Below are 41,660 nucleotides of genomic sequence, written 5' to 3'. Positions count from 1 at the left end.
TTCTAACCTACAGAATGGATGGATTAAACAATAATTTTTTACAGGAATTACCCAGTTGATTTCAAACCTAGTTTGTTAAAATCAATAAAATTGAGTTTTAAATAAAAATCACTTTGTTTGAAATCTAATTTCAATGAACTTTTAAAAAGAAAAAAGTAGTTTAAAACTACTTTTTCTTTTTGTGACGGTTAGCTCTCGCTCTTTTCTTGCGTTTGTGCGTAGCTACCTTATGTCTTTTTCTTTTTTTACCGCTTGGCATAGGTTGATGTTTTTGTGATTAATAAATAAGTTTTTTTTAAACTGCTACTTCAGTTTTAGTTTTTACTCCTTCTACAAATATTTTAGCAGGTTTAAATGCTGGAATATTGTGTGCAGGAATTTTAATTGTAGTATTTTTTGAAATGTTTCTACCAGTTTTTTCAGCTCTAGTTTTGATAATAAAACTACCGAAACCTCTTAAGTAAACGTTATCTCCACCTTCTAATGAAGCCTTTACCTCTTCCATTAATGCTTCAACTGTCGATTGAACATCTCCTTTTTCAAGACCTAATTTTTCTGAAATTTTTGCTACGATATCTGCTTTCGTCATTTTCTTTCGTATTTAATAATTATGTGTATTTTTTTGAGAGTGCAAATATAGGAATTAAAAAAACAATATTTCAAGGATAATTGATTAAAATTTAATCACATAAAGATTTACTTTTGTTAATCTAAAATTAATTATGAATTTTTCTAACTCATTATTGCAATGGTATTTACAAAACAAGCGCGATTTGCCTTGGCGAAATACCACAAATGCCTATCCTATATGGCTTTCAGAAATTATGTTGCAGCAAACTCGTGTTGCCCAAGGATTGCCTTACTTTATAGCTTTTACTGAAGCTTTTCCAACGGTTTTTGATTTGGCGAAAGCCAATGAAGAGCAGGTTTTAAAACTTTGGCAAGGATTGGGCTATTATTCTCGTGCTAGAAACATGCATAAAACGGCACAAATTATAGTATCTAACTACAACGGAAATTTTCCAGACAACTATAGTGGGTTACTAAAACTGAAAGGAATTGGCGAATATACTGCCGCCGCAATTGCATCGTTCGCTTTTAACGAAGTTGTCCCTGTAGTTGATGGCAATGTATATAGAGTTTTGGCGCGCTATTTTGATATAGAAACCGATATTGCTTCAAGTTCGGCAAGAAAAGAATTTACTGCTTTGGCCAAAGAGTTAATTTCTGTCGATAATCCGGCGTTGTTTAATCAGGCAATTATGGAATTTGGTGCTTTGCAATGTGTTCCTAAAAATCCGAATTGTGGAATTTGTATTTTTTCTAGTAGTTGTGCGGCTTTACAAAAGAAAAAAGTAGATAAACTTCCTGTAAAATTAAAGAAAACGAAAGTCACCAATAGGTATTTTAATTATTTGGTTTTTCTAGATAAAGAAAATAATACGATAATAAACAAAAGAACCGAGAAAGGAATTTGGCAAAATTTATATGAATTTCCTGTAATTGAGACCAACGAAGAAGTAGGATTTGAAACAATTACAGAAGCTGTTAAAACTAGTTTTTCAGATTTAAAAATTGAGTCCGTTTCACCTTATAATAACCAACAGATAATTCACAAACTATCACATCAAAAATTGCATATTAATTTTTATAAAATTATGGTTTCAGATAAAATTGTTGACGGAATTGAGCTAGATTTATTGAAAAATTATCCTTTTCCGATAGTAATTTATAATTTTATTGAAAAGTATTCTATTTAATTTGTAATTTTGATATTCTCAAATTGTTGAACTATGAATGGAACATTGAATAAAGTTATGTTAATTGGTCATCTTGGTGACGATATAAAAATGCACTATTTTGAAGGTGGCAACTGCATTGGACGTTTTCCACTGGCTACCAACGAGGTTTACATTAACAAAACAACCAACGAAAAAATCACTTCAACAGAGTGGCATAACCTTGTAGTAAGAAATAAAGCTGCCGAAATATGCGAAAAATATTTAACTAAAGGCGACAAAATATATATTGAAGGTAGAATAAAATCGCGCCAATGGCAAGCCGAAGATGGATCTACTAAATATACAACAGAAATTCAAGTTACTGAATTTACTTTTCTTACTGTTAAAAAAGATACTGAAGGAAATAAACAAATTTCTTCGGAACCAAAAAACACTAACTTTGACACGCCAAATACACCTATCGAAAACGATTTGCCGTATTAATTTTGTTTAACTAATTTTATTGAATTTGGACCCAGAGCCCAGTTTTAAATTATTATCGATTATTGACACCAATTTGCTTTTTGGTATAATTGGAATTATAGTGTTGCTTTTTTGTTGTTCTATGGTAGCAGCATCTGAAGTAGCGCTTTTTTCTTTGACTTCAAAAGACCTATCCGATTTAGCACAAAAAAATGCATCAAAAGCATCGGCAATTAACGATTTGCTATCTAAACCAAAGAAACTTTTAGCAACAATTTTAGTAGCAAACAACTTTTTGCACATATCAATTGTTATTCTATTTTCGTTTTCATTGGACGAAGTTTTTTCGACTATTGAATCGCCCATCTTAAAATTTTCTGTAGAGGTAATTTTGGTTACTTTCTTAATTTTACTTTTTGGAGAAGTTTTGCCAAAAGTTTATGCCAGTAGAAACAATATAAAATTTGCTTCTTTTATAGTATTCCCTTTATCGATATTAAACAAATTGCTTTCGCCGATAAGCATTCCGATGCGTGCATTGACAATTTATATACAAGAAAAACTAGGCAAACAAAAAACAAATTTCTCTGTAGACCAACTATCGCAAGCATTAGAATTGACCTCAACAGATGACACTTCTAAGGAAGAACAAAAACTACTAGAAGGCATCGTTTCTTTTGGAAATACCGATACGAGACAAGTTATGAGTCCAAGAATTGATTTGTTTGCTTTGGATATTGAAGAAACATTTGCCGAAATTTTTCCGAAGATTGTTGAAAAAGGATATTCACGAATTCCGGTTTACAAAGACAATATAGACCACATAGAAGGCGTTCTGTTTATTAAAGATTTGATTCCGCACATAAACAAGAAAGAATTTGACTGGAAAACCTTGCTTCGCGAACCATTCTTTGTGCCAGAAAACAAGAAGTTAGACGATTTGCTTAAAGATTTTCAAAGCATGAAAAGTCACTTGGCAATTGTGGTTGATGAGTATGGTGGCACTTCGGGAATTGTATCGCTTGAAGATGTAATTGAAGAAATTGTTGGTGATATTAGTGATGAATTTGACGATGAAAATATAAATTATTCGCAAATAGACGATAAAAATTTTCTGTTTGAAGGCAAAATAAATTTGAAGGATTTTTACAGAATTATTGATGTTGACGAAAGTCTATTTGAAATTAGAAAAGGTGAAGCCGAAACCTTAGCCGGATTTATTCTAGAAATTCTAGGTAATTTTCCGAAAAAAGGACAAAAAATACAATTTGAAAACTGCTTATTTACCACAGAAGTAGTTGACAAAAAAAGAGTTAAACAAATAAAAGTAACGATTGATGCTTAAAAATTTAAACTACATACTGGGATTAACATTGGTTTTTAGCGGATTGCTATTAACGAGTTGTAAAGACGATGTTTTACCTAAACCAACAAGTCAATTGCGATTGGATTATCCTGTGGCGGAATATGCTGCGTTCGAAAATCACTGTCCTTTTACCTTCAACATAAATTCTGAAGCGATTATAAAAGAAAATAAAGATTGTGGTTTTACAATTACCTATCCTAAGATGAAGGCAACAATTTATTTGACTTATAAAACCGTAAATGGTGATATTGATAAATTGCTTCGTGATGCTCAAAAATTAACATACGAACACGTTATAAAAGCAGACGATATTCTAGAACAACCTTATTTAAACAAAGATAAAAAAGTGTTCGGAATGTTTTATCAAGTAGATGGAAATGCGGCTACAAACTCGCAATTTTACGCAACAGATAGCGTTAAACATTTTATTACAGGTTCGGTATATTTCTATGCAAAGCCCAATTTCGATTCGATTATGCCAGCCGCAGATTACATTAAAAACGATATGCAGACGTTGATGGAAACATTAAAATGGAAATAAAAAATGGAAATAAAAAAAGGAACTCAATGAGTTCCTTTTTTGTTGTTTGAATTATATAATTAAGCTTTATTGCCAAGTTTCACATCAGATACTTTATAGGTTTTCCCATCACCAGTTGTTTCTACTGCTTTTACTAAATCGTCTGATTTTAATTTATCTAAATCAAAATTTACGGTAGCTGTTTTTGCTTCAAAATCTACTTTAGCATTTTGAACTCCGTCCATATCGGCAAGTTTCTCTTCAATAGTTTTTGCACAACCCATTGCACAAGTCATTCCTTCAATTTTGAAAGAAGCTGTTTCTGGTTTTGTCGCAACAGCAATTTCTTTTTTGGTTGTAGTTTCTGTAGTTGCATCGGCAGGTTTGCTACCACTTTCCTTACATCCTATAAAAAACATTGAAGCTAATGCTAAACCAATTATTGACTTTGAAAATTTCATACTATTGAATTTTAATTGTGTATGTGTTTTAAATACTTTACAAAATTACACTATTTTTTATTTGACAATTCATAAAATTATGTCAAATTTGTTGAGCTAAAAAAAATATTATGCCAACCAAACAACTTAAATGGACTTATTTACTTGTACTTGCTTTAATTTGGGGTAGTTCCTTTATTTTAATTAAAAAAGGATTGGTTGGATTATCGCCATATCAATTGGGAGCCTTGCGAATTATTTTTACTTCTTTATTTTTACTAATCATCGGATTTAAAAGTCTAACCGAAATAAAACAATTTCAATGGAAGTATATTGCTATAACAGCTTTGTTTGGCACTTTTATTCCGGCATTTTTGTTTGCTATTGCCGAGACTAAAGTAAGTAGCTCTGTATGTTCTATATTAAATTCGCTTACGCCTTTAAACACTTTATTGATAGGGATTTTGGCTTTTGGAATGGGTTTTAAACGAAGTCAATTTATAGGAGTACTCATTGGTTTAATTGGAACTGGAATACTAATTTTTAACGGAAAACAAGAATCGAGCGAGAACTATACCTATGCTGTTTTGGTAATTATTGCATCTGTTTGTTATGCACTAAATGTCAATTTAATTAAGAAATATTTATCCGATGTGAAACCTTTGAGCATAACAACTGGAAATTTTACTGTCATGTTAATTCCGGCTTTAGTGATTTTATTTTCTACTAATTTTATTGAAATTGCTCCTTTGCAAGAAACCCAACATTCGATGCTTTTTATTCTAATTCTTGGAATTGCTGGAACAGGAGTTGCCAATATTATTTTCTTTAAACTTATCCAAATGTCATCACCAGTTTTTGCTTCTTCAGTAACTTATTTAATTCCTATTGTGGCTTTCTTTTGGGGATTATTAGATAATGAAATGTTGACACTGTTTCAGTTTTTTGGAGCGTTTATTATTTTGGTTGGTGTTTATTTGGCTAATAAAAAATAAGTCATATTGCATAAATTCTACAATAAAAAAATCTATAAATGATAAAATACAAATAGTGTATTACTTTAAATGGTTTTTTGTAATTTTGTTTTTTATAATCAACATCATGACAAACATTGCATTAAAGATAAACGAACGCACCAAAGCAGGTAAAACATTACTCTCTTTGATTAATATATTCACTTCAGAAAACAAAGGAGTTGAGATATGCGATATTCCTAACTTTGAAACTGTTAAAGCAATGTATGATGCTGAAAACAAAATAGGAACCACTAAGGCCAAAAACTCTAAAGATTTATTCAATAAATTAGACATCTAATGTATAATTTAATTTTTACAACAAGGTTTAACAAAGACATTAAACTCTGTAAAAAAAGAAACTATAATTTTTCGGAACTCAAATCAGTAATTGAAATATTGGAAAGCAAAGGCAATTTGCCACTAAAATACAAGTCTCATATATTGAGTGGAAATTACTCAAAACATTGGGAATGTCACATAAAACCTGACTGGCTATTAATTTGGTTACTTGATGAAGCTTCTAAAGAAATCACACTTGTAAGAACTGGAACTCATAGCGACTTATTTTAACTTATTGAACATTATAAACAAAAAAGACCGTTTCAAAATTATTTGAAACGGTCTTTTTTAATTTAATTGAGATTATTGAAAATCTGCATCAGTAACACCTTCGTTTATTTTTACATCAGTCATTTTAAAATCTAATTCGATTCCTTGATTGATGATTATTTCGTAGGCTATTTTTACACCTTTCACATCTCTATAATCTAGAAAGCTAGTTGTTACAGTCATCTTTTTATCACCTTTTTCAACAAGTTTAGATTCTAAAACTTTCAAACCAGATTTAACATCATAGTAAAGTGTTGTTTTACCATTTACTACAGCATAAGCATCATTACCATTGATAGGTTCAATTCCGTCAAGAACTAAATCTGTTTTCTTCAACAAACCAATTTCGTCAAAAGTTGTAGCTGTTGTTTTTTTCTCGGCATATTCCTCTGGAGTTAAATCTTTTCTTTGTCCTTGATTTACAGCATAACCACCTTTATCGTTGATAATTTGTTTAGACAATTCTCCCATTCCTTCCATTTCTATTGAGAAAAGAGATTTTCCTTTTACATCTTTTTTAGATGTATATTTTAAAGGAGCTGGCGCTTGAGGAATAGATCCTGTTCCTGTTGCAAAAATTGTTTTCACGCCTAAGACTGCTTTTTCTCCACCAATTGCTTTAATGTAATTGTCTAAAACTGTTTTAACTGTAATTCCAGCTGGAGCAGCTTTTTTCATTTTAGGTTTCTCGGTAGGATTTCCGAATTTATCAAAATAAAACATCGGAATTTTTAATTTTTCCAAACCAGGAATAACATCTGTCCCTTTACCGGTAATTATAATTCTTAAATTATCTTCAAGTACATATTTATTCATTACTCTCATAACATCGTCAACAGAAACCGCTTGAATGTTTTTGATATAATTTTCGTAAAAATCTGCTGGCAATCCTTCTGTTTCAATATTTAAGGCATATCGAGCGATAGTTTGAGGTTTTTCTACCTGCATTACAAATCGTCCAACATAACCAGCTTTTACGTTATTAAGTGTTTCTTCGCTTACCTTTTCTGTTCTAATTCTTTTAATTTCTTTAAGAAATTCTACAACTGCACTATCAGTAACCATATTTCTTACTTGAGAATTGGCTTTGAATTTACTTACAGAATATTTACTTGAACCCACACTAGATCGTGCACCATAAGTCCATCCATGAGCTTCACGCAAATTCATATTTAAATAACTATTAAAGTCACCACCAAGAACTTGATTGGCAACAATAACTGGGAAAAAGTCTGAATCTGATAATTTTAAACTTACTGTGTTAACCAATGATATTTCAGATTGAACTGCATTAGGCATATCCACAAAGTTAATTTGTGTGTACTGAACATTGCTAGGTGCAGAATAAGTTAATTGTGGCGCTTTGGCTTTAACCCAAGATCCAAAAAGTTTTTCAACAGCTTTTTTTGCTTCTTTTACTTTTACATCACCAATTACAACTAAGTACGCGCGTTCTGGAACGAAGTAAGTGGCATAATTTGCTTTTACATCTGCTAGAGAAACAGCATTAATAGTTGCTTCTGTTAAATATTCTCCAGACGGATGATTTTTACCATACACAAGAACATTTTCAACTCTTCCGGCCACGGCAGGAACACTTTTTTCTTGTGTTTTTAATCCTTCAATAAGTTTTTCTTTTTCTTTATCAAATTCTTCTTGAGTAAAATTAGGACTTAATGCACCTTCTGCCATTAACTCTAAAATTCTTTTAGAATACTTGGATAATCCACTTGCAAAAGCGCCGTCTGCACTAAAATTTATGTCAGCACCAAGAAAATCTACTTCTTCATTGAAAGCATCTTTTGTTATTTTTTGAGATCCGTTACCAATTAAACTACTTGTTAAATTGTCTACTCCTTTTTTGTCACCTTCTGCATAGGGCGCATTATCTATAGAAAGGTTGAAGGAAACTCGAGGTAACTTATGGTCTTCAACAACCAATACCTTTAACCCATTTGGTAATACAAATGAAACTGGTTTTTTAATGTTTATAGTTGGAGCTGGTCCTGGTTTTGGCTGTGGTCTGTCTTGTGCTTGCATAGTTATTGTTAAAAACAAGCTTGATAATATAATTATTGATTTTCTCATTTTCGTTTTAGTTTATTTATTTTGCTTCGCTTGTTCACCGTTGTTAGAATCAGCCTTGTCCTTAGCAGGAACATAATCTAAAATCAATCGTTGGTTTGGATTTAAATATTTTTTAGCAATATCTCTAATTTCTTCACGAGTTATAGAACGATAAATTTCAATTTCAGTATTGATTAAATTTACATCGCCATACAATAGGTAGTAGGATGCCAAGTTTTCTGCAATTCCTTCAACGCTTGAATTTCCGTTAACAGAGTTGTTTTCATATTTATTTTTCAATTTTTGCAAATCATTTTCTGATATTAATTCTGTTTGCAATTTTACAATTTCTAGATCCGCTTCTTTAATTAAATCTGCCGATGTAAAATCACCTTGAGGAATTCCAATAATCATGTAAGAACTATAATCTTCCTGGCTGTAATTGAACGAACTTAACTGAAGCGCCATTTTCTTTTCGTCAACAATTTTTTTATACAATCTTGAGCTTTTACCATCGCTTAAATAAGTAGAAATCATATCCAACACTCTAGCGTCACGAGTTTTCATTGAAGGAGTTCTATAGGCAGCAACAACCATTGGTTTTTGAATATTTGGATCTTCATATCTTGCGCTCAATTGTTGAGTAATTGGTTCTTCAACAAAAGTTTGTTTTACAACTTCTACACCTCTTGGAATAGGAGCAAAATATTTTTCAATCCAAGCTTTAGTTTGTGCAATATCTAATTGACCCGCAACAACCAAAACAGAATTGTTAGGAGAATAGAATTTTTTATTAAATGCTTGAAACTCTTGTAAAGTTGCAGCATCAAGATGCTCCATAGAACCAATAGTAGCCCAACGGTATGGATGCTTTACAAATAAATTCTTTTTAACTTGAGCAATCCAACTTCCATAAGGCGAATTATCTACTCTAAGTCTTTTTTCTTCTTTTACCACTTCATTTTGTGTATCAACACCAATTTGATTAATAACTGGATGCATCAATCTTTCTGATTCCATCCACAAACCCAATTCTAGATTATTAGATGGGAAAACTTCAAAATAATAAGTTCTATCGTCAGATGTGTTAGCGTTGTTAGTTCCGCCATTACCAGTTACAATTTTAAACCATTCGCCGCGTTTAATGTTTTCGGTACCTTCAAATAACAAATGTTCAAAAAAGTGAGCAAACCCTGTTCTTTCTGGATTCTCATCTTTTGAACCTACATGATACATAACCGAAGTTATAACTACAGGCGCAGTTGGATCATTGTGTAAAATAACGTGCATTCCATTGGCTAAATCATATTCCTCAAAAGCAACCTTTTGGGCATGAGCTGTTCCTCCTAGCATAAGCATTGAACTTAAAGCGATTAAAGATTTTTTCATATTAAAACTATAAATTTTAGTTGATAGTAGAATTAGTATAAGAAGTACAAATTCTGTTACACAAAAGTAGATTTTTTTATTAATTAAAATTAAAGTAATTAACGCAATATTATAAAATGTATAACCTCCTGATTTTTAACTAAAAACTTTTTTGAAATTGCGTTGCAAGAGAAATATTTATTTGTATATTTGCAACCTTAAAAAAATTAACTAAACAATTTGTTATGTACGCAATCGTAGAGATAGCAGGGCAACAATTTAAAGTAAGCAAAGACTTAAAGGTTTATGTTCACCGTTTGGCTAATGAAGAAGGTTCAAAAGTTTCTTTTGACAAAGTTCTTTTATTAGACGATAATGGTAACATTACTTTAGGCGCCCCAGCTATAGAAGGTGCTTCAGTAGAAGCAAAAGTGTTACAACACTTAAAAGGTGATAAAGTAATTATCTTCAAAAAGAAAAGAAGAAAAGGTTACAAAAAGAGAAACGGTCACCGTCAGTATTTAACACAAATTCTTATTGAAGGAATTAGTGCTACTGGTGGAAAAAAAGCTACTCCAGCTCCTAAAAAAGAAGCAGCTCCAAAAGCTGAAAAACTTGTAGAAGCAGTTGAAGAAAAAGCTCCAAAAGCTCCAAAAGCATCTAAAAAAGGTGATGATCTAGTAATTATTGAAGGAATTGGTCCAAAAGCTGCTGAAGCATTAGTTGCTGCAGGAATTGACACATTTGCAAAACTTGCTGCTGCATCTGCTGATTCTGTAAAAGAAATTTTAGACGCATCAACTAATAAAGTACAACATTTAGATCCAACTACTTGGGCTCAACAAGCTCAACTAGCTGCTGATGGCAAAATGGATGAATTAAAAAAATTACAAGATGAATTAAACGGTGGTAAAGCTGTTTAATTAATTATTAACCTATAAAACCTATAACATCATGGCTCACAAGAAAGGTGTCGGTAGTTCGAAGAATGGTAGAGAATCACATTCTAAACGTTTAGGCGTTAAGATATATGGTGGTCAAGCTGCAATTGCTGGAAACATTATCATAAGACAAAGAGGTTCTAAACACAATCCAGGCGAAAACGTTTACATGGGTAAAGATCATACTTTACATGCAAGAGTCGATGGCGTTGTGAAATTTCAAAAGAAAGCTAACGATAAATCGTTTGTTTCTATTGTTCCTTTTGAAGCATAAGCTAAAATTTATTTTAGATTTAAAAAAAACCGTTCATAACTGAACGGTTTTTTTGGTTATAATTTCTTATCCTGAAATAGCGATACACAAAAAGTGTACTTATAAAAAACAATAATACATCATATCCATTGGTCAAATATACTTACTAAGACTGACTCGATTACTAAAACACATTACTAAACTATAGTTGAGAAATATCGTCTTGAAATTTTTTTTAAAATTCCAAAATAAACTGATAAACTAACTTGGATTAAAAAAATTAAAAATCGGTTTGATAATCACAAAATTATAGCACTGATAAAAACAATTAACCAAGATATAGGCATAAATTGTAACTTGAATAAGTTTCTTGGAAGTTTTAAATTGTAAAAAGTCCTTTTCCAAATAAGCATGAAAAACGAAAACATTACTAAAAATGAAATTGAAATATTCTTTAATCATTTAAAAAACATTTAGATATTGATTGAGAATTGGACAACCAAAAATAGAATAAACTTAATCAAATGAACTGTGTTTGCTTTACGAACAAAAAAAAGGCAATCCAATTGAACTGCCTATTTTACCCTAATACATTATTCATATTGGTATCCACCAAAGCTTTTTCCTCGTTTGATTAACGGTAAAATATTAAAACATATTTAATAAAATCCACCAACTGTTTTTCGGGACATTAACTATTTATATTTTATTCTTCCAAGGCGTTCCAACCGCGTGCTTTTAAAGGAATTTTGGTGTTTGCTCTAGTTATTAAATGTGTTCCTTCACTTTCTTGAACGATATGTCCGATAACAGTGAAATTTGGATTGGCTTTTATTTTATCAAAATCTTCCATGGCAATCGTAAACAATAATTCGTAATCTTCACCTCCATTTATAGCAACTGTTGTTGAATCAATATTAAATTCTTCACATACATTTATAAACTGTGGATCAACCGGAATTTTCTCTTCATATAAATTACAGCCCACTTTACTTTGCTTACAAATATGAATAATTTCAGATGATAAACCATCCGAAATATCAATCATTGAAGTTGGTTTTAATTCCAATTTTTCGAATAAATCTTTAATATCATGTCGTGCTTCTGGACGCAATTGTCTTTCTATTAAATAAGTATAAGCATCCAAATCGGGTTGATTGTTTGGATTTACCTGAAACACTTGTTTCTCACGTTCCAAAACCTGCAATCCCATATATGCCGAACCTAAATCGCCAGAAACAACTAATAAATCACCTTCTTTTGCACCACTTCTGTACACAATTTCATCTTCATTTGCTTCACCAATTGCCGTGATTGAAATAATCAAACCTTTTTGTGATGAAGTTGTATCGCCACCAATAACATCAACATTGTAAAATTTAGAGGCCAATGTAATTCCGTCAAATAATTCTTCCAAAGCTTCCAACGGAAAACGATTAGAAACTGCAACCGAAACCGTAATTTGAGTTGCTTTAGCATTCATCGCACAAATATCCGAAACATTTACAACAACCGCTTTGTAACCCAGATGACGCAACGGCATATAAGCCAAATCAAAATGTACGCCTTCAATCAATAAATCGGTAGAAACTACTACTTTTTTATCTTTAAAATCTAAAACAGCAGCATCGTCACCAATACTTTTTATAGTTGAGGCATTTTTTACATCAAAATTTTTCGTCAAATGTTCAATCAATCCAAATTCGCCAAGTTGCGAAAGTGAAGTTCGTTGCGGATTTTTATCTTCTATCATGTTACAAAGGTACGAAGGTTTTTCGTTTGACACAAAGACACAATCAAGTAAAGGGATTTCTCAAATTTTTACTTTTTTATAGTTTTATTAATTTAATTGGAATTTCTTTTCATTACTTTTAAAAATAAATTGTAACAAACTTTAAAAAAAGACACCAATAGACATAACTAAACCAATAAATTATGAAGCTAAAAATAAATAACCTAAGTAAAACTTATGGCAATGGCGTAAAAGCATTAGACAATTTAAACCTTGAAATTGGCTCTGGTATGTTTGGACTGCTTGGACCAAATGGCGCTGGTAAATCTAGTTTAATGCGAACTATTGCAACATTACAAAAACCAGATTCGGGATCAATAGAATTTGATGGAATTAATGTTCTTGAAAATCAAATGGATTTGAGAAAAGTTTTGGGTTATTTACCTCAGGAATTTGGAGTTTACCCTAACATGTCGGCAGAAAATCTATTGGATTATTTTGCTAGATTAAAAGGCATTTCATCTAAAAAAGACAGAAATGCAATTGTAAAACAAGTTCTTGAAGTGACCAATCTATATGACGTTAGAATGAAAAACGTAAATGGTTATTCTGGCGGAATGAAACAACGATTTGGAATTGCACAATTGCTTTTAAATAATCCAAAATTAATTATTGTTGACGAACCAACTGCAGGTTTAGATCCAGCAGAGAGACATCGTTTCCTAAATGTGCTGCGTGAAATAGGAACCAATCATACGGTCATTTTTTCAACTCATATTGTTGATGATGTGAAAGAATTATGCAACGAAATGGCAATTTTAAATGGTGGAAAAATTCTTAATCAAAGCACACCAAAAGCGGCAACCGACACACTTATTGGTCAAATATGGACTAAAATTATTGATAGAGATTTGCTAGAACAAAACGAAAAAGAATTCAACATAATTTCTTCTAATTATAACCAAGATAATACCTTAAATGTTAGGGTTTACAGTAAAGAACAACCCAATGAAAGTTTTGTCTTAGCGCAGCCGCAGTTAGAAGATGTTTATTTTGTTGCACTTAAAAACGATCAATAATATGTTTTCAACTATATTTTTATTTGAATTAAAAAGATGGTTCAAAAACCCAGCTTTTTATATATACATCGCAATTTTCTTTGGGCTTTCCATGCTAATGATGGGAAGTAGTTTAGGGATTTTTGATAGTTTTAAAACCACAACATCTTCCAATGCTGTAGCAAATTCTCCAATTGCACTTAATGGAATGCTCAACGGATTATCGGTATTTATCTATTTCTTATTGCCATCCATTGTTGGCGCATCAGTTTACAGAGATTTTAAATACAACATGCACTCTATTTTATTTTCCTATCCGTTTTCCAAATGGGATTATTTAATGAGTAAGTTTTTAAGTTCTTTAACTGTTGTAATAATCATCACATTATTTGTTGGATTAGGTGCTTTTCTAGCTTCATTTTTGCCTTTTGTGAATCCAGATTTATTAGGTCCACAAAGGATTATGGCTTACATTCAAAGTTATTTAATCTTCATAATTCCCAACTTATTTTTCTATGGTGTAATTGTCTTTTCTGTAGTAACTATCACTAGAAATATTTCTGTAGGTTTTATTACTGTTATTCTACTTTTATTCATTCAAAGTATGATTAGTAGTTTCACTAAAGAAGCAGATAATCGTTATGTTGTAGCTCTTTTTGAACCTTTCGGATCGGATGCCTTGAGTTATTATACAAAGTATTGGACAGTTTATGAAAAAAACGAAAACCTATTGCCTTTTACCGGAGTTGTTTTATACAATCGTCTCATTTGGTTGAGTATTTCAACTTTAATTTTAGTAGTTATGTACCGGTATTTTTCTTTTACACAAACGGCATTGTCCTTTGGTAAAAGTAAAAATGAAGAACGAATTACCAAAAACAACTTTGGCGGAATTACTAAAATTAATCTTCCAGAGGTTGGATTTGATTTCTCTACAAAACAAAATTTAAAAACAGCATGGAGTTTATCTACTATCGATTTTAAATTTATTGTAAAAAACTGGGTTTTTATAAGTATTGTTATCGTAGGAATGTTATTTATTTTGATATCAGCATTATCAGCAGGAGCTTTTTTCGGGACAGAAACGTATCCAGTAACATGGCAAATGCTAGAAATTCCAGGAAGTACTTTTGGGTTGTTCATCAATATTTTGACCTTTTTGTTTTCGGGAATTTTAATTCATCGCGGTGCAACATCACGCATGAATCATTTAATCGATGTTACACCAACGCCAAACTGGGTTTTATTACTGTCTAAATTTTTGGCGGTTGTAAAAATGCAAATAGTGCTGTTGTCTGTAATTATGATTTCGGGTATTTTATTCCAAATTTATAAAGGGTATTTCGATTTTGAAATAGGACATTATCTCTATGAATTGTATGCAATACGATTAGTTCATTTTGTAATTTGGGCATTATTAGCATTTCTAATTCAAACACTTTTCAAGAATTATTTGCTTGGTTTTTTTGTTTTATTATTGCTTTCTATTGGGTTGAATTTTCTTCCTTTAATGGGAGTAGAACAGCAAATCTATGAATTCAATAGCGATCCAGGTTTTGAATATTCAGATATGAATGGCTACGGTCACGGATTAAAATTTTACTATTTGTACAAATTTTATTGGCTTGCTCTTGGATCGGTTTTCTTTTCATTATCACTTTTATTTTGGACACGCGGATTAGGTCAATCTGCAAAATCTCGATTTAAAGATGCTTCTGCAAGAATAAAAAAAACAGTTGCAATTCCAATGACACTTTCGTTGATTGCTTTTTTAGGAATTGGTGGCGCCATTTATTATCAAGACAATATTGTTAATGAAAATAAATCTGGAAATGAAGCCGAACTTGAAGCGGTTAACTGGGAGAAAAAATATAAAAAATATGAAAACAAAACACAACCCAGAATTACAGATGTAAAAATTGACATGAATTTGTTTCCAAAAGAGAGAAATTTTGTTGCTAACGGAAGTTATATTCTTAAAAATAAAAGCAATGAAATAATTGATTCTATTTTCATCAATCACGGCGAGAAAACAGATGTAACTTTTAAGGTTAAAACCAAGTTGGTATCTAGAGATATAGTTTATAATTTTGATATTTATCGATTGGAACAACCGCTAAAACCTGGAGATTCTATTAAAATGGATTTTGTTGTAAAAAACAAACCTAATGATTTTTTCAATGACAATTCGCCAGTTATTTATAACGGAACATTCATCAATAACGGAATTTTTCCTTCCATTGGATATTCCTCTAATAGTGAGTTGGAAGACGATGATGTTAGAGAAAAATATGGTTTGAAACCCAAAGATAGAATGGCAAACCCAACAGACAGTATTGCAAGAAGAAACACTTACATAAGCAGTGATGCCGATTGGATCACATTTGAAACAACGGTAAGCACATCTGATGATCAAATTGCAATTGCACCAGGCTATTTAATAAAGCAATGGAAAAAAGACGGTAGAAACTATTTTCATTACAAAATGGATAGAAAAATGCTAAATTTCTATGCCTTTAATTCGGGTGAATATGAAGTCAAAAAAGACAAGTGGAAAAATGTAATTATAGAAATATATTACCATAAAGGACACGAATATAACGTAGGCAGAATGATTTCTGGAGTAAAAAAATCATTAGATTATTATACAGCCAATTTCAGTCCATACCAACACAAGCAAGTTCGAGTTATTGAATTTCCTAGAACTGGTGGCGGTTTTGCACAATCATTTGCCAATACAATTCCGTTTTCAGAAGCCATCGGATTTATTGCTGCTGTAGATGATGAAGATCAAAACGCAGTAGATTATCCGTTTGCTGTAACATCACACGAAGTGGCACATCAATGGTGGGCACATCAAGTAATTGGCGCCAATGTTCAAGGTGCAACTTTACTTTCTGAAAGCCTTTCTGAATATAGTTCGTTAAAAGTTTTAGAGCATGCATATGGGAAATCTCAAATGCGTAAATTTCTTAAAAATGCCTTGGATAAATATTTGCAAGGAAGAACTTTTGAAGGTAAAAAAGAACAGCCTTTAATGCTTAATGAAAACCAACAATACATTCATTACAACAAAGGTTCATTGGTGTTATATGCTTTGAGCGATTTTATAGGAGAGAAAAAAATGAATAACGCCTTGAAAGAATACATTAAAAAAGTTGCCTATCAAGAAGCGCCATACACTAATTCTATTGAGTTGGTTGAAGAATTGAAAAAGGCAACGCCAGATTCTTTAAAATATGTAATTAATGATATGTTTGAAACAATTACCTTATACGATAACAGAATTAGTGACGTAACATCTAAGAAGTTACCAAATGGTAAATACCAAGTCGATATTCAATTTCAAGTGTCTAAGTATAAAGCCGACGCAACTGGAAAAAGAATTTTTAAAGACAAACAAGGAAACACATTGTCTTTTACTAAAAAAGGAGAAAAAAACAAATTAGAGTCTTATCCTTTAGCAGATTATGTAGAAATTGGAATCTTTAATGAGCAAACTATAAAAGGCAAAAAATCGGACAAAGAACTTTACTTAAAGAAACTAAAAATTAGTAAAATTGATAATAAAGTAACTTTAATTGTTAATGAAAAACCGACAGAAGTAGGCGTCGATCCATACAATAAATTAATTGACACCAACTCTGACGATAACAGACGAAAATTATAATAACCAAAAGGTGAAGCGAAAGTTTCACCTTTTTTAATACCTTTATAGAAGCATATTTTTTAAAAAACAGTAAATGAAAAACCAACGAATTGTAACCCTTACCATAAATCCATCATTGGACAAATCAACTCATTTTACCGGATTGATTGCCGAACAAAAAATTCGTTGTGAAAAACCACGTTATGATGCTGGAGGTGGCGGAATAAATGTATCAAAGGCTATTTCTAAACTAGGCGAAAAATCCACTTGTATTTTTACTTCTGGCGGTTCAACTGGAGAAATGTTGGAAGATTTAATTACCAAAGAAAAATTAGAAAGCAAAGTAATTAAAACCAAAAATTGGACAAGAGAAAATTTCATAGCATTCGAAAACAATTCTAAAGCACAATACAGATTCGGATTTCCAGGAAATGAATTTTCAGAAGATGAAAAAGATAAAATTCTACAAACCATAAAAGATTTACAAACTGATTATTTAGTCATCAGCGGAAGTCTGAACGAAGGTTTACCAACAAATTTTTATCAAAAAATAGCTAAAATAGCCAAGGAATCAAACATAAAAGTTATCGTTGATACTTCTGGCGAAGCTTTGCAAAAAGTTTTAGAAACTGGTGTTTATTTAATCAAACCCAACATTGGCGAATTAGCAAAATTAATTGGTGTTGAACGATTGGAATTACCCGAAGTAGAAAAAGCTGCAAAAAAACTAATCGAAAATAAAAGTGCCGAAATTGTAGTAGTTTCACTTGGAGCAGACGGCGCAATTTTAGTAACAAAAGACGAAACACATTTAGTAAAAGCACCAAAAGTAGAAAAGAAAAGTACGGTTGGCGCAGGTGACAGCATGGTTGGCGGAATGGTTTGGGCATTATCACAAAACAAAACTTTAAAAGAAGTAATTCAAATTGGTGTTTGTTGCGGAACAGCGGCGACAATGAATGAAGGAACGCAACTTTTTAAAGTTGAGGATGTGATACGATTATTAGAGGAAATGAATTAAGCTTTAAATTTTCTAAAAGATTGAATCATTTCGTAGATACCGAATGCAATTACAATTTTTCCAAAAATGAAAATTAACCAGCTTAAAGGATTTGTCAAGTAAACTCTATCAGTTTCTAGTGGATTATAAAAATCAGTAACTAAGAAAAATCTAAATAAACCAGAAATAAATCTTGACCAATTATTCCAATTTGAAACTTCAATAGTATAATTGTGGTTTTCAATTAAATAAAAGAGAGAATAAATAGATAAACCGGACCAAAAAGTAAAATTTAAAGCTCTTTTCCAATCTGTTCCATATTCAGAAACCAAATCACTTATCCATAAAACAAAAGCATCTCTTTTCAATTGAATAGGCTCTCTAACTCTGTGATTTAAATGGTCTTTATCGTCGTCATATTCTCTTAATTTGTTTTTTATATCATTTCTATAAGCATTAAATTCATATACTCTAAACTTATTGTAATCGATCTTATTTTCAGCTTTTTGGAGTTCTTGTTTTATTGTTCTTATAGTTTTTCTACTACAGTCATCTATCTTTTTAATTTGTATATTGTCAAAAAAGGCTTTGCTCTCAAAAGTTGTTCTATCTATCGAAATAATATCAAAATATGTGTCTTGAAAAGAAGCAGTTTCTATAAAACTTCCATTCTCGAAAATTAATTTATAAAATGAAGATTTATTAAAATTAACATGTTTATAAAAATTGCACATGTCGAAGCTAATAATACTTAATTTATTGTACGGAACATCTTTAAACTTCGCTGATCCTAAAAATTTACAATCAATATATTTCATGTCTCGAAAATCGTTTTGACTAAAATCTATTTGTTCAAATTCACATAAAAGGAAACTGTTTTCTAATAAACTATTTGTAAATTTATTTTTGATAATTGCTGTAAAATCCTTGAATTTAACAAATGCAAAACGTAAAATAGAGAAAGTGTTATTTTTAATAATGACTAGTTTATTAAAATTAGTATTTAAAAAACTTAAATGACCTTTTATAAGAAAATAATTATTTTCAAAAGTAAAAGACTCATTAAATACATTCTGTCTAAATGTAATTCCAAAATCTATATTTGAACAATCTAAAAATCTTAAAGTGTCTATTTTACAATCATTAATTAAAAAATCATTAATTCCTTTTATGTCTAATACTTCAAAAATCGAAAAATTGCATTTAGAAATATGAACTCCATTAAAAACACAGGTTTTTATAGTTATTTTTTTATAATTTTCATTTTCACCTTCAATAGCATCATCATCAATTATTAACACTTGTTTTGAAAAAACACAATTAATAAATTCAATAGAAGCTAATCCTCTTAAATTAATTTCAGATAAATTAATTATTCTAAATTCAATTTTTCCTATATCGTATAATAGACTGTAAAACTCATCTTCTTGTATAGTATTCATATTTCTTAAATTAAAAGTAAATGTAACAAAAAACCCAACAACTTTAGTTATTGGGTTTTTGTCTTTCTTCTTGTATCTTTTTTCTATTCTCTAATTAATCATTCAACTTCAAAACAGCCATAAACGCTTCTTGAGGAATTTCAACATTTCCTACCAATCGCATTCTCTTTTTACCTTTTTTCTGTTTTTCAAGTAATTTTCTTTTTCTAGAAATATCACCACCATAACACTTTGCGGTAACATCTTTACGTAAGGCTTTTATCGTTTCACGAGCAATGATTTTAGCTCCAATTGCTGCTTGAATCGGAATGTCAAATTGCTGTCTTGGTATCAATTCGCGCAATTTCTCACACATTTTTTTACCAATATTATACGCATTACTTTCATGAATCAATGCCGAAAGTGCATCAACAGATTGTGCATTTAATAACACATCAAGTTTCACCAATTTCGATTGTCTCATTCCAATTGGTGTATAATCAAACGATGCATAACCTTTAGAAACCGTTTTCAATCTATCATAAAAATCAAATACAATTTCAGCCAATGGCATGTCAAAATTCAACTCAACACGTTCCGTTGTCAAATACGTTTGATTGGTAATAACACCACGTTTTTCGATACACAAACTCATTACATTTCCAACATAATCCGATTTTGTAATAATCGTTGCTTTTATATACGGTTCTTCAACACGATCTAATTTTGAAGGATCAGGTAAATCCGATGGATTATTAATTACAAATGCATCATCAGGATCTTTTTTGGTGTAAGCCAAATACGAAACGTTGGGAACAGTAGTGATAATCGTCATGTCATATTCACGCTCCAATCGTTCCTGAATAATTTCCAAGTGCAACATTCCCAAAAATCCACATCTAAAACCAAATCCCAAAGCCGCAGAACTTTCAGGAACAAAAACAAGTGAAGCATCGTTCAATTGCAATTTCTCCATAGAAGCACGCAAATCTTCATAATCATCCGTGTCAACAGGATAAACTCCGGCGAAAACCATTGGTTTCACATCCTCAAATCCAACAATCATATTGGTAGTTGGCGTTTTTGCATCCGTCAAGGTATCACCAACTTTTACTTCCTTGGCTTCTTTAATTCCAGATATTAAATACCCAACATCGCCAGTAGAAATAACACTTTTCGGAACCTGATTCAACTTTAAAGTTCCAACTTCGTCAGCATAATATTCATTTCCTGTAGCCATGAATTTAATCTTCTGACCTTTTTTAATCTCACCATTTTTTACACGAAAGATAACTTCAATTCCACGAAACGGATTGTAATGTGAATCGAAAATCAATGCCTGTAATGGTTCGTCTTTATTTCCTTTTGGAGCAGGAATTTTTTCTATAATTGCAGCAAGGATATTTTCTACACCGAAACCAGTTTTACCTGAAGCATGAATAATATCTTCCAACTTGCAACCTAATAAATCAATAATATCATCACTAACTTCTTCAGGATTAGCACTTGGTAAATCTACTTTATTCAATACCGGAATGATTTCCAAGTCATTTTCAAGAGCCAAATATAAATTTGAAATCGTCTGCGCCTGAATACTTTGTGCCGCATCAACAATCAGTAACGCACCTTCGCAAGCCGCAATTGAACGAGAAACTTCGTAACTAAAATCTACGTGTCCAGGCGTATCAATAAGATTCAAAACATATTCTTCACCTTTATAAGTATATTCCATTTGAATGGCGTGACTTTTTATGGTAATGCCACGTTCACGCTCCAAATCCATGTTGTCTAGCAATTGCGCTTTTTCTTCACGAGCGGTAACGGTTTGTGTTGCACCAAGAAGTCTGTCGGCAAGCGTACTTTTTCCGTGGTCAATGTGTGCAATAATGCAAAAATTTCTAATATTTTTCATTCTGTCTTTATGTCAATTTTTTTATGGGCGTTACCTCGTCCCAAAAAACGAGGTCGGGCTTTTCGCTACAATCTTTTACTTTTTAAAGAAAAAAGTAAAAGGATTTCCACTTCAATCCCTAACGCAAAACCCTAATATAAGGGAATTAATCTGCAAATATAAGGTAAAAGTTTGACAGTTGAATTGGAATTACTTTTCAGATATTTGAAAAAAATAGAATTAATTACAATTTTATCTTTTATTGAATTTTGCATTGTAAAATGTAGTGTCTTTTTCAGAAAAAATCACTCTTCGATTGTCCTTATCTTTAAATTCAAAAGTATCATTTACTACAAATTTTACTTCGGTAAATTTATAAGCAGTTTCTCCAGTTATTGTTATTTGAAATAAACTGTCTTTTTTAATTTCTTTCATTTGGGTGTCATAATCCCAAGATAATGGTTTGTCGTTTCCACGAACTCCCACTTTTTTGATGCTTTTAATTTTAGAAACGTCCAAAGTAAAAACAACAGTTTTTTTATACGATTTTTGAACGCAACTTGTTACCAATAAAGTAAGCAATAATGACGTTGTTACAAGAATATTTTTCATCTTAAGCTTTGTTTTTAATTAGTAAATAATCAACTCCAAATCGTCCTGAACCTAGAATTAAATAGAATACCGCTACCCAAAGAAATCCCATTGCAGCAAGACAATTCCACAATCCATTTTGTATTTGTTGCATAAAAATTGCTACCAACATTGTGCAAATTATAAGAAAAGAAGCGATGCGAGTTTGAAATCCGAACAATAATAACAATCCACCAATGGCTTCTGCAAATGCGCCCATCCAAGCAAAAAATGCTGGAGCAATGGCAAAAATTCCGCCATAACTCGCCACATCCTTTGGAAACCAAAATGCGACTTCAAACAATCCTAAATTATTATCTGCTGGTGACCAAGGCATTCCGAATTTTGCCGCTCCAAAGTTAAAAGCAAGCAAGTAACCACAAACGATTCGTGGAATAATAATAAATAAATCTTGCGACCAATGTGGCAACAAAATGGGTTTGGTGATCTTAGTTAGTAGTTTCATGTTTTTTAAAATTGAAATTGATTTTTGAAATTGAAATTGATTGATGATTGAAACTCTTTTAATTTTTATATCCCATAGATAATCCAATGTCGCCAGTAACATACAAATCGACCGACGCAGTTTGATTAGAATTATTTTCAATAATTAAAGCGGTATTTCTTTCTGCCTTTACGGTTACAGTTTCATTTGGGCTAACAGTAATCGGTGAATGTGTTCCTCCAGCAATTGGAGCCATAATTATTTTTAAATCATGATTTGAAACGTTTTTAAGTTTAACTTTAAAGTTTCCGTGTTCATTGTTTCCGAGAACAAAACTTTCGTTTGGTTTAATGGTTGTGTTTGAAGTTAGCGAACCAAAAATACCACAAGAAGTAGCAAGTAATAAAATAGCGAATAATGCAATAAGTGATTTACTAAAGATTTTATTATTGTTTTTTTTGTTTTCGTGCATCTTCGATGTCATAATTAGAATTTTTAATGATTAATAACAGGACAAAATTGCGCCATTAATCATTGTCAATCGCTTCAAATTATGATTTGAGACCAACTAAATAATATTTAGTAAGCATGGTGAATGTTGGGCTTACAAGGTTTCGATGAATTCTTTCGGAGTTTTTCCAGTATTTTTTTTGAAAGCACGATTGAAAGTCGCTTTCGAATTAAATCCGCTATCGTAAGCAATTCCTAATAAAGTAGATTTTTTGTGTTCGCCATTGGCAAAACTATTTTTTACGGCTTCAATTCTATAATTGTTGATGCAATCGTTAAAATTCATTTGAAAACCTTGATTGATGGTTTTGGAAATTATAGAGGCATTGGTTTCTAATTTTTTCGCCAAATCGGCAAGTGTTAGTTCTGGATTTTGGTAGAGTTTTTCTTCTTGAATTATGGTTTCAATTTTTGATTTCCAAAGTGCAATTTCAGGTGAATTTTTTTCTTCAAATGTTTCATACTGAATGTCAATTATAGTTTCTGTCTCATCAGAATTATTTGAATTCAATAAAAGAATTGGATTTTTATCAAAAAATGACATTTTAAAGGGAATTGTAGAGTTTATCGGATTGGAATATCCTGTAATCGCAATGTAATACATAACAATTGAAAAGAATAGATAAAACCACCAGCTGCCTTGATAGGATTTCATTTCGGGGAAAAAATATCCCATAATGTCAAAAATAATAGGCAAAAGCAGCATCAGTAAAAATGCAATTAAATAGGTTTTTATCCATTTGAATAAAATAGAATCGGCATAACTTACCACTTGCAACATCAGTTTTTTATAAACATTATAATATCGGATACTTAAAATAAAATAGACAATCATAGAAAGCAAACCTAGCTTTTGATACCAATCGTCAAAATCTTTATCCATTCCGTCTTTATAGAAATAGTAATCACCTAAAATGAACTTGTCATAAATCCAAATAGCAACTATGTACATTAGATAAGTAAACCCAGGAAGTAAATGAAGTGCTTCTTTTTTAGAAAATTTGAAAGATGGATTTAGTAAACTTTGTGTGTAAAAAAAGATAATTGGACCAACAAATAATAAATGCTGAAAAGGTGTATAAAACAATATATCTCGATAAGGTTGATTGTCATACCAACCAGCAAAACCAAGCATCCAAGGCGCAATATAAAGACTACAAAGAAAAATAAAAAGACTTAACCAATAATTAGATTTGTTGTCTATTTTAACAGCCTTTGCAAGTAGCAAAACGCTATAAATTATTCCTTGTGTAAAAAAAATAAGTAGCACCGAACTATAAAATCCAAATTGAAATAGCATTGCGAAGTTTTCGTAAAAATAATTATTAATTTTAAATGATTGTAACACATTAAGATTAAATTTCATAACTAAATTTTCTTAACTATCTTTGCAAAAAAAATAAAGCAATGCCCAAAATAGGCAACATCATATTACCCGATTTTCCGCTATTACTGGCTCCAATGGAAGACGTTAGCGATCCGCCATTTCGTAGGTTGTGTAAATTGCACGGTGCCGATTTAATGTATTCTGAATTTATTTCTTCGGAAGGATTGATTCGTGATGCTGTAAAAAGCAAAATGAAATTGGATATTTTCGATTATGAACGACCAGTTGGAATTCAAATATTTGGTGGCGATGAAGAAGCAATGGAGATGTCTTCACGAATTGTTGATGCTGTTCAGCCCGATTTGGTAGATATCAACTTTGGTTGTCCTGTAAAAAAAGTAGTTTGTAAAGGTGCAGGCGCAGGCGTTTTGAAAGATGTAGATTTGATGGTTCGCTTAACAAAAGCAGTTATTAAAGGCACATCGCTTCCGGTAACGGTAAAAACGCGTTTGGGTTGGGATGAAAATTCTATAAATATTGATGAAGTTGCCGAACGTTTGCAAGATATTGGAGTTCAGGCTTTAACAGTTCATGCAAGAACACGTGCGCAAATGTACAAAGGCCATTCCGATTGGAGTCATATTGAACGCGTGAAAAACAATCCTAGAATTACGATGCCAATTTTTGGAAACGGCGACATCGATTCTCCAGAAAAAGCATTAGAATATAAAAATAAATTTGGCCTTGACGGAATGATGATTGGTCGTGCTGCCATTGGTTATCCATGGATTTTTAACGAAATCAAACATTATTTTGCGACAGGAGAACATCTTGCAAAACCAACTACTGCCGATAGAGTTGAAGCAGCAAGAAACCATTTAACATGGTCAATGGATTGGAAAGGTGAACGCCTTGGAATTGTAGAAATGCGTCGTCATTATACCAATTATTTCAAAGGAATTGCTAATTTTAAAGAATACCGATTGAAGTTAGTAACCATCGAAAATCCAGAAGAATTGTTCAAAGCGTTAGATGAAATTCAGGAAATTTATTCTGATTTTCAGGTTTTTTAATCCAAAAGTTTTTTACTAACGCGACTGCTCGCAATTAAACTTGCAATAAATCCAAGCGATACAATTGTTGCAAATACTATAAGGACATTTTCAATAGTGAATATCGCAGGATAAGCCAACGATGGTGTAATCATTATCAATTGAAATTTTTGTTGAAGTACAACAATTATAATTCCTAACACAAGTCCAATAATTCCACCAAAAACACTTAACAAACTTCCTTGAAGCAAGAATATCTTTCTCAAATCTTTAACTTCTGCTCCTAAGTTGAATAATGTTTTTAAATTTGCTTTTTTATCTAAAACCATCATTATTAATGCGCCAATTAAGTTAAAAAGTGCAATGATAATTACCAAAGTAAAGATTAAATAGATAGCAATATTCTCGGTATTCAACATTTTATGTAATGTTGCGTTGAGTTCGGCTCTGTTTTTAACTTGAACTTTGTTGTCGAATATCTCTTCAACTTTAGAAATAATATCCGATTCGTTAGAATTTGGTTTGGTTTTTATTTCAATTCCCGAGATTTGATTGGGTTTATAGTCTAACAAATCTTGTGTTAAACCCAAATCGGCAAAAACGTATTTAGAATCTAATTCTTCGCTAATTGCATAAATCCCAACCGGAATTAAAATAGATTTATTAAAGGAATCCTCTGGATTTAACGATAAATCACCTTTTCCAGGTTTAGGCACCATTACTTCAAACGGATTGTTAAAATCAAACAATCCTAAAGCTAGTTTTTCAGATATTCCATAACCAACAACTACTTGATAGGTTTTAGGTTTTAACCATTGTCCGTTAAAAAGTTTTTGCGAAGCTTTGCTAATATTGGTAAAATTCTTATCTACTCCTTTTAAATAAGTCACCAATTGTTTTCCGTCAAAAGTAAAAAGAACTCGTTCTTCTATAATTTTACTATAACTTGCAATTCCGTCTATTTTTTTAATTTGAGTTTCTTGTTCAGGAGAAATAAAAAATGCTTTTCCAGCTATAGGATTTGCTTTTAAATCGGGGTCAAAATCATTAGAAAACGACAAACTAAATTCTCGCAAACCACTAAAAACAGATAGTACGACAAACAAAGCCATTGCGCCAACAATAATTCCGCCCGAAGCAATTCGAGAAATAATATTAATAGCGTTATTTTTGCTTTTGCTAAAAATATAGCGTTTGGCTATGTAAAGCGGAAAATTCAAATCGTACCTTTATTTAGTATTGGTTTAAAAAGAAAGCTTTTGGTGAAATTTAGTATTTAAAAAGAGAATAGGTTTTTGCTATTCTTCCTTAAATGTGATCTACGACTTTCTACGTTTTTCTAATAACTCACGATTTTCAATTGGATTTTCCTTTGCAGAAAGCGCATTATCAATTTTTTCAATATAATCAAGAGAATCATCAATGTAAAAAGAAAGATTGGGCACTTTTCTTAATTGCAATTTCACTCGCTGTGATAAATCATGCTTAATTAAAGGCATATTCGATTTTACAGCAGCCAAAATTTCGGCAGCTCTATCTTGCGGAAAAACACTCAAATATACTCTTGCAACTCCCAAATCGGTAGTAACAATAACCTTAGAAACTGAAATTATCAAATTTGTCAATCCGTTTTTTCTCACTTCACCTTGAAGAATGTCTACCAAATCATTTTGTAAAACACCTCCTATTTTTTTCTGTCTATTTGTTTCCATGATGCAAAAATACAATTTTTTTAAAGCCACAAAGACTCAAAGTCACAAAGATTAAATTTTTTAAGGTTTATAATCTGGCAATTAGTGGCGTAATTTATTTTTATGGCTACATTTTCCCTTTTGATTTTAAATACTTATTTTTACCAAACCTTAGAGACTTTGCGTCTTTGTGGCAAAAAATATGAGAAAAATAGAACATATAGGTATAGCAGTAAAAAATCTTGAAGCATCTAGTTTATTGTTCGAAAAATTATTTGGCGCTCCAGCCTATAAACAAGAAGAAGTTGCTAGCGAAGGAGTAAAAACATCTTTTTTCATGAACGGTCCAAACAAAATAGAACTTCTTGAAGCCACCAATCCAGAAAGTCCAATAGCCAAGTTTCTAGAAAAAAAAGGCGAAGGCATTCACCACATCGCATTTGATGTAAAAGATATTGTTTCTGAAATAAAAAGACTACAAGAAGAAGGATTTGTAGTTTTGAACGAAATTCCAAAAAAAGGAGCCGATAATAAATTAGTAGCTTTTCTTCATCCTAAAACTACCAATGGAGTATTGATAGAATTGTGTCAAGAAATAGAATAGAGTATTTGATTTTTAGAATGTTATAAAAAAATATGTAATTTTCCTTTTTCAAAAACTAAAAAAGACTTGCAATAAATTAAAAATAGTAGTAATATTGCAACCTCAATAAAGGTCCTATAGCTCATTCGGTTAGAGCAACTGACTCATAATCAGTAGGTGCTTGGTTCGATTCCAAGTGGGACCACAAAATAAAAGACCTCAATTAGAGGTCTTTTCAATTTTATATAAACCAAAATTCATTTTATTACGTTTATATCAATGTTGAGTAGAGTATGTAAACAAATTATCATTTATTTACTACATTCGATAAATTATAAGTCAAAAAATTTTGATAAAGAGTTTTTTTTTTTACTTTTACGCCCTATGAAAATCGTCCCAAATAAAATAGTAGTAATTTTTGCAGGTTTATTGTGTAGCAATTTTATATTTGCAGCACCTAGTCCTCCTGAGCCAATTCCTCCACCACCACCAGGATTACCTATTGATGGCAGCTTATTGGCGTTGATAGTTGTATCTATAATCTATGGATTTTATAAAATATATAATTTAAAAAAAGCTTCAAGTTAATTTGAAGCTTTTTTAGTTTTGGAACTTTTTTTTATTTTAAGGCATGTAATTTGGCTACATATTTGCCTATTACATCAAATTCTAAGTTTATTTTTGTTCCAATTTTGAAATTTTTAAAATTAGTATGATCATAAGTGTACGGTATAATTGCTACACTAAATTCGTTTACTTTAGAATCTACAACAGTTAAGCTTACACCATTTACAGTAATTGATCCTTTTTCAATAGTTATATTGTTTAAAGAAGCATCATAACTAAATATAAAACGCCAACTTCCATTTGTTTCTTCAACCATTTTACATATTCCAGTTTGATCTACATGACCTTGAACAATGTGTCCGTCAAGTCTATCGCCTAGTTTCATGGCGCGTTCTAGGTTAATGAAGTCGTTTTCTTTCCAATCGCCAACATTTGTTTTATCAATTGTTTCCTTTATTGCAGTTACAGTGTAGTTGTCATTTTCTATTGCAACAACAGTAAGACAAACGCCATTGTGAGCAACACTTTGGTCAATTTTCAATTCGTTTGTAATAGATGAATTTACTGTGATGTGTAAGTTTTCATCTTCTTTTCTTATCTCTTTTATTAATCCTTGGGTTTCTATAATTCCTGTAAACATTTGTCGTTTTATTTTACTAAATTTGCACTTCAAAATTAGCAATAAATAGAATAATTCGCCATGAAAAAAGCAGAAAATATTATCGTCGGAATTTCAATAGGAGATTTAAACGGTATTGGAAGCGAAGTAATCCTTAAAACATTTGAAGATGTTCGAATGTTAGAATTGTGTACGCCTGTTATTTTTGCCAATGTTAAGATTTTATCGTTTATAAAAAAGAATCTTAACTCTGAGGTTGCTTTACATGGCATTGATAGACTTGAACAATTGGTTAAAGGGAAAATTAATGTATTAAATGTGTGGCGCGAAGGCGTTGATATTAATTTTGGACAAAATGATGAAAATGTAGGTAAATACGCTTTAAAATCTTTTGTTGCTGCTACATCGGCGCTTAAAGAAGGATTGATAGATGTGTTGGTTACTGCTCCAATTAACAAATATAACATACAATCGGAAGATTTTAAATTTCCTGGTCATACAGATTATCTAGATAAAGAACTAGAGGGAAATGCGTTAATGTTAATGATTCAAGATAACTTAAGGGTAGGATTGATTACAGATCATATTCCTGTTAATGAGGTAGCAAAGCACTTAACAGAAAAGTTAATTTCTAAAAAAATTGAAACGATTAATACTACTTTAAAACAGGATTTTGGCATAACTAAACCCAAAATTGCTGTGTTAGCATTAAATCCACACGCCGGCGATAATGGAGTAATTGGTAAAGAAGACGATGAAATTATAAGACCAACTATCAAAAAAATATTTGATAGTGGCATCTTAGTTTTTGGGCCATATCCAGCAGATGGTTTTTTTGGTAGTGCTCAATATGAGAAATTCGATGCCGTAATTGCAACCTATCATGATCAAGGATTAATTCCTTTTAAAACGTTATCTTTTGGAACAGGAGTTAACTATACTGCTGGTTTAAATAAGATTAGAACCTCGCCAGATCATGGAACAGCATACGAAATTGCAGGAAAAGGACTAGCAGACTACACTTCTTTTAAAGAAGCAGTTTATCTCGCAATAGACATCTATCACTCAAGAAATGAGTATTTAGAGCTGTCAAAAAACCCTTTAAAAGTTAAAGAAAAACAATTAGAAACAAAAAAAGGTGCATAACGCTTTTGGATTTATAATAAATTTATATCTTTGCACTCCCAAACCCGAATCTTCGGATTGGACAAATTGATGAAATGATGAAAGTTACAAATGAATTTTTAATTCCATTTATTGGATTAAAGTTAGGAAAACATCAATTTGAATTTCAAATTAAAAAAGCGTTCTTTGATGGTTTTGATTATCACGAATATGAAGATTGTGATATCAAAGTAAATGTAGTTTTAGAGAAAAAAAGCACCATGTTAGAGCTTGCTTTCAAACACAACGGAACAATTAATGTGCCTTGTGATTTAACCAACGAAATGTTTGACCTTCCAATAAAAGGTAAAATTAAACTAGTTGTTAATTTTGGAGAAGAGTTTAACAATGACAACGAAGAATTGTTGATATTGCCTCATGGAGAACATCAAATAGATATTTCACAATATATCTATGAAATGATTGTGCTTTCCGTTCCGTTAAAAAGAATTCATCCAGGAGTAAAAGATGGAACATTACAAACGGAAACACTAGATAAACTGACTAAGCTATCAATAAAAGAACAAAAAAAAGAGAGTAAAAAAGAAGAAAATATTGACCCACGTTGGGACAAATTAAAGCAACTATTAACGGATAAATAATATAGTAAAATGGCACATCCTAAGAGAAAAATCTCCAAAACAAGAAGAGATAAGAGAAGAACACATTACAAAGCAACTGTAGCTACAATTGCAACTTGTCCAATAACTGGAGAAGCACATTTATACCACAGAGCTTACTGGCATGAAGGTAAAATGTATTATAGAGGACAAGTAGTTATTGATAAATCAGTAGCAGCAGCCTAATATATTTTTAAATTTACATTTAAACTCTCACTCTGTGAGAGTTTTTTGTTTTTTGTAAATTTTAATCATAACTAAATAATTTTTTGTAAATTCCACCTCTTTTAAAATCACATTTTTTTAAGAGATTATAAAATAGTAATATGAGTACAATTACAGCCGCAATTACCGCTGTCGGTGGTTATGTTCCAGACTTTGTTTTGTCAAATCAAGTGTTAGAAACTTTAGTTGACACCAATGACGAATGGATAACTACAAGAACTGGAATAAAAGAAAGACGATTACTTAAAGAATCTGGAAAAGGAACTTCTTATTTAGCAATAAAAGCTGCTCAAGATTTACTACAAAGAGGAAACATTAATCCAGCCGAAATTGATTTAGTAATCATGGCTACAGCAACTCCAGATATGCCAGTGGCAACAACAGGAGTTTATGTAGCAACACAAATTGGAGCAATCAATGCATTTGCATACGATTTATCTGCAGCTTGTTCTAGTTTTCTATACGGAATGTCAGCAGCAGCAGCATACATACAAACTGGTAGGTATAAAAAAGTTTTATTAATTGGCGCCGATAAAATGTCGTCAATAATAGATTATACCGATAGAGCAACCTGTATCATCTTTGGTGATGGCGCTGGTGCAGCTTTGTTTGAACCAAATTATGAAGGTTTGGGTCTTCAGGATGAATTTTTACGCTCTGATGGAATTGGTAGAGAATATTTAAAAATTGATGCCGGCGGTTCTATCTTGCCAGCTTCTAAAGAAACAGTAGAAAACAGCCAACATTTTGTTTTTCAAGATGGTAAAACAGTATATAAATATGCCGTTTCTGGAATGGCAGACGTTAGCGAAAAAATAATGCAACGAAACAATTTAACTAAAGACAGTGTAGATTGGTTAATTGCACATCAAGCAAACAAAAGAATTATTGATGCTACTGCCTCAAGAATGGATCTTGATGAAGAAAAAGTATTAGTAAATATTCAAAAATACGGAAACACCACTTCGGGAACATTACCTTTGTTACTTAGTGATTTTGAACATAAATTTAAAAAAGGTGATAACCTTATTTTTGCTGCCTTTGGTGGCGGATTTACTTGGGGTTCAATCTACCTTAAATGGGCATACAACAAACAATAAACTATAACTAAAACAAATAATTATGGATTTAAAAGAAATTCAAAACCTAATCAAATTTGTATCTAATTCTGGAGTTGCAGAAGTAAAGTTGGAAACTGGAGATATTAAAATCACCATTAGAACAACTCTTGAAGGAAACTCTCCAGATATAACTTATGTGCAACAAGCTCCAATGCAACAAACTTTGGCTCAAGCAGCACCAGTTCAACAAGCAGCACCAACTACAGTTGCACCAGTTGCGCCAGTAGTAGATGAAAACGCTAAATATGTAACAATCAAATCACCAATGATTGGAACTTTTTATAGAAAACCTTCTCCAGACAAACCTTCATTTGTTGAAGTTGGAACTACTATTGCAAAAGGAGACGTACTTTGTGTGGTTGAGGCAATGAAATTATTTAACGAAATTGAAGCAGAAATAACAGGGAAAATTGTTAAAATTCTTGTTGACGATATGTCGCCAGTAGAATTTGACCAACCTTTATTCTTAGTGGATCCATCTTAAAAAAGTTAGAAGTTAGAGGTTAGAAGTTAGAAGTTTTCTATCTTCCAAATTGTCTAATTGACACATTGTCTAATTATCTAATTAAAAAAATATGTTTAAAAAAATATTAATTGCCAATAGAGGCGAAATTGCACTACGTGTAATTAGAACCTGTAGAGAAATGGGAATAAAAACCGTTGCCGTTTACTCTACTGCCGATGCCGAAAGTTTGCACGTTAAATTTGCAGACGAAGCCGTTTGTATCGGTCCACCACCAAGTAATTTATCTTACTTAAAAATGTCAAATATTATTGCCGCTGCCGAAATTACAAACGCAGATGCAATTCATCCAGGATATGGTTTCTTGTCTGAAAATGCAAAATTTTCAAAAATTTGTCAAGAACACGGAATAAAATTTATCGGTGCATCACCAGAAATGATTGATAGAATGGGCGATAAAGCTTCGGCTAAAGCTACCATGATAGAAGCTGGAGTTCCATGTGTTCCTGGTTCAGTTGGAATTTTAGAGTCTTACGAACAAGCCGAACAATTAGCCTCAGAATTTGGTTATCCAGTAATGCTAAAAGCAACTGCTGGTGGAGGCGGAAAAGGAATGCGTGCTGTATGGAAACAAGAAGATTTACTAAAAGCTTGGGAAAGCGCACGTCAAGAATCGGCTGCCGCTTTTGGAAACGACGGAATGTATCTTGAAAAACTAATCGAAGAACCACGTCACATTGAAATTCAAGTTGTTGGTGATTCTTATGGAAAAGCCTGTCACTTATCTGAAAGAGATTGTTCTGTTCAAAGACGTCACCAAAAATTAACAGAAGAAACTCCATCACCATTTATGACCGACGAATTACGTCAAAAAATGGGTGAAGCAGCTGTGAAAGCAGCCGAATATATTCAATATGAAGGCGCAGGAACTGTAGAATTCTTGGTTGATAAACATAGAAATTTCTACTTCATGGAAATGAATACTCGTATCCAAGTAGAACATCCAATTACAGAACAAGTTGTAGATTACGATTTAATTCGTGAGCAAATTCTTGTTGCTGCTGGCGTGCCAATTTCTGGAAAAAATTACTTTCCAAACCTTCACGCAATAGAATGCCGTATCAACGCCGAAGATCCATACAATGATTTCCGTCCTTCACCAGGAAAAATCACTGTACTTCACGCGCCAGGCGGACATGGTGTGCGTTTAGATACACACGTTTACGCAGGTTATACAATTCCGCCAAATTACGATTCAATGATTGCCAAGTTAATTACAACAGCGCAAACAAGAGAAGAAGCAATTAGCAAAATGAAACGCGCACTAGACGAGTTTTATATAGAAGGAATAAAAACTACAATACCATTTCACAGACAATTAATGGACGAACCAGAATATGTAGCCGGAAATTATACCACTGCATTTATGGATACTTTCAAAATGAAAGAAATAGTAGAATAAACATAAAGTTTAGATTATAGAAACCATTCGTTAATTCGGATGGTTTTTTTTGTTGGAAAAAGTATTATTATTTATCTGAATAATGTCCAATTGCAGAAACAACCAAAACGGTTACAATATCTTCTTTTACTTCGTATATAAGTCGATCTTTTTTATTTATTCGTCTCGACCAAAGTCCTTTTAAGTCATATTTTAACTCCTCAGGTTTACCCTCTCCTGAGTAAGGATGATCTTTCAATTCATTAAGAATCGTAAAAATCTTTTTAATTGAGGCTTTATTTCCATTTTTTTTATGTTGAGAAAAATCTTTTTCGGCAGTTAGATTAATGATTACTGTATACTTTCCCATAATTCATTAACGCTATTCATTACCTTTCCTTTTTCCATTCTTGCTTTATTTATTTTAGCAACAAATTCAGGATTATAAGGACTTGTATCTTTTTCTTTTACAAGTTCAACCTCATTTTTTTCATCATAAAAAACTTTAGCAAGAGCTAAAAATGCTTTACCTTTTTTGGTTCTTTCGTCAATTTTTAAAGTAATGGTAGTCATGGAATTAGATTTTATAAAAAACAAATATACAAAAAATTGATTTTATTGTGATGTTAATTTTTTTTGTAAGGAATAAAAAACTATGGATAAAAAAGGGTTTATTCTAAACTATATTTTTTAATAAAAATATTGGCAATGCGTTAATTTTTCGATTTACATCTAAAGGAGTTACAGAATTCATACTATTGAAATTTTTGTAATTCAAAGCTACATAAAAATGGTATAGTTGTATTTCTGTAAATAAAATAATGGTTTTTTGATTGATTTGTTCTTAGGAGTTGTCTAATTTAGGCAGACAGGTTTCAAGCTATCTGATGCAAATTTTCCTTTTGTCATTTCGATGAAGGAGAAATTACACATATTAAGATTTGCAAAAAACCAACCAAATTTTTAAAATAATCTTTAAATAAACTACATTTGCTATTGAACAAAAAACAAAATATATAGATAATAAATAAAGACATATAAAATTAGCGTTTAGCGAAAAATCCTGTATTCTGAAAATTCGACAATTCAAAATACCTACAGGGAAGTTTAAGCTAACGTTCATGCCTAGCGTGGACGTTACTTTGCTTTGTAGGTATGGGCGTCGAATCCCACAGAATACAAGTAAGGTAATTAGTCTGCGCTTCTTTTTTAGATTTTTCTAAAAAAAAACAAATGAACCTAATTGAAATTGGAATTAAAAAGGGATTAATCAAATTTGATGATGATAAAAACTTCGTAACCTATATTCATCAAAATAAAAAGCGAAACTATAATAATCCGGAAGAAAAAGTTCAAATTGAAACTTTTTTGACACTCGTTTTGGTATATGGCTACTCTGAAAGAAGAATAAAACAATTTGTTTCTGTTCAAATGGGTTCTGAAACTAAAGAAGCAGATATTATAGTTTACAACGATGACGATTGTCATGGTACGCATATACTTGTAGAATGTAAAAAAGAAGACTTAACAGATCAACAATTTAATATTGCTGTTGACCAAGCATACAGCTATGCAGTTGCCGAAGGTGCAAAATACGTATGGACAACTTCACGTATCAAAAATCAATATTACGAAGTGCCGGCAGAAAAACCTAAAAGCAGAATTGAAATTCCAGACATTCCGCAATTTGGAATTGACAAACTTGCTCCTTTTAAATATGTAAAAGGTGGTATTTCGCAAATAGAAAAAGAATACAATCAAGTTGCCGAACCATCCGAAAACGTTACTCAAAAGTTTTTTGAATTACAAGTAGTTTCAGAAAGTGAACTGACAAAAATATTTATTCAATCACATCAAGCTCTTTGGGGTGGCGGACAACGTAACCCAAGTGTAGCATTTGACGAATTAGACAAACTAATTTTCTGTAAAATTTGGGATGAAAAACACCTAAGGAAAATTGGCGAACCTTACGATTTCCAAATCTTTCGTGACGAAGACCCAGAAGATTTATTAAAACGTGTCAAAGCAATTTATGCCATTGGCGAAAAAGAAGCACCAGAAGTTTTTAAAGATGGTATTACACTTTCGGCACAAGAAACACTTACAATCGTTAAGTATTTTCAACGTATCAATTTAAACAAAACCGATTTAGACAGCAAAGGAAAAGCATTTGAAACCTTTATGGGTAGTTATTTCCGTGGAGATTTTGGGCAATATTTCACGCCTCGACCCATAGTAAAATTTATTGTTGATAGTTTACCAATCACGCACAAAGCGAGAGTTTTAGATACTTCTTGCGGTAGTGGTGGCTTTCTTCTTTACGCATTAGACAAAGTGCGTGAACAAGCCAACGACTTCTACGATAAAGAAAAAGAAGAAAAAGACCATTACAAACATTGGCATGATTTTGCAGAAAAAAACCTTTTTGGTATAGAAATTAACGACCAAATTGCACGTACAGCAAAAATGAATATGATTATTCACGATGACGGACACACCAACGTTATTGCTTCCGACGGTTTAGTAACCGACCAAGAAATGCAACACAATTCTAAAAACAAAGAATTCAAATACAATTCGTTTGATTATATCATTACCAATCCGCCTTTTGGTAGTAGTATCAAGCAAACCGAAAAAGCATATATGAAAAACTATTCGCTTTCTAAAAAAGAAATCGATTGGTTAAACCCAAAAGAAACCAAAGAAACAATTCGAGATAGTCAATCAACAGAAGTGTTATTTATCGAGCAATGCTACAAGTTTTTAGTCGAAGGCGGTTATTTAGCTGTAGTTATACCTGACGGTATTTTAACTAATAGCAGTATGCAATATGTTCGTGACAACATCGAAGAAATGTACCGAATTGTTGCAGTTGTTTCTATGCCACAAACTGCATTTAGCGCAACAGGTGCAGGAGTAAAAAGTTCTGTTTTATTTTTACGCAAACACAAATCCAAACAAACCGAAAAAATAAACAACCAAAAAAACAAATTAAAACTTGACTTAAAAATAGACAACAAATACATCAAAACCATTGACGCTTGGGATAAAGAAAAAACACTTGCTATAAAAGAATTAGAACGTGTAGCAAAGCTACACAACCCAACCGCAACTAAAAAAGACATAATAGAATTAGTAAAAGACGATAAAACCAAACTACAACAAGAATTTACAGAAAAAGTAAACTTGTTTAAAGAAGAAATGACCGAAAAATATTTTGCTTCAAAACAAAACATTCTTGACGACTATCCTATTTTTATGGCAATTGCTGAAGATATTGGTTATGATGCTACAGGCAGAGAAACAAGAGCAAACGAATTAGTTGAAATTGGTATTGAATTACAAAAGTTTATAACGCACATAAATAGAACAGAAAAATAATGAGCAGTTATACTTTTACAAATAATAAATTCGACAAAAACAAAGTTTTCATTTTACAAAAAAGTGAAATAGAAAAACGTTTTGACCCAGAATTTTATGGTCACATATTCAACCAATATGAAAAACAACTAGTAAAGAAACCTCTCAAAAAGTTTAATAAAATTTTAAAATCTATAAATAATGGTTTTGATTTTAGAGAATATAAAGATTTTGGAACACCTTATTTAAAAGTAGCCAATATAAGAAAAGGTGAGTTTCGTTTTGATAAAATGCAATATATCGATTTCAATTCATCAGAAATAACTAAAAACATCCAATTAAAAAAAGGTAATTTATTGCTTACTCGTAAAGGAACATTTGGTTATGCAATTTCCTTAGATAAAGATTATGATTATGTTATAAGTTCAGAAGTTTTTTATATAGAAATAAATCAAGAAATAATTAATTCTAAATATTTAGAGATTTTTTTTAATTCAAAAATTGGTCAAGCTCAATTTGATAAAAACAAAATTGGAGCTATAATGGGTAGCCTTTCTCAAGATGCGATTAAAGAATTAATAATCCCAACTCCAAGTTTAGAAATTCAGAATAAAATAATTGAAATTTATTCAATTTACAATTTACAAAAACAACAAAATGAATTAGAAGCAGAAAATCTACTTGCAAGTATTGACACTTATTTATTAAATCAATTAGGTATTACTTTGCCAACCCAAGAAGAAAACACTTTAAAAAATAGAATGTTTACTTCATCATTAAAAGAGTTGTCAAGCAATCGTTTTGACCCTCATTTCAATAAAGTATATTTCAATGAAGTTTTTAAGTCATTTGCAGATGCTAAATATCCATTCAAAAAAATAAAAGAAGTTTTAGAGAATATCAAAACAGGAACTACACCGCATCAAAAACTAAATCCGTACTCTGAAAATCATGGCATAGTTTTTTTAAGAAATACAAATCTTAAAAAATATCAAATAGATTTAACTAATACTAAATATGTTTTAGAGCACTATGAAAATCTATTAACTTTTTGTGAAAAAGATGAGGTGATTATGTGCATTGCTGGAACTGTTGGGTTATCTGCGAAAAATGATGTTGAAATTCCTATTTCAATTAATCAAAATGTTTCTTCATTAAAATTTTTTGAAAGTATTGTTAATCCAGATTTTGCAACATATTGGTTTAATTCAGGTATTTTTTTAGAACTGACAAAAAGAGCTTGTTCAGTTGCTACAATTTATTATTTAAATAATGAGAACCTAAAATTATTACCAATCCCAATACCTCCAATCGAAAAACAATTAGAAATAGCTAATTACATTACGGCAATTCGACAAGAAGCACAAACATTAAAAGACAAAACTAAACTAGTATTGCAACAGGCAAACGAAGAAATAGAAAAACTTTTATTAGAATAATTAGAACAAAAAAACCGTTCATCACTGAACAGTTTTTTTAAATCCAAATTAATTTTTTGCTTATGCTTCAAACGATTTTGAGTTTAGCATATTTAAATCAATTGAATTATGGGAAAAATATTAAACAATAGTAATCAAAAATGACCATAAAAAATACCACGAATTTGAGCACAAATTAGATTTCAATCTATTTACGCAAGGCATTGTTACAGAAAGTTGCATTAATACTAATGGAGCAAAATTAATAACAGAAGTAGAGAAATAATCAATCTCCATGGCAAAATGCACCAAAAACAAAACCAAAGGTAGTGATTGAAAAAGATTTAAAATCATATATTTGTATGATTAAAATCTATTAAAATGAACACTCAAAAGTGAAAAGTAGTTTTTAAAAGCAGAAAAAGAAACTTAAAGTCTTCTTGTTTCCAAAAAAAGCAGCTCAAAAAGCTATAAAAGAACAGCGTTTTGGGATTGACTTTTCGTTACATTAAAGATAATAAAACTTTCAAAGAACAAGGAAAAAAGCAGTTTTTTGGGGGTAAAACCCAATAACAAAAGAAAACCACTGAATATAAAAAAGTGGTTATTTTTATGTCAGGTTAAAATAGCATTCTTATTTTTACAATACCAAATTGCATGAATATAATTCGTTTTACAAAGTAAAAGAAAAGAGTATTACTCTATTACAAGAAAAAATTAAATCAAATTTAAACAAAATAAGTCCGATAAATTATCGAACTCATTAGTATCAAAATTAATTATAAATTTGTTTAAACTTTTGGAAGTAGCCTTAAACTGGTATCGTTTTTTTTATAGCAACATACCTCGGTCTTTGGCAACTGCAGCTAATTCTGAATCTTCACATCCAGAAATTCCTAAAAGATCTTTAATATTTTCTTTTCTTGTTTTTACTGAGCTTGATGAAATTGTGATATACAATGGAATATCGTCATAATTGACACCTTTATTAAGGTAATGCAATATTTGTCTGTCTATTACATCAACATAGACTTTTTCTTTTTGTTGGTTGTTTAAAAATTTTATAACGGAGTCGCTATAATATTTTTCTCCCTTGAGCATTGTTCCGAGTGCCAAAATCATACTGTCAAAAGTCAAATCATTTTTAATAACCAATCCTAGCGGATTAATTTCATCAATTATAGATTGCACTTTTAAACTTTCAGAGTGCATTGTTAGCAAGGCAATTTTACAATCTGGCATTTGATTCATTAAAAGTTTTGCTATATCCTCACCTGTAATAATATTTTTTTCTTCGTATGATGGCATGCTAACATCAAGAAAAGCGATATCATATTTTATTTCAGAATTCATTATAGCATCATAACCCGACTTACAATCTACAGCTTCAAAAAAGGAAAACTCAATTTTCTTATCAGGAAACAATCGAATTACATTTTTATAACCTTGAATAATAAATGGATGATCATCTACAATTAACACATTAATGTTTTGGGGCATTTTTTGTTATATTTTTATTGATTTATGTTCTAGCGGTACTATTATTTTAATTTGAGTTCCTTTATTTAATGTTGATTTAATTTCTACGGTTCCTTCACTTTCATGAGTTCTATCTACGATATTTTTAATTCCGATACCATTATTTTTTTTATCAACATTATATCCAATTCCGTCGTCTGCAATATTAAGGATTAAATTTCCTTTTTTGTCTTTTTTAAATTCAACTTTTATAATTTTGGCTTTGGCATATTTATTTATGTTTTGCAAAGACTCTTGAAGAATACGATATAAATTAATTTTTGTAGTATTATTTAATAAATCCCAATCTATGTTTTCGCCAATCATAGGGTTTAAGACTGCTTTATTAACCTTTGTTTGTTCTTCAAGAAGATTATTTACAATGGCTACAAAGTTATTGATTAATACATATTTCTCTCTACTTAATTCGTGCGATATTTCTCTAAGATCTTGTTCAATAGTTTTCAATTCTTCTAGACACGTTAGTCGTTCACCAACGGCATCATTATCTGTTCGTTGATTTAGTCCATCAAGATTTAGTCGCAACCCAAACATTCTTCCAAGTACTCCATCATGAAGTTCTTTGGCAATTCGGGTTTTCTCCATTATTCTTCCTTCGTCTAGTTTACTTTGTTGCGAAATAATAAGTTTGTAAATATCTTCATTAGCTTTTTGCTGCGCTTGTCTAAGAACGATTTCTCTACTTTTGGCTCTTTGCATTCTCATAAAAAACAAGAATCCAACAATAAGCATTGTGACTGAAAAATAATTAAGAATATTTCTATTTTTTTCTTCTAGAACATTATTTTCTTTTTTGAGTTCGTCCGTTTCTAATTCTATTCTAGCAAATCTGTCTTTGGAATTTCGTTCGGCAATTTGAAGACTGTCGCTTATTCTTATAAAGTCTTGAGAATATTTATTTAAATTTTTTTCATCAATCAATGAAATTTGTCTTAAAGAAAGTAATATATCAAAAGGTATTTTAGTTTTATTTGCTAATTTTAGTGATTGATTAGCATAATTTAAAGATTTATATTTATCACCTTTTTTAAAGTAAAATTCGGAAAGATGATTATAACTCATTATAACAGAAGATGTGTCTTTAACTTTTTTTCTCAATTCTAGTGATTCTAAAAATAAATTTGGTAAATCTTTATAATCATTAATTTCTAGTTTAGAATATGCTAAATTATCAATTATATTTGAATATAATTTTGGATTATTGGTCATTAAATCTTTTGTGTTTAATGATAATTTAAAATAATATATTGCTTTTTTATGGTTTTTTAAATCTTGATAAACCAAACCAATGTTACTGTAACAAATGGATTTTAAATGTTCAATATCAGCTAAATTGTGCTCTTTAATAAT

Annotated in this window: 41 protein-coding genes and 1 tRNA gene (1 of these 42 only partly in view); 24 read left to right on the top strand and 18 right to left on the bottom strand. The window is 31.1% G+C overall.

Annotation, left to right across the window (positions count from 1 at the left end; all coding sequences use genetic code 11):
* Positions 1–295: 295 nt before the first annotated feature.
* Positions 296–589 (bottom strand): HU family DNA-binding protein, encoded by a 294-nt coding sequence (locus ACH2CG_RS00720; protein ID WP_395061195.1) that lies wholly within the window; start codon positions 587–589, stop codon positions 296–298.
* A 133-nt stretch (positions 590–722) separates the two neighbouring features.
* On the opposite strand from ACH2CG_RS00720, the gene mutY reads away from it, so the two are divergent.
* From mutY to gldD, 4 genes are read left to right on the top strand one after another with little or no spacing between them, the layout of a single operon-like run.
* Entirely contained in the window at positions 723–1,760 is a 1,038-nt protein-coding gene (mutY, locus tag ACH2CG_RS00715) for an A/G-specific adenine glycosylase (protein WP_395061193.1), read from the top strand.
* Positions 1,761–1,793: 33 nt separating this feature from the next.
* On the top strand, positions 1,794–2,225 hold the full coding sequence (locus tag ACH2CG_RS00710; protein WP_395061191.1) for a single-stranded DNA-binding protein: 432 nt from the start codon (positions 1,794–1,796) through the stop codon (positions 2,223–2,225).
* A gap of 25 nt (positions 2,226–2,250) precedes the next feature.
* On the top strand, positions 2,251–3,549 hold the full coding sequence (locus ACH2CG_RS00705; protein WP_395061189.1) for a gliding motility-associated protein GldE: 1,299 nt from the start codon (positions 2,251–2,253) through the stop codon (positions 3,547–3,549).
* A complete protein-coding gene (gene gldD, locus ACH2CG_RS00700) occupies positions 3,542–4,111 on the top strand; it encodes a gliding motility lipoprotein GldD (RefSeq protein WP_395061187.1) in 570 nt (189 codons plus the stop codon). The genes ACH2CG_RS00705 and gldD overlap by 8 nt, the downstream gene beginning before the upstream one ends.
* 59 nt (positions 4,112–4,170) lie before the next feature.
* On the opposite strand, the gene ACH2CG_RS00695 is transcribed toward gldD, so the two are convergent.
* Positions 4,171–4,551 (bottom strand): heavy-metal-associated domain-containing protein, encoded by a 381-nt coding sequence (locus ACH2CG_RS00695; protein WP_395061185.1) that lies wholly within the window; start codon positions 4,549–4,551, stop codon positions 4,171–4,173.
* A gap of 110 nt (positions 4,552–4,661) precedes the next feature.
* Here ACH2CG_RS00695 and ACH2CG_RS00690 point away from each other — a divergent pair, with 110 nt between their 5' ends.
* The 3 genes from ACH2CG_RS00690 to ACH2CG_RS00680 all read left to right on the top strand — a co-directional run bounded on the left by ACH2CG_RS00690 (position 4,662) and on the right by ACH2CG_RS00680 (position 6,116).
* Positions 4,662–5,525, top strand: coding sequence for a DMT family transporter (locus ACH2CG_RS00690; protein ID WP_395061183.1), 864 nt, complete (start codon positions 4,662–4,664; stop codon positions 5,523–5,525).
* Positions 5,526–5,631: 106 nt separating this feature from the next.
* Positions 5,632–5,844, top strand: coding sequence for a hypothetical protein (locus tag ACH2CG_RS00685; protein WP_395061181.1), 213 nt, complete (start codon positions 5,632–5,634; stop codon positions 5,842–5,844).
* Complete coding sequence (locus ACH2CG_RS00680) at positions 5,844–6,116, top strand: type II toxin-antitoxin system YafQ family toxin (protein ID WP_395061179.1); 273 nt, start codon at positions 5,844–5,846, stop codon at positions 6,114–6,116. Before ACH2CG_RS00685 ends, ACH2CG_RS00680 begins: the two co-directional genes overlap by 1 nt.
* Before the next feature lie 72 nt (positions 6,117–6,188).
* On the opposite strand, the gene ACH2CG_RS00675 is transcribed toward ACH2CG_RS00680, so the two are convergent.
* Complete coding sequence (locus ACH2CG_RS00675; RefSeq protein ID WP_395061177.1) at positions 6,189–8,243, bottom strand: M16 family metallopeptidase; 2,055 nt, start codon at positions 8,241–8,243, stop codon at positions 6,189–6,191.
* A gap of 12 nt (positions 8,244–8,255) precedes the next feature.
* Positions 8,256–9,611 carry a M16 family metallopeptidase gene (locus ACH2CG_RS00670; RefSeq protein ID WP_395061175.1) on the bottom strand — a complete coding sequence of 452 codons (1,356 nt, stop codon included), beginning with the start codon at positions 9,609–9,611 and terminating at the stop codon, positions 8,256–8,258.
* A gap of 224 nt (positions 9,612–9,835) precedes the next feature.
* Between ACH2CG_RS00670 and rplU the strand changes: the two genes are divergently transcribed.
* Both rplU and rpmA read left to right on the top strand, forming a co-directional pair.
* A complete protein-coding gene (gene rplU, locus ACH2CG_RS00665) occupies positions 9,836–10,513 on the top strand; it encodes a 50S ribosomal protein L21 (protein WP_395061173.1) in 678 nt (225 codons plus the stop codon).
* Between the two features lie 31 nt (positions 10,514–10,544).
* On the top strand, positions 10,545–10,805 hold the full coding sequence (rpmA, locus tag ACH2CG_RS00660; RefSeq protein ID WP_395061171.1) for a 50S ribosomal protein L27: 261 nt from the start codon (positions 10,545–10,547) through the stop codon (positions 10,803–10,805).
* Between the two features lie 685 nt (positions 10,806–11,490).
* On the opposite strand, the gene thiL is transcribed toward rpmA, so the two are convergent.
* Entirely contained in the window at positions 11,491–12,537 is a 1,047-nt protein-coding gene (gene thiL, locus ACH2CG_RS00655) for a thiamine-phosphate kinase (RefSeq protein WP_395061169.1), read from the bottom strand.
* 182 nt (positions 12,538–12,719) lie between these two features.
* Here thiL and ACH2CG_RS00650 point away from each other — a divergent pair, with 182 nt between their 5' ends.
* From ACH2CG_RS00650 to ACH2CG_RS00640, 3 genes are all read left to right on the top strand, one after another.
* Positions 12,720–13,595 (top strand): ABC transporter ATP-binding protein, encoded by an 876-nt coding sequence (locus tag ACH2CG_RS00650; RefSeq protein WP_395061167.1) that lies wholly within the window; start codon positions 12,720–12,722, stop codon positions 13,593–13,595.
* A gap of 1 nt (position 13,596) precedes the next feature.
* Positions 13,597–17,244, top strand: coding sequence for a M1 family aminopeptidase (locus tag ACH2CG_RS00645; protein WP_395061165.1), 3,648 nt, complete (start codon positions 13,597–13,599; stop codon positions 17,242–17,244).
* Between the two features lie 73 nt (positions 17,245–17,317).
* Entirely contained in the window at positions 17,318–18,244 is a 927-nt protein-coding gene (locus ACH2CG_RS00640) for a 1-phosphofructokinase family hexose kinase (RefSeq protein WP_395061163.1), read from the top strand.
* On the opposite strand, the gene ACH2CG_RS00635 is transcribed toward ACH2CG_RS00640, so the two are convergent.
* The 6 genes from ACH2CG_RS00635 to ACH2CG_RS00610 form a co-directional block, all read right to left on the bottom strand.
* Positions 18,241–19,665 (bottom strand): hypothetical protein, encoded by a 1,425-nt coding sequence (locus ACH2CG_RS00635; protein WP_395061161.1) that lies wholly within the window; start codon positions 19,663–19,665, stop codon positions 18,241–18,243. The genes ACH2CG_RS00640 and ACH2CG_RS00635 overlap by 4 nt on opposite strands.
* A 94-nt stretch (positions 19,666–19,759) precedes the next feature.
* A complete protein-coding gene (gene lepA / locus ACH2CG_RS00630; RefSeq protein WP_395061159.1) occupies positions 19,760–21,556 on the bottom strand; it encodes a translation elongation factor 4 in 1,797 nt (598 codons plus the stop codon).
* Positions 21,557–21,787: 231 nt separating this feature from the next.
* On the bottom strand, positions 21,788–22,147 hold the full coding sequence (locus ACH2CG_RS00625; protein WP_395061157.1) for a hypothetical protein: 360 nt from the start codon (positions 22,145–22,147) through the stop codon (positions 21,788–21,790).
* A gap of 1 nt (position 22,148) precedes the next feature.
* Positions 22,149–22,631 carry a DoxX family protein gene (locus ACH2CG_RS00620; protein WP_395061155.1) on the bottom strand — a complete coding sequence of 161 codons (483 nt, stop codon included), beginning with the start codon at positions 22,629–22,631 and terminating at the stop codon, positions 22,149–22,151.
* A gap of 58 nt (positions 22,632–22,689) precedes the next feature.
* Positions 22,690–23,094 carry a hypothetical protein gene (locus ACH2CG_RS00615; RefSeq protein WP_395061153.1) on the bottom strand — a complete coding sequence of 135 codons (405 nt, stop codon included), beginning with the start codon at positions 23,092–23,094 and terminating at the stop codon, positions 22,690–22,692.
* Positions 23,095–23,214: 120 nt separating this feature from the next.
* Entirely contained in the window at positions 23,215–24,486 is a 1,272-nt protein-coding gene (locus ACH2CG_RS00610) for a helix-turn-helix domain-containing protein (protein WP_395061151.1), read from the bottom strand.
* Between the two features lie 41 nt (positions 24,487–24,527).
* Between ACH2CG_RS00610 and dusB the strand changes: the two genes are divergently transcribed.
* Complete coding sequence (dusB, locus tag ACH2CG_RS00605; protein WP_395061149.1) at positions 24,528–25,520, top strand: tRNA dihydrouridine synthase DusB; 993 nt, start codon at positions 24,528–24,530, stop codon at positions 25,518–25,520.
* Here dusB and ACH2CG_RS00600 read toward each other — a convergent pair.
* Together ACH2CG_RS00600 and rbfA are read right to left on the bottom strand one after the other, a co-directional pair.
* Positions 25,517–26,719: an ABC transporter permease gene (locus ACH2CG_RS00600; RefSeq protein WP_395061147.1), complete on the bottom strand. Its 1,203-nt coding sequence runs from the start codon at positions 26,717–26,719 to the stop codon at positions 25,517–25,519. The two genes, dusB and ACH2CG_RS00600, sit on opposite strands and share 4 nt — an antisense overlap.
* A 99-nt stretch (positions 26,720–26,818) precedes the next feature.
* Positions 26,819–27,211, bottom strand: a complete 393-nt coding sequence (rbfA, locus tag ACH2CG_RS00595; protein WP_395061145.1) for a 30S ribosome-binding factor RbfA — start codon at positions 27,209–27,211, stop codon at positions 26,819–26,821.
* Between the two features lie 181 nt (positions 27,212–27,392).
* Here rbfA and mce point away from each other — a divergent pair, with 181 nt between their 5' ends.
* The 3 genes from mce (at position 27,393) to ACH2CG_RS00580 (ending at position 28,361) form a co-directional block, all read left to right on the top strand.
* A complete protein-coding gene (gene mce / locus ACH2CG_RS00590) occupies positions 27,393–27,794 on the top strand; it encodes a methylmalonyl-CoA epimerase (protein WP_395061143.1) in 402 nt (133 codons plus the stop codon).
* Between the two features lie 110 nt (positions 27,795–27,904).
* Positions 27,905–27,978: transfer RNA gene (locus ACH2CG_RS00585), tRNA-Ile, on the top strand.
* Between the two features lie 179 nt (positions 27,979–28,157).
* Complete coding sequence (locus ACH2CG_RS00580) at positions 28,158–28,361, top strand: hypothetical protein (protein WP_395061141.1); 204 nt, start codon at positions 28,158–28,160, stop codon at positions 28,359–28,361.
* 31 nt (positions 28,362–28,392) lie between these two features.
* On the opposite strand, the gene ACH2CG_RS00575 is transcribed toward ACH2CG_RS00580, so the two are convergent.
* Positions 28,393–28,980: a riboflavin synthase gene (locus tag ACH2CG_RS00575; RefSeq protein ID WP_395061139.1), complete on the bottom strand. Its 588-nt coding sequence runs from the start codon at positions 28,978–28,980 to the stop codon at positions 28,393–28,395.
* 60 nt (positions 28,981–29,040) lie between these two features.
* On the opposite strand from ACH2CG_RS00575, the gene pdxA reads away from it, so the two are divergent.
* From pdxA to accC, 6 genes are all read left to right on the top strand, one after another.
* Entirely contained in the window at positions 29,041–30,105 is a 1,065-nt protein-coding gene (gene pdxA, locus ACH2CG_RS00570; protein ID WP_395061137.1) for a 4-hydroxythreonine-4-phosphate dehydrogenase PdxA, read from the top strand.
* A gap of 77 nt (positions 30,106–30,182) precedes the next feature.
* A complete protein-coding gene (locus tag ACH2CG_RS00565; RefSeq protein ID WP_395061199.1) occupies positions 30,183–30,725 on the top strand; it encodes a YceD family protein in 543 nt (180 codons plus the stop codon).
* 9 nt (positions 30,726–30,734) lie between these two features.
* Positions 30,735–30,929 (top strand): 50S ribosomal protein L32, encoded by a 195-nt coding sequence (rpmF, locus tag ACH2CG_RS00560; protein WP_395061135.1) that lies wholly within the window; start codon positions 30,735–30,737, stop codon positions 30,927–30,929.
* A 140-nt stretch (positions 30,930–31,069) separates the two neighbouring features.
* Positions 31,070–32,068: a beta-ketoacyl-ACP synthase III gene (locus tag ACH2CG_RS00555; RefSeq protein ID WP_395061133.1), complete on the top strand. Its 999-nt coding sequence runs from the start codon at positions 31,070–31,072 to the stop codon at positions 32,066–32,068.
* A 22-nt stretch (positions 32,069–32,090) separates the two neighbouring features.
* Positions 32,091–32,573, top strand: a complete 483-nt coding sequence (accB, locus tag ACH2CG_RS00550) for an acetyl-CoA carboxylase biotin carboxyl carrier protein (RefSeq protein WP_395061131.1) — start codon at positions 32,091–32,093, stop codon at positions 32,571–32,573.
* Positions 32,574–32,664: 91 nt separating this feature from the next.
* Positions 32,665–34,014, top strand: a complete 1,350-nt coding sequence (gene accC, locus ACH2CG_RS00545) for an acetyl-CoA carboxylase biotin carboxylase subunit (RefSeq protein ID WP_395061129.1) — start codon at positions 32,665–32,667, stop codon at positions 34,012–34,014.
* A gap of 67 nt (positions 34,015–34,081) precedes the next feature.
* Here accC and ACH2CG_RS00540 read toward each other — a convergent pair whose 3' ends face one another.
* Together ACH2CG_RS00540 and ACH2CG_RS00535 are read right to left on the bottom strand one after the other, a co-directional pair.
* A complete protein-coding gene (locus ACH2CG_RS00540; protein ID WP_395061127.1) occupies positions 34,082–34,363 on the bottom strand; it encodes a Txe/YoeB family addiction module toxin in 282 nt (93 codons plus the stop codon).
* Positions 34,345–34,566: a DUF2683 family protein gene (locus ACH2CG_RS00535; protein WP_395061125.1), complete on the bottom strand. Its 222-nt coding sequence runs from the start codon at positions 34,564–34,566 to the stop codon at positions 34,345–34,347. Before ACH2CG_RS00535 ends, ACH2CG_RS00540 begins: the two co-directional genes overlap by 19 nt.
* Before the next feature lie 660 nt (positions 34,567–35,226).
* Between ACH2CG_RS00535 and ACH2CG_RS00530 the strand changes: the two genes are divergently transcribed.
* The gene (locus ACH2CG_RS00530) at positions 35,227–37,374 is read left to right on the top strand and encodes a restriction endonuclease subunit M (RefSeq protein WP_395061123.1); all 2,148 of its coding nucleotides are present in this window, start codon (positions 35,227–35,229) and stop codon (positions 37,372–37,374) included.
* Positions 37,374–38,792, top strand: coding sequence for a restriction endonuclease subunit S (locus tag ACH2CG_RS00525; RefSeq protein WP_395061121.1), 1,419 nt, complete (start codon positions 37,374–37,376; stop codon positions 38,790–38,792). Before ACH2CG_RS00530 ends, ACH2CG_RS00525 begins: the two co-directional genes overlap by 1 nt.
* An 810-nt stretch (positions 38,793–39,602) precedes the next feature.
* Here the strand turns inward: ACH2CG_RS00525 and ACH2CG_RS00520 are convergent.
* Both ACH2CG_RS00520 and ACH2CG_RS00515 read right to left on the bottom strand, forming a co-directional pair.
* Positions 39,603–40,271, bottom strand: coding sequence for a response regulator (locus ACH2CG_RS00520; RefSeq protein ID WP_395061119.1), 669 nt, complete (start codon positions 40,269–40,271; stop codon positions 39,603–39,605).
* Between the two features lie 6 nt (positions 40,272–40,277).
* Positions 40,278–41,660, bottom strand: the 3' portion of a protein-coding gene (locus ACH2CG_RS00515) for a tetratricopeptide repeat protein (protein WP_395061117.1). 660 nt of this gene lie beyond the right edge of the window; the window shows 1,383 of its 2,043 coding nt (coding positions 661–2,043); the start codon falls outside the window, past its right edge; the stop codon is at positions 40,278–40,280.

Origin of the sequence: Flavobacterium sp. (assembly GCF_043778725.1) — a bacterium.
GTDB lineage: Bacteria > Bacteroidota > Bacteroidia > Flavobacteriales > Flavobacteriaceae > Flavobacterium.
The sequence above is the reverse complement of the archived record's forward strand: the minus strand, read 5'-3'. Positions and strand labels throughout refer to the sequence as shown.

Bases quoted from the DNA above. Each gene is read 5' to 3' on its own strand.
- ACH2CG_RS00720 (WP_395061195.1), bottom strand. From the start codon at position 589: ATGACGAAAGCAGATATCGTAGCAAAAATTTCAGAAAAATTAGGTCTT.
- mutY (WP_395061193.1), top strand. From the start codon at position 723: ATGAATTTTTCTAACTCATTATTGCAATGGTATTTACAAAACAAGCGC.
- ACH2CG_RS00710 (WP_395061191.1), top strand. From the start codon at position 1,794: ATGAATGGAACATTGAATAAAGTTATGTTAATTGGTCATCTTGGTGAC.
- gldD (WP_395061187.1), top strand. From the start codon at position 3,542: ATGCTTAAAAATTTAAACTACATACTGGGATTAACATTGGTTTTTAGC.
- ACH2CG_RS00695 (WP_395061185.1), bottom strand. From the start codon at position 4,551: ATGAAATTTTCAAAGTCAATAATTGGTTTAGCATTAGCTTCAATGTTT.
- ACH2CG_RS00690 (WP_395061183.1), top strand. From the start codon at position 4,662: ATGCCAACCAAACAACTTAAATGGACTTATTTACTTGTACTTGCTTTA.
- ACH2CG_RS00685 (WP_395061181.1), top strand. From the start codon at position 5,632: ATGACAAACATTGCATTAAAGATAAACGAACGCACCAAAGCAGGTAAA.
- ACH2CG_RS00680 (WP_395061179.1), top strand. From the start codon at position 5,844: ATGTATAATTTAATTTTTACAACAAGGTTTAACAAAGACATTAAACTC.
- ACH2CG_RS00675 (WP_395061177.1), bottom strand. From the start codon at position 8,243: ATGAGAAAATCAATAATTATATTATCAAGCTTGTTTTTAACAATAACT.
- ACH2CG_RS00670 (WP_395061175.1), bottom strand. From the start codon at position 9,611: ATGAAAAAATCTTTAATCGCTTTAAGTTCAATGCTTATGCTAGGAGGA.
- rplU (WP_395061173.1), top strand. From the start codon at position 9,836: ATGTACGCAATCGTAGAGATAGCAGGGCAACAATTTAAAGTAAGCAAA.
- rpmA (WP_395061171.1), top strand. From the start codon at position 10,545: ATGGCTCACAAGAAAGGTGTCGGTAGTTCGAAGAATGGTAGAGAATCA.
- thiL (WP_395061169.1), bottom strand. From the start codon at position 12,537: ATGATAGAAGATAAAAATCCGCAACGAACTTCACTTTCGCAACTTGGC.
- ACH2CG_RS00650 (WP_395061167.1), top strand. From the start codon at position 12,720: ATGAAGCTAAAAATAAATAACCTAAGTAAAACTTATGGCAATGGCGTA.
- ACH2CG_RS00645 (WP_395061165.1), top strand. From the start codon at position 13,597: ATGTTTTCAACTATATTTTTATTTGAATTAAAAAGATGGTTCAAAAAC.
- ACH2CG_RS00640 (WP_395061163.1), top strand. From the start codon at position 17,318: ATGAAAAACCAACGAATTGTAACCCTTACCATAAATCCATCATTGGAC.
- ACH2CG_RS00635 (WP_395061161.1), bottom strand. From the start codon at position 19,665: ATGAATACTATACAAGAAGATGAGTTTTACAGTCTATTATACGATATA.
- lepA (WP_395061159.1), bottom strand. From the start codon at position 21,556: ATGAAAAATATTAGAAATTTTTGCATTATTGCACACATTGACCACGGA.
- ACH2CG_RS00625 (WP_395061157.1), bottom strand. From the start codon at position 22,147: ATGAAAAATATTCTTGTAACAACGTCATTATTGCTTACTTTATTGGTA.
- ACH2CG_RS00620 (WP_395061155.1), bottom strand. From the start codon at position 22,631: ATGAAACTACTAACTAAGATCACCAAACCCATTTTGTTGCCACATTGG.
- ACH2CG_RS00615 (WP_395061153.1), bottom strand. From the start codon at position 23,094: ATGACATCGAAGATGCACGAAAACAAAAAAAACAATAATAAAATCTTT.
- ACH2CG_RS00610 (WP_395061151.1), bottom strand. From the start codon at position 24,486: ATGAAATTTAATCTTAATGTGTTACAATCATTTAAAATTAATAATTAT.
- dusB (WP_395061149.1), top strand. From the start codon at position 24,528: ATGCCCAAAATAGGCAACATCATATTACCCGATTTTCCGCTATTACTG.
- rbfA (WP_395061145.1), bottom strand. From the start codon at position 27,211: ATGGAAACAAATAGACAGAAAAAAATAGGAGGTGTTTTACAAAATGAT.
- mce (WP_395061143.1), top strand. From the start codon at position 27,393: ATGAGAAAAATAGAACATATAGGTATAGCAGTAAAAAATCTTGAAGCA.
- ACH2CG_RS00580 (WP_395061141.1), top strand. From the start codon at position 28,158: ATGAAAATCGTCCCAAATAAAATAGTAGTAATTTTTGCAGGTTTATTG.
- ACH2CG_RS00575 (WP_395061139.1), bottom strand. From the start codon at position 28,980: ATGTTTACAGGAATTATAGAAACCCAAGGATTAATAAAAGAGATAAGA.
- pdxA (WP_395061137.1), top strand. From the start codon at position 29,041: ATGAAAAAAGCAGAAAATATTATCGTCGGAATTTCAATAGGAGATTTA.
- ACH2CG_RS00565 (WP_395061199.1), top strand. From the start codon at position 30,183: ATGAAAGTTACAAATGAATTTTTAATTCCATTTATTGGATTAAAGTTA.
- rpmF (WP_395061135.1), top strand. From the start codon at position 30,735: ATGGCACATCCTAAGAGAAAAATCTCCAAAACAAGAAGAGATAAGAGA.
- ACH2CG_RS00555 (WP_395061133.1), top strand. From the start codon at position 31,070: ATGAGTACAATTACAGCCGCAATTACCGCTGTCGGTGGTTATGTTCCA.
- accB (WP_395061131.1), top strand. From the start codon at position 32,091: ATGGATTTAAAAGAAATTCAAAACCTAATCAAATTTGTATCTAATTCT.
- accC (WP_395061129.1), top strand. From the start codon at position 32,665: ATGTTTAAAAAAATATTAATTGCCAATAGAGGCGAAATTGCACTACGT.
- ACH2CG_RS00540 (WP_395061127.1), bottom strand. From the start codon at position 34,363: ATGGGAAAGTATACAGTAATCATTAATCTAACTGCCGAAAAAGATTTT.
- ACH2CG_RS00535 (WP_395061125.1), bottom strand. From the start codon at position 34,566: ATGACTACCATTACTTTAAAAATTGACGAAAGAACCAAAAAAGGTAAA.
- ACH2CG_RS00530 (WP_395061123.1), top strand. From the start codon at position 35,227: ATGAACCTAATTGAAATTGGAATTAAAAAGGGATTAATCAAATTTGAT.
- ACH2CG_RS00525 (WP_395061121.1), top strand. From the start codon at position 37,374: ATGAGCAGTTATACTTTTACAAATAATAAATTCGACAAAAACAAAGTT.
- ACH2CG_RS00520 (WP_395061119.1), bottom strand. From the start codon at position 40,271: ATGCCCCAAAACATTAATGTGTTAATTGTAGATGATCATCCATTTATT.